The following is a 57,671-nucleotide window of genomic DNA, read 5'->3' on the forward strand; positions in this document are numbered from 1 at the left end:
TTCAGGCCGGGCCCCTCGTAACGTTTGCGCGGCTTTCCGCGCCGCCCCGCCTCCTGCGGCATCCCGCGCCGCTCCGCACCGCCGCGCACGCCCCCGTCCCCCACGGCCGGGATTCCGGTTGTCGGTCCCCGGCGTTACGGTCTGTGACATGTCGTTCCAACCCGCCGTCCTCGAGGCCGTCCTCGAGCGCATCACGTACGCCAACGAGGAAAACGGCTACACGGTCGCCCGCGTCGACACCGGGCGCGGCGGCGAGCTGCTCACGGTCGTCGGCTCGCTGCTCGGCGCGCAGGTGGGGGAGTCGCTGCGGATGGAGGGCCGCTGGGGCTCGCACCCGCAGTACGGCCGCCAGTTCACCGTGGAGAACTACACGACGGTCCTGCCGGCCACCGTCCAGGGCATCCGGCGCTATCTGGGCTCCGGACTGATCAAGGGCATCGGCCCGAGGATCGCCGAGCGGATCGTGGACCACTTCGGGCTGGAGACCCTGGAGGTCATCGAGAACGAGCCGGAGCGCTTGATCGAGGTGCCCGGCCTCGGCCCGAAGCGGACGAAGCTGATCGGCGCGGCGTGGGAGGAGCAGAAGGCGATCAAGGAGGTGATGGTCTTCCTCCAGGGGGTGGGGGTGTCCACCTCGATCGCGGTGCGCATCTACAAGAAGTACGGCGACGCCTCGATCTCGGTGGTGCGCAACCAGCCCTACCGGCTGGCCGCCGACGTGTGGGGCATCGGCTTCCTGACCGCCGACCGCATCGCGCAGGCCGTCGGCATCCCGCACGACAGCCCCGACCGGGTGAAGGCCGGGCTGCAGTACGCGCTGTCGCAGTCGGCCGACCAGGGGCACTGCTACCTGCCGGAGGAGCGGCTGATCGCCGACACCGTCAAGCTCCTCCAGGTGGACACCGGCCTGGTCATCGACTGCCTGGGCGAGCTGGCGGGCGAGGAGGAGGGGGTGGTGCGCGAGCAGGTCCCCGACCCGGAGCACCCCGAGCAGCGGGTCTCGGCGGTCTACCTGGTGCCCTTCCACCGCGCCGAGCTGTCCCTGTCGGCCCAGCTGCTGCGCCTGCTGCGCACCGGGGAGGACCGCATCCCGGCCTTCCGGGACGTCGACTGGGAGGCGGCCCTGTCCTGGCTGGCGGAGCGCACCGGGGCCGAGCTCGCCCCCGAGCAGCGGGACGCGGTGAAGCTGGCGCTGACCGAGAAGGTGGCGGTGCTCACCGGCGGGCCCGGCTGCGGCAAGTCCTTCACCGTGCGGTCGGTGGTGGAGCTGGCGCGGGCCAAACGGGCGAAGGTGGTGCTGGCCGCGCCCACCGGCCGGGCGGCCAAGCGGCTGTCGGAGCTGACGGGGGCGGAGGCGTCCACCGTCCACCGGCTGCTGGAGCTCAAGCCCGGCGGGGACGCCGCCTACGACCGGGAGCGGCCGCTGGACGCCGATCTGGTGGTCGTGGACGAGGCGTCCATGCTGGATCTGCTGCTGGCCAACAAGCTGATCAAGGCGGTGGCGCCGGGAGCCCACCTGCTGCTGGTGGGGGACGTGGATCAGCTGCCGTCGGTGGGGGCGGGCGAGGTGCTGCGCGACCTGCTCGCCGAGGGCAGCCCGATCCCGGCGGTGCGGCTGACGCGGATCTTCCGGCAGGCCCAGCAGTCCGGCGTGGTCACCAACGCCCACCGCATCAACTCCGGGGTCCCGCCCATCACCCAGGGCCTGCCGGACTTCTTCCTCTTCGTCGAGGACGACACCGAGGAGGCGGGCCGGCTCACCGTCGACGTGGCGGCCCGGCGGATCCCGGCGAAGTTCGGCCTCGACCCGCGCCGCGACGTGCAGGTGCTGGCGCCGATGCACCGGGGTCCGGCCGGAGCGGGCACGCTCAACGGACTGCTCCAGCAGGCCGTCACCCCCGGCCGTCCCGATCTGCCCGAAAAGCGATTCGGCGGACGGGTTTTCAGGGTGGGGGACAAGGTCACTCAGATTCGCAACAACTACGACAAGGGGGCGAACGGGATCTTCAACGGTACGGTGGGCGTGGTCACCGCCCTGAGCACGGAGGAGCAGCGTCTGACGGTGCGCACCGACGAGGACGAGGAGGTGGGCTACGACTTCGACGAGCTGGACGAACTCGCGCACGCCTACGCGGTGACCATCCACCGCTCCCAGGGCAGCGAGTACCCGGCGGTGGTCGTACCGGTCACCACCGGAGCCTGGATGATGCTCCAGCGCAACCTGCTCTACACGGCCGTGACGAGGGCCAAGCGCCTGGTGGTGCTGGTGGGGTCGCGCAGGGCCCTGGGCCAGGCGGTGCGGACGGTATCCGCGGGACGGCGCTGCACCGCACTGGACCACCGATTGCGCGGCACGCCACACCCCGCGTAACTTTCCGGAGGCACTCCGTGCCACCCGCGGGCCTGCTGGCCGACCCCGAGTGCACCGCACAGCACCGAATGGGAGACAGTGGGACGAGGACAGGGCACTCGAAGATGAGGCACTACGTCGGTGAGGGATGACGTGAGCGAACACCGTGAAAGCGATGGCGCAGTGGTACTGCGGTACGGGGACGGCGAGTACAGCTTCCCGCTGGTCGGCAGCACTGTCGGTGACAGTGGTTTCGACATCTCCAAGCTGCGCGCCCAGACCGGTCTGGTGACCCTGGACTCCGGTTACGGCAACACCGCCGCGTACAAGTCGGCGGTCACCTTTCTCGACGGCGAGAAGGGCATCCTCCGATACCGCGGGTATCCGATCGAGCAGCTCGCCGAGCACGGCACGTTCCTCGAGACGGCGTACCTGCTGATCAACGGAGAGCTGCCCACGGTCGACCAGCTGGCCGGCTTCCGCAACGAGATCACCCAGCACACCCTGCTCCACGAGGACGTCAAACGGTTCTACGACGGCTTCCCGCGGGACGCCCACCCGATGGCGATGCTCTCCTCGGTGGTGAGCGCGCTGTCCACCTTCTACCAGGACAGCCACAACCCCTTCGACGAGCAGCAGCGGCACCTGTCCACCATCCGGCTGCTCGCCAAGCTGCCCACCATCGCGGCGTACGCGTACAAGAAGTCGGTGGGCCACCCGGTGGTCTACCCGCGCAACGACCTGGGCTACGTCGAGAACTTCCTGCGCATGACCTTCTCGGTCCCGGCCGAGGAGTACGAGCTCGACCCGGTCGTCAGCAGCGCCCTGGACAAGCTGCTCATCCTGCACGCGGACCACGAGCAGAACTGCTCGACCTCCACCGTGCGCCTGGTCGGCTCCTCCCAGGCGAACATGTTCGCCTCCATCTCCGCCGGGATCAGCGCCCTGTGGGGCCCCCTGCACGGCGGCGCCAACCAGTCGGTGCTGGAGATGCTGGAGCGCATCAAGGCCGAGGGCGGTGACGTCGACTCCTTCATCCGCCGGGTGAAGAACAAGGAGGAGGGCGTCCGGCTGATGGGCTTCGGCCACCGCGTCTACAAGAGCTTCGACCCCCGGGCGAAGATCATCAAGGCGGCGGCGCACGATGTCCTCTCCGCGCTCGGCAAGTCCGACGAACTGCTGGACATCGCGCTGAGGCTGGAGGAGCACGCGCTGGCCGACGACTACTTCGTCGAGCGCAACCTCTACCCGAACGTCGACTTCTACACCGGTCTGATCTACCGGGCCATGGGCTTCCCGACCACCATGTTCACCGTGCTGTTCGCGCTCGGCCGCCTTCCCGGCTGGATCGCCCAGTGGCACGAGATGATCAAGGAGCCGGGCTCCCGCATCGGCCGCCCGCGCCAGATCTACACCGGCGTCGTCGAGCGCGACTACGTCCCGGTGGAACAGCGCTGAACGGGCGTACGGCCGCCTAGAGCCGCCTGCTGCGGTCCCGCGGGCCCCGTTCCGCACCCCGCGAGGGTGCGGAACGGGGCTCGCGGTGTGTTCCCGGCGCGGCGGAGAGGTGGAGGAGCCGTGAAGAAGAGTGACGCAGGTCACACATAAAGGGGGGTAACCATTCGGCGGACTCGTGTGTCTTATGGGGTGGCGTCGGCACTCCGGCGGAGCCGCCGCCGCCCGCCGTGTTCGTCTGTGGGGGACGAGGACGGTGGTCCGCGCAGGCGGTGTGCCTCGGGGGAGCTTGAGCGGCCCTCTCGCCCGTGCACCGCCCGGCAGACACCCGGCCAGGATCCCGTGGGGGGAGTCCATGACCGGGAAAAGGAGGCGCCCCGTCGACGGGCCCGTGGGGGGACTCGTCGCTCGGGGCGCTTCTGTGTGCGGAAAGGCCCTCGCCGTGTGTGCCGCGCGTGCCCTGGGAGCCCCCGCCGCGCGGTGCCGAGGCGTCTACGGGTGGCCGGAGGGCTCCTCAAGGGCCTGGGCGAGGGAGCGGTCCGCCACGAGCTGTGTGGCGGCGAGCCCGGCGTACAGCGGGTCCGAGCGCAGCAGATCGGCGTGGCTGCCCACCGCGCGCACCCGGCCCTCCTCCATGACCACGATGCGGTCGGACCGCACCACCGTGGAGAGCCGGTGCGCGATGGCCAGGACGGTGGTCTCGGCGGCGAGCTCCATGACGACCTCGCGCAGCGCCTCCTCGTTGACCGCGTCGAGCTGCGAGGTCACCTCGTCGAGCAGCAGCAGCCGGGGTCTGCGCAGCAGTGCCCGGGCGATGGCGATCCGCTGGCGCTCGCCGCCCGACAGCGTCACCCCCCGGTGGCCGACCTGTGCGTCCAGGCCGCCGGGCAGCCGCTGGAGGAGGCCGTCGAGCCGGGTGCGCGACACCGCGCGCCGCACCTCCTCCTCGGCGGCGTCCGGAGCGGCCAGCAGCAGGTTCTCCCGCAGGGTCCCGGCCAGTACGGGCGCGTCCTGCTCGACGTAGGCGATCGCCGACCGCAGTTCGGCCAGCGGCCAGCGGCGGACGTCGCGCCCGCCGACGGACACGGTGCCCGCGTCGTGCTCGTAGAAGCGCTCCAGCAGCGCGAACACCGTCGACTTCCCGGCGCCGGAGGGGCCCACGAGCGCCGTCAGGCCGCCGGCGGGCACCTCGAAGGTCACCCCCCGGTGGGCCGGGGGGTGACCTTCGCCGTAGCCGAAGACCACGTCCTCGAACGCCACGCCGAGCGGCGTCCTCTTCGAAGGCGCCCCCTTCACGGGCGTCTCCTTCCCGGGCGCCCCGTCGCCCGGGGGCTCACTGCCCGGGGGCTCACCCGGCAGTTCCTCGATCTCCCGGATGCGCCGCACCGCGGCCAGCCCGCTGTTCAGGCCGCTCCAGCCGTCGGTGAGCCGGCCCAGGGGGCCCATCAGGGTGAAGAGGTAGAGCAGGAAGGCGATCAGCGAGGAGATCTCCATCGCTCCGGAGACGGCCCTGGCACCGCCGACCCCCAGCACGGCCAGGAAGGCGAACTGCATCGCCACGGAGGTCGTGACGTCGGACACCGAGTTCCACCAGGCCACCGCCACACCGCGGTCGTGGGCCCGCCGCGCCGCCTCGGCGACGGCCGCGGTCTCGCGGTCCTCGGCCCCGCCGGCCTTGACGGTGCGGAACGCCTGCAGCGCGCGGTCCAGTGCCGAGCCCATCGCGCCGACGGCCTCCTGCGCCTGGTGCTGTGCCCGCTGGATCCTCGGCATGAGCAGGGCGAGCAGGCCCAGGGAGGTGAGCACGGCGAGGAGGGTGACCCCGAGGAGGACGAGGTCCACGACCGCCATCAGGACGACGGTGCCCAGCAGTACCAGCGCCCCGGTGACCGCGTCGGCGACGTTGCGGGAGAGCACGGTGCGCAGCAGCGAGGTGTCGCCGGTGGCGCGGGAGAGCAGGTCGCCGGGGGTGAGCCGGTCGACGGCCGCGACCCGCAGCCGCAGCATCCGGCCGACGAGTCGCCGCCGGGCCCGCAGGACGGCGCCCTCGCCGGCGCGTGCCATCAGATACCCGCCGGCCGCCGCGAGGAGCGCCCCGAGGAGCACGACGAGGGTGAGGAGAAGCAGTGGCCGGACGGGTGAGCGCCCCTCCGCGAAGGCGTCCACGGCGTGCTTGGCCATCAGCGGCATGGCCAGGTCCGCGCCGGAGCCGAGCAGGGACAGCAGCCCTCCGCCGGCCAGTGCCCGCCGGTGCGGCCGGACCTGCTCCAGGAGCAGCCGCAGCGGGGAGGGGCCGCCGGCCGGCCCCCGGTCCTCAGTCTCCTTCGGAGTCTCTTCCGGCTCCGCCGGGTCCGCCGCCGGATCCACCGGGGCCTTCGCCTGAGTCAACGCCGTCCTCCCCGCCCGCCGTCACCGTCATCAGGGGCCGCAGGCCGTCCGGATCCTGTTCCCCGACCGCCCTGCCCCCGGCCCGCACCCAGGCGTGCGCGGAGAAGGGCGGCGCACTGCGCACCCCCGCGCACCAGTCGGGCCACATCCCCGACATCCGGCAGACCAGGGCGATGGCGACGGAGCGCGGCAGACAGCCGTACCAGCCGGCGCATCTGCGGCTGGAGGCGACCACCGCCTCGTACACGCGCAGGGTCTCCTCGTACCCGGCGGGGCGGGCGCCGCGGCTGACCCGGGCCAGCACCCGGCGCAGCCGCCCCGGACGCAGCCGGCTCAGCACCAGGGCCGCGGCGACGGCCGTGCGCACCCGGACGCCGCCGGAGCCGGAGCCGCGGCGGGGCATGGTCATCTCGGTGGTCACGGCGCGAGGAGCTCCGCCTCGACCAGTCGGCCGGTGAGCTCCGCGACGTCGGCCTCGGCCTCGGCACGGCCGACGTCGTACTCCTCCAGCAGCCGCTCGACGGCGGCCTCCCGGCCCCGCCCCTGGGCGAGCGCGTCCACCACGATGGCGCCGCACTCGTTCAACTGCCAGTAGGAGCCGCTGCGTTCGTCGAGCAGTACGGCGCCGTACTCGGTGGTGGTCATGGCCACACCCTGTCTGAGCTTCACGAGATCGCCTCGCTCCTGTCGGGATCGCGGTGTTCCTCCCCGGCCGGCCAGGCGTCCTCGGCCGTACGCAGCCAGGTCTCGCAGGAGACCGTGGCGTCGACCGGGTACCGCTGGAGGACGGGGGAGTACGGGTCGTCGGCCAGCCGCTCCAGCCGGGCGGCCTCCACGAGCCCGCGCCGGGCCAGCAGGGAGCCGTCCCACAGCGCGCGGAACCCGGCGGAGTGCTCGCGCAGCCCGCGCACATGGTCGGCCGACATGTGGTCCTTGGTGGTCCGGGCCAGCAGGCGGGCGGGCACCACCTCGCGCACCGCCTCCACCAGCAGCGGCTTGTACCGCCAGGGGACGACCCGGTCCTCGACGCGGACGGCGAGGACGGCCTCGATCACCCGGTCGTCGTAGAACGGCGCGGCCACCGGCAGGCCGGCGGTGACCCCCACGTCCTCCAGCGCCTGGAAGCCGCGGGCGCCGACCCGGAGGGTGTCGAGGTCCGCGTGCAGTCCGGGGCGGGGGCTCAGCGGCTCGGCGTGCCCGGCCGCCGAGCGGAACTCGTCGAGGATCAGCGTCCCGGCCTCACCGGTGAGCCAGGGCGGCAGCGACTGCCGGGGCCCCCAGCCCAGCAGCGGGCCGCGGTCGTCGGGCGGCTCGCGGGTGACGGCGCCGGCCAGCCAGGAGGCGTACGAGGGGCGTGACAGCAGGCCGCGCAGAGTGGGCCACAGGGGCCGGCCGTACTGGTGCCGCAGCGCGCCGATCCGGTTCCAGGCCTTCAGCGGGCTGCCCGGAAGCAGGTCCAGGCAGGCCGAGGGCAGGCCGTTGAAGAGTTCGTCGCCGCCGTAGCCGGTGAGGTGGTAGCGGGAGCCGGTGGCGGCGGCGCGGCTGAGCAGCAGGTAGGCCCTCGCCCGGGCGGAGGCGACGGGGAGGGGCTCGTCCAGCAGTTCCCCGGCGTTGCCCCGCAGGTCCGCGTAGAACAGCGGGGCTTCGTCGGCCGGGACGATGTGGTGCTCGACCGTCCGGCCGGCGCCGCGGCGGGCGTCCTCGGCTCCACGGCGGGCCCACATCTCGTCCTCCGAGTGGCCGTCCCGCGCGGCGACGGTCAGCAGCGCCGTCTCCCGCTCGCCCGGCGCCCGCCGGGCGAGGAAGACGACGGAGGTGGAGTCCAGCCCGCCGGAGAGTTCGCAGCTGATACGGGTGTGCCCGGCCAGATGGGCGCGGACGGAGTCCGCCAGCGCGGCGGCCAGGAGGGGGGCGCCCCGTTCCGCGCGGAGCTCCGGCTCGGGGGGATGCCACCAGCGCCACACGGTGTGGCGGGGGCCGCCGGGGCCGTCGCGCAGGCTGAGCGCGTACGCCGGATCGACCTCCTCCAGACCGTGCCACAGGGGGCGGTTCCGCAGCGGGTGCGGTACGAAGTCCAGCAGGCGCAGGGCGAGCGCGCCGTCGTCGATCCCCGCCCCGGTGAGGTGGGCCAGGAGGGCGGGCCGGTCGGAGGCGACGCGTGCGCCGGCACACCGGGCGTGGTGGACGCGCCGGTGCCCGGACGCCGTGCCCCGCACGCAGACCTCGTCCCCCATCCGGGAGACGACGTGGTGGATGCCGGGCAGCCGGGTCAGCCGGCGGTGGAGGTCGGCGGTGTCGCGGGCCGGGCCGAGGACGCCGTGCAGGTCGGCCTCGGGGACGCGGTTCGGGCCGATCAGCACCAGGGAGTCGTCGCCGCGCGTGGCCTGGCTGACCTGCCGGAAGGGGAGGCGGAAGACGATCCAGGGACGCCCCGAGGGGTGGCGGACGACCCCCGTGCCCGCCGCCTTCGCCGGGAGGGCCGGGCGAAGACGCCCGGCCACGGCCTGTCCTTCGGCCGTGTCCGGGAGGACCGCGAAGAAGTCACGCAGGTGACCGGGCATCTTCTTCACCACGGGACGGTCAGACGAACCGGCGGGAGAAGTACTCCCAGTACTTCCCGACGAAGTAGCCGGCGGTCCTCTCGCGGAAGCCCCCCTGCTCGAAGAGGGCGGGCTTCACATAGGTCTTCTTCTGCTTCATGTCGTGCGCACTCTCCTCTGTCGACAGAACAGCCGTGTACTGGTGCGAACACTCACACGCAGTGTGCGGTCTGTTGCTGGAGTGACGGACGGGATCACAGTCACAGTGAGTCCAGCGGGTCCGCAACACACTTTTGCGCCATCCTCGGCGGTTGGCGGAGTCCTGGATTTGCCAAAGAAACCACTTGGCGCTCAAGTGATCGACTGCCTGCCCATGCTGTCGGCCGGGCTCGGAACCGAGCCCGGCCGACAGCGTGAAGGGGTGAGGAGGAGTGACCGGAACCGGTCAGCGGAAGGCGCGCAGCCGGAGGCTGTTGGTGACGACGAAGACCGAGGAGAAGGCCATGGCGGCTCCCGCGATCATCGGGTTGAGCAGTCCGGCCGCGGCCAGCGGCAGGGCGGCGACGTTGTAGCCGAAGGCCCAGAAGAGGTTGCCCTTGATGGTGGCCAGGGTCTTGCGGGACAGCCGGATGGCGTCGGCGGCGGCGCGCAGGTCGCCGCGGACGAGGGTGAGGTCGCCGGCCTCGATGGCGGCGTCGGTGCCGGTGCCCATGGCCAGGCCGAGGTCGGCCTGGGCGAGGGCGGCCGCGTCGTTGACGCCGTCACCGACCATGGCCACGGAGCGCCCCTCGTCCTGGAGGCGCTTGACGACGTCGACCTTGTCCTGGGGCATGACCTCGGCGATCACCCGGCCCCCGGAGGCGTCGATCCCGACCTCGCGGGCGACGGATTCGGCCACCGCCCGGTTGTCGCCGGTGAGCAGGACGGGGGTGAGTCCGAGGGCGCGCAGCCGGGTGATGGCCTCGGCGCTGGTGGGCTTGACGGCGTCGGCCACGGCCAGCAGCCCCCGCACCCTTCCGTCCCAGGCGACGGCGACCGCGGTGCGGCCCTCCGCCTCCGCGGCGTCCCGTGCCCCGGCCAGTTCCGCGGGAAGCTCCAGGGCGCTCTCCGCCAGCAGCCGCTCCCGGCCCACGGCCACCTCGCGGCCTTCGACGGTGCCCCGGACACCGAGCCCGGCGGCGTTCTCGAAGCGCTCCACCGGAGGCAGGGCGCCGACGCGCTCGGCGGCCCCGGCCGCGATCGCCCGGGCGATGGGGTGCTCGGAGGCGTGCTCCAGGGCGCCGGCCAGGCGCAGCACCTCGTCCTCGTCCTCGCCCCCGGCGGCGACGACGTCCCGCAGCTCCATCCGGCCGGTGGTGACGGTGCCGGTCTTGTCCAGGACGACGGTGTCCACGCGCCGGGTGTTCTCCAGGACCTCGGGGCCCTTGATGAGGATGCCGAGCTGGGCACCGCGTCCGGTGCCGACCATCAGGGCGGTGGGGGTGGCCAGGCCCAGGGCGCAGGGGCAGGCGATGATCAGGACGGCGACGGCCGCGGTGAAGGCCGCGGCCGGCCCTCCGCCGGTGCCGAGCCAGAAGCCCAGGGTGCCCAGCGAGATCAGCAGCACCACCGGCACGAAGACGGCCGAGACCCGGTCGGCCAGCCGCTGCACCTCGGCCTTGCCGCTCTGCGCGTCCTCGACCAGCCTGGCCATCCGGGCGAGCTGGGTGTCGGAGCCGACGCGGGTGGCCTCGACGACCAGCCGGCCGGAGGTGTTGACGGTGGCGCCGGTGACGGTGTCACCGGCCGAGACGTCCACCGGCACCGACTCGCCGGTCAGCATCGAGGCGTCCACGGCCGAGGAGCCCTCGACCACGGTGCCGTCGGTGGCGATCTTCTCGCCGGGGCGGACCAGGAAGCGGTCCCCGACGGCCAGTTCGGCGACGGGGACGAGCGTCTCGCGGCCGCCGCGCAGGACGGTGACCTCCTTGGCGCCCAGCTCCAGCAGGGCTCGTAGCGCCGCGCCCGCGCTCCGCTTGGAGCGCGCCTCCAGATAGCGGCCGAGCAGGATGAACGTCGTCACCCCGGCCGCGACCTCCAGGTACAGGGCGGAGGAGGCGTCGGAGCGGGAGACGGTCAGCTCGAAGCCGTGCCGCATCCCCGGCATGCCGGCGTCGCCGAGGAACAGCGCCCACAGCGACCAGCCCAGGGCCGCGGTCGTGCCCAGTGAGACCAGGGTGTCCATGGTGGCCGCGCCGTGCCGGGCGTTCGTCCACGCCGCGCGGTGGAAGGGCAGCGCGCCCCACACCACGACCGGTGCCGCCAGGGTCAGGGACAGCCACTGCCAGTTGTCGAACTGGAGGGCCGGAACCATCGACAGCAGTACGACCGGCACCGACAGGGCCAGTGAGACCAGGAAGCGCTGCCGCAGTGAGGCCAGTTCGCGCCCGTCCTCGCCCTCCCTCCCGTCGGCCCCCGCCCGTGTCCCGTCCTCCGGCCGCGCGGGGGCGGGAGGAGGGGGCGGCTGGGCGGTGTAGCCGGTCTTCTCGACGGTGGCGACCAGATCGTCGACGCTCACACCGGGGGCGTAGCTGACGCGTGCCTTCTCGGTGGCGAAGTTGACCGTGGCGCTCACGCCGTCCATCCGGTTGAGCTTCTTCTCGACACGGGCGGCACAGGAGGCGCAGGTCATCCCGCCGATGGCGAGTTCGACCTCGTCGGCGGGTGCCTGCGTACCGGATGTCGTGGTGGTGGTCACGCTGTCTCCCGGGCGTGGGCCGGACCGTGCGGGCGGCGCGGGCGCGCGGCCCGCACGGTCCGGAGGGGTGGGATGGCTGCGGGCGGTCAGGCCCGGCCGGAGAGCTCGTAGCCCGCCTCGTCGACGGCGGCGCGTACGGCCTCGTCGTCCAGTTCGCGGGTGGAGGTGACGGTCACCAGGCCGGTCGAGGCCACGGCCTTGACCTCGGTGACGCCGTCGATCCCGGAGACCTCGCTGTTGACGGCGCCCTCGCAGTGGCCGCAGGTCATGCCGGTGACCTTGTAGGTGGTGGTGACGGTGCTCATGGATTCTGCTCCCTCGGATCGGTGCGCGCAGGTGCCCGGACGGCCGGGCGGGTGTTCCGTCACCCTCGACTTTATACCCCTAGGGGGTATTAGCCAAATGGATCCGGCGCTGCTCCTCCGGGTTCCCCCGGGAAAACCGCGCGGCGGCCGTCCCCACAGGGCCGGTAGGGTGCGGCGGACGATCACCGAGGGGCAGGGGGAGAAGGCATGGCGTGCGCGGAGTGCGAGGGCGGACGGGACGAGGCGGCCGGAAACCGGTGCCCGGCGTGCGGTGACACCGCGCCGCACCCCGCCGCGCCCGCCGCATCCGCCGCACCGGCCGGGAAGGCCGCACCCGCCGGGAGGAGCGCCCCCGCGGGGCAGCCCTGGTGGGTGCTGTCCGACGAGGAACTGCGGACGGTGGAGCGCGTCCGCCGGGAGCAGGGGGAGTCGCCGTATCTGCGCTGGCAGTCCACCCGGACCCTGGCGACCGTCACGGTCGCGCTGCTGGGGGTGGTCGTGGCCTCGGACCTGTTCGCGATCCTGGCCGGGTCCCGGTTCGCCGGACTCCTGGAACAGGAGGCGCGGTCGTCGTGGTACGGCTCCGGTGGCGCCCTGGAGAGCGCGGAGTCGCTGTACTCGGCCGCCGGTGTGGTCCAGCTCGCCGCGCTGGTGGCGGCGGGGATCCCGTTCCTGATGTGGTTCCACCGCTCCCGGCTCAACGCCCAGACGTTCGACGCCGCGAGCCAGCGGATGGGGGCGGGCTGGGCGGTCGGCGGATGGTTCGTGCCCGTCGTCAACCTCTGGTTCCCCAAGAAGATCGCCAACGACATCTGGGACGCCAGCACCCCGCCGGGGCCGGACGGCACGGTCCGCGAGCGCCTTCCCGGCGGACTGCTCAACTGCTGGTGGCTGCTGTGGCTGCTCACCTGCGTGATCGGCGGGATCGCCGCCGAGGGGTACGAGGACGCCTGGAGCCTCGGGGAGATAGAGGGCGCCGTCTCCTTCTACCTCTTCGCCGACGGGGTCGACATCCTCGCCGCCGTGCTGGCGATCCTCGTCGTCCACAGGGTCACCGCCATGCAGCACGCCCTCCAGGAGCACCGCGCGGCCCTCGCCGCGGCTCCGGTCTGACCGCCCGCCCGGCACCCCTGTCCAGGGCCGCTCCGGGGCAGCGGTAGGGTGCCCGCCTGTCCGGGCACGCGCACGGCAGGTCCGGCGGCCGGAGTCAGCGTCCTGGGGAGAGTGTTCTCGTGGTCCTCGTCATGGTGTTCGGAGTCGCGCTGCTCATAGCGGTGCTGCTGTCCGGGCTGGCCGCCCGGTCGGTGCTCTCCACCTCGCTGCTGTTCCTGGTGGGCGGCGCGCTGGTCAGCGACGGCTTCCTGGGGCTGATCCACATCACCCCGGACAGCGGCATCGTGGCGGCCACCGCCGACCTGGCCCTGTTCGCGGTGCTGTTCACCGACGGCATGCACGTCTCCTTCCCCGCGCTGCGCCGGGCCTGGCGCAATCCGGTCCGCGCGCTCGGCCTGGGCATGCCGCTGGCCTTCCTCGGCGTCGCGCTGCTGGCCCACTTCCTGGTCGGCCTGGACTGGACGACGTCCTTCCTGGTCGGCGCGGTACTGGCGCCCACCGACCCGGTGTTCGCCTCGGCGATCGTGGGCCGCGAGGAGGTGCCCGCGAAGCTGCGGCAGCTCCTCAACATCGAAAGCGGCGTCAACGACGGCCTCGCACTGCCCTTCGTCCTGATCCTCATCGCCGCCGCCGCGCCGGCCGGGCACGCCGAGGACGCCGACTTCGCCGCGATCGCCACCGAGCTGGTCCTCGGCCTGCTCTTCGGCGTCCTGCTGCCGCTGCTGGCGAACTGGCTGGTCCGCTTCCGTCTGCTGGGCGCCGAGCCCAGGCTCCAGCCGCTGCTGCCGCTGGCCGTCGGTGTGACCCTGTACGCCGCCTGCCACCTCACCCACGCCAACCCCTACCTCGCCGCTTTCTCGGCGGGCGCGGTGATCGCCGCGGTTTCCCCGGAGGCCAAGGAGGCGTTCGAGTCGCTGGGGGAGTCCCTGGCGGAGCTGGCGAAGTTCGCGGCGCTGCTGGTCTTCGGCGCGCTGCTGACCCCGCAGCTCTTCGGGGACCTGTCCTTGGGGGGCTACGTGGTCGCGGTCCTGGCCATCGTGCTGATCCGCCCGGCCTCGATGCTGCTTTCCCTGGTGGGCACCGGTTTCGACCGCAAGGAGAGGCTCACGGCGGCCTGGTTCGGGCCCAAGGGCTTCGCCTCGGTGGTCTACGGACTGCTGGTGCTCCAGTCGGGCGTCCCGCGAGCCGAGGACGCCTTCACCCTGATCGCCGTCACCATCGCCTTCTCGATCGTCGCCCACAGCAGCACGGACGTGCCGATCGCGCGGGTCTTCGACGTCGAGGAGCTGGCGGGCATCCCGGGCGACGGGAAGGGGCCGCGCCTGCCGGGGGGCGGGCGCGGCCGGAACGGCGCGGGCGGCGATGACGGCGCCGGAAGCGGAACCCCGGAGTCCGGAGAGGCCGGAGAGAGCGCCGTCAGCCCTCGCGGTTGACCTCCCGGTCGGCCCGGCGGGCGGCTCCCTCGGTGACCGTGCCCCGCGGCCGCTCGTAGATGTCCGGGATGCCGTCGTGGTCGTCGTCCCGGTTCTCCTCCTCCCACAGCCGCTTGTAGCGGGCGTCGCGGAACTTGAGGAAGACGGCGGCGGCCACCGCGGAGAGCAGCGAGCCGATCAGGACGGCCGCCTTGACGTACTCGCCGGTCTCCGCGTTGTCCGCGAAGGCCAGGTCGCCCACCAGCAGTGAGACGGTGAAGCCGATGCCGGCCAGCAGCGCGACGCCCGCCACGTCCGCCCACTCCAGGTCCTCGCTGAGCCGGGCGCGGGTGAAGCGGGCGGCCAGATAGGTGCCGCCGAAGACGCCGAGGAGCTTGCCCGCGAACAGGCCGAGGATCACGCCCAGTGACTCGGGCCGGCGGAACGTCTCGCCCAGCGCGTCGCCGGAGACGCTGACGCCGGCGGCGAAGAGGGCGAACACCGGCACCGCGAAGCCCGCCGACAGCGGCCGCACCAGGTGCTCGATCCGCTCGGCCGGGGACTCCTTCTCGGTGGGCCAGCCCCCGCTGCCCTTGGTCGGGACCACCCGCAGCAGCATGCCCATCGCCACGCCGGCGATGGTGGCGTGCACCCCGCTGGCGTGCATCAGCGCCCAGATGACCAGGCCCAGCGGCACGTACACGTACCAGCCGCGCACCCGCAGCTTCTGGTGGAGGAACCAGAACGCCGCCAGCCCGGCCAGCGCCCCGCCCAGGGCGGGCAGGTTCAGCGCGGAGGTGTAGAAGACGGCGATGACGAGGATCGCACCGAGGTCGTCGACGATGGCGAGGGTGAGGAGGAAGGCCCGGATGCCAGAGGGCAGGTTGGTGCCGATCACGGCGAGCACGCCGAGGGCGAAGGCGATGTCGGTGGCCATGGGGATGGCCCAGCCGTCCATCTGGCCGCCGCCCGCCGCGTTGACCGCGACGTAGAAGAGGGCGGGCACCACCATGCCGCACACGGCGGCGACCACCGGGAGGGCCGCGGCGGCCGGGCGCCGCAGCTCACCGAGGAGCAGTTCGCGCTTCAGCTCGATGCCGGCGACGAAGAAGAAGATCGTCAGCAGACCGTCCGACGCCCAGTGCCCCACCGACAGGTCGAGGTGGAGGGAGGAGATGCCGAAATGGAAGTCGCGGACCGACTCGTACAGGCTCCCCCAGGGAGAGTTCGCCCACACCAGCGCCACCACCGCGGCCGCCAGCAGCAGCATCCCGCCGACGGTCTCGGTGCGCAGCGCCTCCAGCAGGAACCGGCGCTCCTGGAACGACGGCAGCCCGAAGAGGGAGGTGCGCTCTTTGGGGGCGTTGGACATGGAGTGACCTCCCGGGGCCGGTTTCGGGGTACGTGAACAACGTCGCCGACCAGACTTCCCGGCACACCATTTGTGATCTTGATTGTCATACCACCGTACCCACAACCTGCTGTTTCCGCGCAAGAGCGGATCCGTGCACGACTGCGCGGGTACCGTCGGGTAATGCCCGGCAACTCCCGGTCCATGTCGGCGAATGCCCCCGGCCGCCCCGGTTTCGCCGGTGACGGTGATCACACCGCCCTCCGCCGCGGCGATCGGAGCTGATCCTTCCCCGCCGCGCACGCCGTCACCCCTGCCGCAGCGGCCCCGTCCCTCCCTTAGTCTGTGCCGGTGGCCCGGCCGGCCGTACGGCCGGGGGAGAGCGGAAGCGCGGAACGGCGAAGGGGGCGGGGCAGCGGTGAGACGCAGCAGGCTCCCCGACTCCTTCCTCGGCGGCTACGCGGAACTGCTCGCCGAGATATCCCGGACCGGGCGGCTGCCGCGCCGCGCCGAACTGGACGCCTTCCGCGAGACGGGCGAGCGGGTCGCCGAGCGGGGCTACGGCCTGCGCGACCTGGTCGGCCTCTATCTCGCGGAGACCCGCCGGCTGTGGGGCACGCTGCCGGGCATCGCCCGGTCGGCCACGGCCGCGGAGCGGGCCCGCACCGGCGACGCACTGCTGGCCGCGGTGGAGGCCGCGGTGGCCGCACTGGGCGAGGGGCACGAGCGGGCCCAGCGGCTGGCGGTGCGGCAGGAGGAGGCCGAGCGCCGCGAGTTCGTGGACGACCTGCTCTACGGCCGCAGCGACCTGGGCCGGCTGGCCGAGCGCGCCGAGCGCTTCGGTCTGCGGCTGGCCCGCGCGCACGCGGTCGCGGTGGCCCTGGGCACCGAGAAGTACGACGACGTGCACCCCACCGTGCGCCGCATCGAGCGCGAGCTGGTGGGCCGCTTCGGCGAGCGCGACGTGCTGCTCGCCACCAAGGACGGGCGGCTGGTGTGCATCGCCGCCAGCGCCGACAAGTCCGTGCTGCGGGCCTTCGCCCGGCTCGCCGAGGACCCCGGCCCGGGGTACCCCGCCGCCGAGCGGGTGGCGCTTGGCCGCTCCCACAGCGGCCCCAGCGGAGTGGTGCGCTCCTACGAGGAGGCGCTCGGGGCCCTGGACCTCGCCGACCGGCTCGGCCTGGAGGGGATCCGGTTCAACGCGGCGGAGATGCTGGTCTTCCCCGTGCTGCTGCGCGACCGCGCGGCGATGGCCGATCTGGTGCGCACCGTGCTGGGGCCGCTCACCCAGGCCCGCGGCGGGGCCGCGCCGCTGCTGGAGACCCTGTCGGTGTGCTCGGCGGCGGGTTATGTGAACGCGGAGGCCGCCCGCCGGCTGGGCGTGAGCGTGCGGACCCTGTCGTACCGGCTGGCGCGCATCCGGGAGCTGACCGGCTATGACCCCGGCGACGGCCTCCAGCGCTACACCCTGGAGACCGCCGCGATGGGCGCCCGGCTGCTGGGCTGGCCGGAGAAGCCGCTCTAGCCGCCCGCCGCCCCTGTGAGCCGCGCGGTCCGTTCCGGCCGCGAGGCTCGTCCCGCCCCACCCCGGCACGGAAGCGCGGACGACGGCCGCAGAGCCGATGGTTCCCTCCGGTTGCCGGACGTAAGTGCGGCGTAAAGATTGCCGGATCCTGGCAATGTGCGCCCCGGTTCCGGAGTGTCAGCATGAGGTCACGCCGCGACCGGTACGGGGGTGGAACGATGAGCGAGTTCATGCATACGGCCATGAGCTTCCCCGCCAATCTGTTCGGGTTCGGACTTGTGGTGGTGCTCTTCTACTGGCTGACGGTGCTGGTCGGAGCGGTCGGCGTCGATGCCCTCGACGGGGGTGAGAGCATCGACGCCGGCCACTGCGACCAGTCCGGGGCCGGCCCCGCGGCGGTTCTCGCGGCGGCCGGACTCGGCGGGGCACCGGTTTCCGTCTCCCTGTCGCTCCTCATCTCGATTGCCTGGTTCGCATCACTGAGCGGTGCGGTGCTGGTCGACCGGGCCGGCGGGGGCACCCCGGCGCGCCTGCTGGTCCTGCCGGCCGCGCTGCTCGCCGCCTGGGGGCTGACACGACTGCTGGTCCGCCCGCTGGCCCGGCTGGCGCCGCGCGAGACGGGCACCGGCCACCGCGACCTCGTCGGCCGGGTGTGCACCATCCGCACCGGGCACGTCAGCCACCGCTTCGGGCAGGCGGAGATCACCGCCGAGGACGGTTCGGCCCATCTGGTCCAGGTGCGCGCCCGGGGCGAGGGCGCCGCGGGCCTGGCCGCCGGAAGCACCGCGCTGGTCTTCGACTACGACCCCGAGGGCGGCTTCTTCCACGTCATGCCCTGCGACCCCGTACTGGACCCCGGTCCGGACGCCGGCCGGCTGCCGCGCTGAACCCCCGCGCCGAACGACCACGGGCCCGCCGCGGGCCCGTCCACCAGACCTCAAGTACACGACCTCACAAGGAACCCACCGCCATGGACGTCATCTCCACGGGCCTCGGCGTGCTCATCGCCGTGCTCCTGCTCATGGGCATCGCCCTGCTGATCGTGGTCAGCCGCCTGTTCCGCAAGGTCGAACAGGGCAAGGCGCTGATCGTCTCCAAGATGCGCAAGGTCGACGTGACCTTCACCGGCACCGTGGTGCTGCCCGTGCTGCACCGGGCCGAGGTGATGGACATCTCGGTGAAGACCATCGAGATCGCCCGCACCGGCGGCGAGGGACTGATCTGCCGGGACAACATCCGCGCCGACATCCGCATCTCGTTCTTCGTCCGCGTCAACAAGACCGTCGAGGACGTCATCAAGGTCGCCCAGGCCATCGGCACCGAGCGGGCCAGCGACCGGGCCACCCTCCAGGAGCTGTTCAACGCGAAGTTCTCCGAGGCGCTCAAGACCGTCGGAAAGCAGCTCGACTTCGCCGACCTCTACACCAAGCGCGACGAGTTCCGCGACCGGATCATCGCCGTCATCGGCACCGACCTCAACGGCTACAGCCTGGAGGACGCGGCGATCGACTACCTGGAGCAGACCCCGCTCAGGCAGCTCGACGGGAACAACATCCTCGACGCCCAGGGCATCCGCAAGATCACCGAGCTGACCGCCGTCGAGCATGTGCGCACCAACGAGTTCCAGCGCAGCGAGGAGAAGGAGATCACCCGGCAGAACGTCGAGGCCCGCGAGGCCGTCCTCGAACTCGAGCGCCGCCAGGCCGACGCCGAGATCCGCCAGCAGCGCGAGATAGAGACCGTGCGCGCCCGCGAGGAGGCCGAGACCGCCCGCGTCCAGGCCGAGGAGAGGCTGCGCTCCCACGCCGCGCACATCAAGACCGAGGAGGCCCTCGGCATCCAGAACGAGAACCGCGAGCGCGAGATCTCCGTCGCCAAGCTCAACCGCGACCGGGTCGTGGCCATCGAGAACGAGCGCATCGAGAAGGACCGCCTGCTGGAGGTCATCGCCCGCGAACGCGAGACCCAGCTGCGCCGGATCGCCGCCGACAAGGAGGTCGAGGCCGAGAAGCGGGACATCGCCGACGTGGTCCGCGAGCGGATCGCGGTGGAGAAGACCGTCGCGCAGCAGGAGGAGGAGATCAAGAAGCTGCGCACGGTGGAGGAGGCCGAGCGCGAGCGCCAGGCGCTGATCATCGCCGCCGAGGCCCAGGCCCAGGAGCGGCTGGTCAAGGACATCAAGGCGGCCGAGGCCGCCGAGCAGGCGGCCGGGCACCGGGCCGCCGAGGAGCTGACGATGGCCGAGGCGCGCCGCAAGGCCGCCGAGATGGACGCGGCCGCCGCCGTGCGCCTGGCCGAGGGCCGCAAGGCCGAGGCCGCCGCGGCCGGGCTCGCCGAGGCCGATGTCCAGGAGCGGATGGCCGACGCCATCGCCAAGACCCGCCGTGCCGAGGCCGAGGCCGAGCGCGAGCTCGCCCTGGCCCAGGCCGACGGGCTGCGCGAGAAGCTCAAGGCCGAGGCCGAGGGGCTGACCGAGAAGGCCGGCGCCATGGCCCGGCTGGACGAGGCGGGCCGGGATCACGAGGAGTACCGCCTGCGGCTGGAGGCGGAGAAGGAGATCCGCATCGCGGGCATCGACGTCCAGCGGCAGATCGCCGAGTCCCAGGCCACCCTGATCGCCACCGGTCTGGAGAACGCCAACATCGACATCGTCGGCGGGGACTCGGTCTTCTTCGACAAGCTGGTGGGCTCCATCGCCGCCGGCCGCAGCGTCGACGGCTTCGTCAACCGCAGCGAGACCGTCCAGGCCATGGCGGGCCCCTGGCTGGACAAGGAGAACTCGACGTTCACGCGAGACCTGACCGCCGCGACCGCCGGGCTCGGCGCCGCGGGGCTGCGTGATGTGACCCTGGCCGGCCTGCTGACGAGGCTGGCCGCGGGCGGCGGCCCCGACGCACCGAAGCTGGCCTCCCTGCTGGAGGCGGTGCGCGGCTCGGGCGTCGCCGACCTGCCGCTGTCGGCCCTGGCGGGCGGAGTGGCCGGTACGGCGGACGCGGCGGCCCGCACCCACGCCGCCGCGAACGGCGCACCCGCGGGCCGCTGACCCGCACACCCCACGAAGGACGCCGAACGAGCGAGGAGTTGAGGGCACGTGGCAACCGAGGCACGCCGGACACCGGGCATGGGGCCGGAGGCGCGGCCGGACGCGGGGCCGGACGCGGGCGCCCACGAGGTGCTGCGGGACCGGATGGCGGCCGCGGCGGCGGATCTCGCGGCCCGGGCACGGGCCCTCGACGACCGCCGCACCGAGGCCTTCGGCGGCGCCGGACTGGAGCTGGCGGGCGCCGCCCGGCTGGACACCGGGCGGCCCCGGGTGCCGTGCGACGCGGTAGCCGTCGGCGGGGCGCTGCTGCTGGGCGCCAACCCGCCCGCCGGGCACGGGCGGCCGGAGTCGGTCGCCGACGTGCTCACCCTCCACCGCCTGTGCGCGGAGGGCGGCGGACCGCCCGCCTTCGAGCCCACCGGACCGGAAGCCGTGCCCGGCCTGCTGGACGACCCGCGCCTCCACCGCGACGTCGAGGAGCTGTTCCGCTACTACCGGCACGCCCGGCTGCTGCGACTGCGCCGCACCGGACCGCTGCTGCTGGCCGTCTTCTCCATCGGCGAGCGGGCCACCGACATCCGCGTCCTGCGCTGGCGCGCCGAGGAGGGCGGTACGGTCGCCTACCTCGACGACAAGGGCGAGCGCGACCACCTCGACCGCGCACCCCGCTCAGCACAGGACGTCGTCTGGACGCCGGCCGCCCGCGAGGACCACGTCACCGGACGCCACCCGCATGTGGCGGTCGACGGCGGGACGCTGTACGTCTCGACCGTCGGCGGCTTCCTCACCGTCAAGACCGGCAACGACACCGAGACCGCCGAGGGCGTCCACAGCGAGCCCGTCGAGGACCCCCTGCAGGCCCTGGCCGACGCCGAGATCGCCCACGCCCGCGTCGGCCCGCTCGTCCTGCTGCGCGTGCTGCCGTACAACGAGGCCGCCCACCGCCATCTGGTCTTCAACACCCGCACCGGCGAGGTGCTGCGGCTGGACGGCATCGGGCAGGCGTGCCGCCGCCTCCCCGACGACCAGGGCGTCGTCTTCCCCGGCGGCTGCTACCTCGCCGACGCCCCCGCCGGCTCGGCCGCCCGCACCTTCGAGGCGGACACCGAGGGGATGGAGTTCGAGGCGGAGGTGCGCTCGCCGGGCGGCGAGGACGTGCTGTACGTCTTCCACGCACCCGCCCGGGGCCGCTCCCTGCTGCTGTCCTACAACCTCATCGGCAAGGAGGCCGCCGCCCCGATCCCCGCCCTGGGCCACGCCCTCTTCGACGACGGCACCCTGGCCGTGCTCGGCCGGGCGCCGGGCGGGGAGGAGACGGCGGCGCACCCGGTACGGCTGTGGAACACCCCGTACACCCTTCACCCCCGCGCCGCCGGCCCGGCCGGGGACGGGCCGCTGGCCCGCGTCGGCAACGCCGAGCTGGTACGCGGCATCTCCGACTGCCTGTCCGTCGTACGGCTGGCCGAGGGGGTGACCGGCTGGACGGCGCGGGGCACGGGCGGCGGCCTGCCCACGGCGGCCGCCCTGGAGGCGGTCACCGCCGCATGCGCCCGCGCCGCCGACCGACACCACTGGCTGGACGCGCCCGGCCTGGCCGGGGAGCTGGAAGGGCTCGGCGAGCCCCTGCGGACGCTGCGCGAGGCCGCCGGGCAGGCCGTCGCCGAGTACGCGCGGGTGGCCGAGCTGCGCGAGAGGGCGGCCGCGGCCGTGGAGGAGACGGCCGCGCGCACCACCGCGCTGGTGCGCCGCGCCCGGGGCGAGGTGCCCGGGGAGGCGGCCGGCTGGGTGGACCTTCTGGCCGGGCTGCGCCGCGCCCGGGGCGCGGTGGAGACCCTGCGCGAACTGCGCCACGCCGACACCGGCCGGATCGACGCCCTCGGAGCGGAGCTGGACGAGGCGCTGGCCGCCACCGGCCGCCGGGCGGCGGCCGACCTCTCCCGCGCGGATGCCTTCGAGGGTGTGGGCGCGGCCGTGGCCGAACTGGCCGGCCGCGCCGCCTTTGCCGCCACGGCCGCCGAGGCGGAGGAGCTGGGCGAGCGGATCGCCGGGCACGCCGACGGACTCGGCGCCGTCACCGAGGTGATCGGCTCCCTGGAGGTCGGCGACGCCACCGTGCGCACGGCCGTACTGGAGCGGATCGGCGAGGCCACGGCGGCCGTCAACCGCGCCCGCGCCGTGCTGGAGGGCCGGCGCCGGAAGCTGCTGGAGGCCGAGGGGCGGGCGGAGTTCGCCGCCGAGACGGCCCTGCTGGGCCAGGCGGTCACCGGCGCGCTGGCCGCCGCCGGCACGCCGGACGAGTGCGACGAGCAGCTCGGGCGGCTGCTGGTGCGCCTGGAGGACCTTGAGTCCCGCTTCGGCGCCCATGAGGACTTCCTCGCCCGTCTGGCCGAGCGGCGCGAGGAGATCCGCGAGACCTTCGCCGCCCGCCGCCAGGCCCAGGCCGACGAGCGCGCGCGGCGCGCCGAGCGCCTGGCGGTGTCCGCCGCGCGCGTGCTGGAGACCGTCGCGCGCCGCTGCGCCTTTCTGGCCTCCGCCGAGGAGGTGGCCGCCCACTTCGCCGCCGATCCGCTGGTCGCCCGGATCCGCGCCGCCGTCGAGGAGCTGCGCTCACTGGGCGACACCGCGCGCGCCGAGGAGCTGACCGCATCCCTGGCGGCGGCCCGGCAGGAGGCGGACCGCGCCCTGCGCGACCGCGTCGAGCTGGGCGCCGACGCCGGCGGGGGAGCCGGCACCGTGCGGCTGGGCCGCCACCGCTTCGCGGTGAGCACCAGGCCGCTGGAGGTGACGCTGGTCCCGCACGGGGACGGGCTGGCCTTCGCTGTCTCCGGCACCGGCTACCGGGCCGCCGTCCGCGACCCGGACTTCGCCGCCACCCGCGAGTTCTGGGACCAGCCGCTGGTCTCGGAGTCGCCGCACGTCTACCGCGCCGAGCACCTGGCGGCCGGCGTGCTGGCGGACCTGCCTCCCGACGAGGCCGCCTCGGGCGCGGACGCGGGGGAAGCGGACGCCGGGAGCCTGCTGCCGCTGGTGCGCCGGGCGGCCGAGACCGCTTACGAGGAGGGGTACGACCGGGGCGTCCACGACCACGACGCCGCCGCGATCCTCGCCGCGGCGCTGCGGCTGCGGGCCGGGGCCGGGCTGCTGCGCTTCACCCCTGAAGTGCGGGCCGCGGCGCAGCTGTTCTGGGCGTACGGCGCGGACGGCGCGGCACGCGCCGCCTGGACGGTGCGCGCCCAGTCGCTGGCCCGGGCCCGCGCCGCCTTCGGCGCGCACGGCGCGCCGGCGCCGCTCGCCGCCGAACTGAGCGGCGCGGTGAAGGAGTTCCTGGAGCGATCCGGGCTGCCGGTACCACCGCGCCCGGCCGCGGTGGGGGCGTATCTGGCCGAGGAGCTGGCCTTCAGCGGCGGCCGGTTCGCCGTCGGCCCCGCCGCCCGCGCCCTGCTGGACGGCTTCCACGCCTCGCTGGGCGGCGCCCAGTCGGCCCCGGCCAAGGAGTTCGCCGAGGACCTGCGGGCGCTCGGCGGATCGTCGCCGGACGATCCGGGGTCACCGGCGGCCCGCCACCAGCTCGCGGCCGCCTGGCTGGGCGCGTACGCCGAGTCCGCCGCCCGGGAGGGAGGCGAGGACGGGCCGGGCGCCGGGCCGTCCCCCGACCTGCCCGAGGCCGTCGCCGTCGCCCTGTGCGGCGAGGAGCTGGAGCACCGGGACGTGGACGCGCCGCTGACCACCGTCGTCACCGGGCTGCTGGGCACCCACCCGCGGATCGCCGGCGGCGCCCTGCCGCTGCGGCTGGACGAGTTCCTCGACCGCACCGGGGGGTTCCGCGCCGTCCGCGTCCCGGCCCACCGCGCCTACACCCGCCGCCGCGCCGGACTGCTGGACGCCGAACGCGAGCGGCTGCGGCTGGAGGCGTACGTGCCGCGCGTACTGCCCGCGTTCGTCCGCAACCGCCTCATCGACGAGGTCTACCTGCCGCTGATCGGCGACAACCTCGCCAAGCAGCTGGGCACGGCGGGGGAGGACCGCCGCACCGACAGCCAGGGCCTGCTCCTGCTGCTCTCCCCGCCCGGCTACGGCAAGACGACGCTGATGGAGTACGTCGCCGCCCGTCTGGGCCTGGCCTTCGTCCGCGTCGACGGCCCGGCGCTGGGACACCGCACCACCTCCCTGGACCCGGCCGCCGCGCCGGACGCCACCGCGCGGCGCGAGGTCGAGAAGATCAACTTCGCCCTGGAGGCGGGCAGCGACGTCCTGCTCCACCTCGACGATGTCCAGCACACCTCGCCGGAGCTGCTCCAGCGATTCATCCCGCTGTGCGACGCCCAGCGCCGCCTGGACGGTGTGCGGTTCTCCGACGGCCGGCCGGCCACGTACGACCTGCGCGGCAAGCGGTTCGCGGTGTGCATGACGGGCAACCCCTTCACCGAGTCCGGCGCCCGCTTCCGCGTCCCGGACATGCTCGCCAACCGCGCGGACGTGTGGAACCTGGGCGACGTCCTGTCCGGCAGGGAGGAGCTGTTCGCGTTCAGCCACATCGAGAACTCCCTCACCGCCAATCCGGTGCTGGCGCCCCTGGCCTCGCGCGAGCGCGCCGACACCGAGCTGCTGGTGCGGCTGGCCGACGGCGACCCCTCGGCGCGGCCCGACCGCCTGTCCCACCCGTACGCGCCCGCCGAGCTGGAGCAGGTGCTGGGCGCGCTGCGCGGTCTGCTGCGGGTGCGGGCCGCGGTGCTGGCGGTCAACGCCGCCTACATCGCCTCCGCCTCCGGCGACGAGACGGCCCGCACCGAGCCGCCGTTCCGTCTCCAGGGCTCCTACCGCGACACGGGGAAGCTGGCCGGCCGCCTGGCGCCGGTGATGACGGAGGAGGAGGTCGAGGCGCTGATCGACGACCACTACACGGCCGAGGCCCGCACGCTGTCGGCGGACGCCGAGGCGAACCTGCTCAAACTCGCCGAGCTGCGCGGCCGTATGACGGGGGAGCAGGAGCGGCGGTGGCGCGAGGTCAAGGAGGCCTTCCGGGCCCGCAACGCACCTGGTGCCTCCGGTGCCTCCGGTGCCTCCGGTGCGGAGGCCGCCCCGGAGACGGCGGGAGGTGCGGCGCTGTGAGGGGCGGCGCGGCCGGGGGCCGGCTCCGGCGCGGGGCCGCCCGCGCCCGGTGGGCCGGCGCGGAGTACGTCCACGACGAGGCGGACCGGGCCAGGGAGAAGGCGAGGGTCTCCGAAGGACTGGGCCGTGCCGTGTACGGGCGCCGCAGGGCGCTGGGCATCTCCCAGTCGGAACTGGCCTGCCGGGCGGGCATGAGCCAGCCGCAGGTCTCCAGGCTGGAGCTGGGCGGGGGCACGCCGACCCTGGCGGTGCTCGCCCGGCTGGCCAGGGCCCTGGACGCCTCCTTCGCGCTCACCTTCGACGGCGGCGAGCCGCGCCCGGTGTTCGAGCCGCTCGCCGAACCCGTTCTCGCCGAACCCGCCCCGCCCGCCGCCGGGTTCGGCACGCAGCGGCATATGACGATCGCGGAGGGTGGCGCGAAGGCCGGGACAAGCGCGGGCAGGCGCTTCTAGAGTGCCGGTATGACCCACAGCCGGGGGACTTTGGAGACCGCGCGCCGAAGGGAGCCGCGGCAGCGGACCCCGCACACCGGGCACGCTCCGCACGACCAGTACGGCTCGCTTCCCGCGGGGGTTCCGGCCCTACGCGCAGGAGGCCCGCGCGGCGCCCCCGGCCGCTTCGGCCGCCTTCGCCGTCTCCAGCGCCGCGTGCAGCGCGCGGATGCTGGTCAGCCGGCGATCGGCGGCCGGCGGCACGATCCAGTGCGGACCCGGCGGGCGGACGCTGGCGGCATCGGGCACGACGACGTAGGAGCCGCGGCCCAGCACACGGGTGCCGGGCAGCTCCCAGCGGTCGGCGGCCCTGGGCGGGATGAGGAAGTACGCCCGCGACCGCTCCCAGCCCCCCTCCGGTGCTCCGCCCGGCCCGCCGGTCTCCCCGGGCAGGTCGGCGATGACCGGGCCGGGCGGCCGGTCGCCGTAGCGCAGCAGCGCGTCGAGCACCAGCAGCCCCGTCCGCCCCGGCACCCGTACCGCGTCCCACCAGGTGCCCGCGGGTACGGCGCGGTGCGTCCCGCCGTACGGCAGCCAGCTCGGCCGGGCGGCGGGCGGTATCGCCCGGAAGGGGCCGGGCCGGAGGGGCGCCGGACGCGGGTCGGGCGTGCCGGGGGCGCCGGCCAGCCGGATGCGGCCGCCTCCCGCGCGCTTGACCTCCCGCAGCGCCACGTCGGAGTCCAGCAGCAGGTCCGACAGCCCGCCCGGGGCGGGGTCGGCCGGATCCCAGACGGCGACACCGAGCGAGACGGTCTGCCCGGTGATGGTCACGGTGGTGCCGCGGCTGACCGGGGCCGGCACGGACATCTCCCGCACGCCCTGCTGGACGAGCCGGGCCGCGGCCATCGCCTCCTCGGCGCCGGCGCCGGGCAGCAGGGCCAGGAACTCGTCGCCCGCGTGGCCCCCGTAACGCCCGCAGACCGCTTCTCCGGCGCAGCTCGGGGCAGCGCTCCCGACGCGGCGCAGCACGTCCGCGGCGGCGCGCAGCACGGCGTCCCCGGCGAGGTGGCCGTAGGTGTCGTTGACGGCCTTGAAGCGGTCGAGGTCGCCCAGCAGCAGCGCCAGCGGCCTGTGCTGCCGGCGGGCGGAGGCGAGGGCCTGGGAGGCCCTGATCTCCCAGGCCCTCCTCACCAGCAACCCGGTGAGGTCATCGGTCAGGGGGCGATGACCGCCTCCCGGACAGCACGAGGGGGACGGCGCGTACTCCTCGGTCGTCCTCGGCGCAGTACTCATCGATCCCCTTCTCCCCCGGTCGTGCGGTCCGGCGCATGGGCGGTGGTGAACCTGCGGTTGAACTGTTCACTCTTCAACTCAACTGGTAGTTGAGTGAACGCGATGAGTGAGTTTAGGCTTCCGAATCACTGACCTGTCAACTCCCCTCCGGTCGACAGGAGTTATGATGCGGTGACGACTCCTGGTCTGTTCCGGTGCGGTGGAGGTGGATGCGGTGTCCGACACCCGCGGGGATCGGACGCTGGCGGAGAGACTCGACCGGCTCTTCGACACCGTCCGTCCGGAGGGCTCCAAGGGCCGCCGGTACACCAACGAGGAGGTCGCCACCGCCGTCAAACGCGCGGACCCCGGCGTCCGGGTGGGCGGCGCCTATCTGTCGGCGCTGCGCAAGGGCACCAAGAAGAACCCCTCCACCGAGCTCCTGGGGGCCCTGGCCCGCTTCTTCGGCGTCCCCGCCTCCTACTTCCTGGACGAGCGCGCCGCGGCCCGCACCGACGCGGAGATAGAACTCGCCAAGGTGGCGCACAACATGGGCGTCAGAAAGCTCGCCCTGCGCGCTCTGGAACTCTCCCCCGAGGGGCTCGCCGCCGTGACGAGGATCGTCGAGCACGTCCTGGAGAGCGAGCCCAGCGCCCGCACCCGGCAGGAGGAGCGCCCGTCCGCCGGCGCGCCCGACCCGGAGGACCGCACCGCGCGACCCTGACCGCGCCCCGTTCCGCCGTGTCCGCACGCCGCGTCCGCGTGGCGACGGCGTCCGACGGCTCCTCACGCGTACGCGCCCGGGGCGTGGTTGTCCGGATCGTCCCGTACTCCTAGGATTCGCGGAGATCGCCGCCATGTGAGGAGAGCGACCCTTGACACTGCTGATGGGCGCCGTGGCCTACGACCCGAAGACCGTCACCATCTGGACCGGCTTCCGCGCGTGGCTGCGCGCCCGGGGCCTGCCCTTCGACTTCCTCCTCTACTCGCACTACGAGCGCCAGGTCGAGGACCTGCTCGGCGGGAGGCTGCACGCCGCCTGGAACTCGCCGCTGGCCTGGGTGCGCGCCGACCGCATGGCGCGGGCGGCCGGCCGGGAGGTGCGTGCGCTGGTGATGCGCGACACCGACCAGGACCTCACCTCCGTCGTCGTCACCCGCCACGACTCGCCCGTCGCCACCCTCGCCGACCTCAAGGGGCGCACGGTGGCCGTCGGGGCGGTCGACTCGCCCCAGGCGGCCCTGCTGCCGCTGGAGACGCTGCGCCGGACGGGGCTGCGCCCGGGCGGCGACTTCCGCGTCCGCCGCTTCGACGACGGCGTCGGCCTCCACGGCGACCACGTCGGCGGCGAGCGGGAGGCGGCACGCGCCCTGTTGGCGGGCGAGGCGGACGCCGCCTGCCTCCTGGACGCCAACCACCTGCTGTTCGGGCGGGAGGGGACGCTGCCGCCCGGGAGCACACGGGTGCTGGCCCAGACGGAGCCGTACGACCACTGCAACATGACGGTCGCGGACGACGCCCCCGCCGAACTGACCGGGCGGTTCGGCGAGTTGTTGCTGTCCATGTCGTTCGCCGACCCCGAGGCACGCCCCCTGCTGGAACTGGAAGGGCTCACCGCCTGGCGCCCCGGCCGCACCACCGGCTACGCGCTGCTGGAGGCCGCGGTGGACGAGGCGGGCTTCTACGACCCGTCCGGACGGGTCACCGCGGCGGAGTACGCGCCGTGACAACGGCCGGACACGGCCCCGGCTTTGATCCCGGGCCCGGTCCGCGGACACTCCGCCTCGGGGCGCTGGGCTTCGAGCGGGGCGCGCATCTGCTGGTGCGGCGCGCGCTGCGGGACCTGCGTCCGGGCCAGGAACTGGCGGTGACCGGGGACGATCCCGCGCTCCTGGTCCACCTGCGCGCCTGGTGCCGCGCACACGGCCACGAACTGCGCGCACCGGATCCGGGCGGTGCCCCGGGCGGGCAGGGGGCCCGCGGCGTCCGCGCCCGGATCGTCCGCGGCCGGGCGGACCTCGACCGCTGGTCGGGTGCCGAGCGGGCCGGCGGCCCCGGCTTTGACGGCCTCGCCGCCCGCCCCTCGCCCGCCTGGGGCCTGGCGGCGCGCGGCGCGCTGGTCGAGCGCGGCGGCCCGGCCGGTCCCTTCGACCTGGCGGACCGCGACCACGTCTGGGCCGATGTCGCCCCCCACCTCTACGCCCGCGCGGCGGCCGAGCAGTGGGACCCGGGCCGGGCCGTCGACTGGGAGGCGCCCTTCGCGCTCCCCGACGAGATCGAGCGCGCCGTCGTCCAGGTGATGACCTATCTGGTGGAGAACGAGCAGGCCGCCCTCGTCGTCCCGGCCCGGCTGCTGGCGCGCATCCACCCGCACTTCCGCGAGGTCGTCCAGCTGCTGGCCGTGCAGGCGGCCGACGAGGCCCGCCACGTGGAGGTCTTCACCCGCCGCGCCCTGCTGCGGGGCGGGGAGATGGGCACGTCCTCGGCCGGCGGGCGGGAGTCGCTCGACACCCTGCTGACCGAACCGGACTTCTCCCTGGCCTCCTTCCTGCTCTCCGTGCTGGGCGAGGGCAGCTTCCTGAGCCTGCTGGCCTTCCTGGAGCGCCATGCCCCCGACCCGGTCACCCGCCGCGTCACGGCCCTGGCCCGCCGCGACGAGGCCCGGCACGTCGCCTTCGGCGTCGCCCACCTCCACCACCGCGGCACCGTCGATCCCGCCCTGCGCGGCAGGCTCCGCGCGGCCGTGGAGCGCCGCCACGACGCCCTCACCGACACCGCGGGCCTCAACGCGGACGTCTTCGACTCCCTGGTGGTCCTCGCCGCGGGCGAGTGGACCCCCGAGGCGATCGGCCGGGGCCACGACGCGGTCCTGGCCCTCCAGGCCGAGATGGACGAGGGCAGGCAGCGCCGCCTGGTCCACCTCGGCTTCCCCGCCGACGAGGCGGCCGAACTCTCCGCGCTCCACACCCGCAACTTCATGTGATCAGAAAAGTCGGCGCAACAAAGTAAGATTGAATCTAACTAAGAATCGATCTTAGTTTCCTGGGAGGCGTCGTGGAGTTCCGGGGAAGAAACGCGGATCTGAGGCTGCTGGGCCGCCTGCTGGGCGATGTCGAGGAGGGACGCGGGGCCACCCGAGGCCGCGCCCTGATCATGATGGGGCGACGACGGGTGGGGAAGTCGCGTCTGGTGCAGGAGTTCTGCGACCGGTCGGGGGCACCGTATGTGGTGTTCCAGGCGACGAGGGGCCGCAACCCCGACTCCGAACGCGCGGACTTCACCGCGGCTCTGGCCCAGTCCCCTCTGCCCGGAGCGGAACTGGTCGCGGGGCTGCGCGCGGACGACTGGAACCAGGCGCTCCGCTCGCTCGCCCTCGCGGTTCCGGACAACAGACCGAGCATCGCCGTGATCGACGAGGTCCCCTGGCTGGTCGAGCGGGACGGAGAGTTCGAAGGGGCCCTGCAGACCGTCTGGGACCGGTATCTGTCGGCCAAGCCGGTGCTGCTGGTGCTGGTCGGCAGCGACATGTCCGTGATGGACGCGCTGCAGTCGTACGAGCGCCCGTTCTTCGGGCGGGCGACGAAGACGGTCGTCCAGCCGCTGAACCTGGCCGACGTAGGGGAGATGACCGGTCTGGACGCGGCGGACGCCGTGGACGCCATGCTCATCACCGGCGGCTTTCCCGAGATCGTGCGGGCCTGGCTGCCGGGTACGAGCAGACTCGAATTCCTGCGGGAGTCCGTGACGAACCCGCTCTCCCCCCTGCTGGTGGCCGGGGAGCTGTCACTGCTGGGCGAGTTCCCCGAGACCTCGCACTCGCGCGCGGTCCTGGAGTCGGTGGGCAGCGGCGAGCGCACGTTCAGCGCCATCGCGGCCCAGGCCGGCGGCTCCGGCGCGCTGCCCGCCGGCACGCTCTCACCGCTGCTGAAGAGGCTCCTGGACAAACGCGTCCTGGCCGTCGACCTGCCGCTGTCGGACAAGCCCGACACCAAGAACAAGCGCTACCGCGTCGCCGACCACTACCTGCGCTTCTGGCTGGCGTTCCTGCACCGGGCCATCCCCCTGGCCGAGCGCGGGCGGGGCGACGTGGCGCTGGCGCGCATCGAACGCTCCTGGCCCACCTGGCGCGGCCGGGCGGTCGAGCCGCTAGTCCGCGAATCGCTGGCGCGGCTGCTGCCCGACGCCCACTGGCCGGAGACGGAGGCCGTGGGCGGTTGGTGGAACCGCCGGAACAACCCCGAGATCGACCTGATCGGCGCCGACCGCGAGCCGGTGGCCGGGAAGGTGCACTTCGCCGGTTCGGTGAAGTGGCTGGACAATCAGCCCTTCGGGCGCCGCGAGTACGACGCCCTGGCGCGCGACGTGCTCTCCGTGCCCGGTACCGGCCCGGACACCCCGCTGGTCGCGGTCTCCCGCCGCGGAGTCGCCGACGGACTGCCCCTGGCAGCGCACTGGGGCCCGGAGGACCTGGTGCGGGCCTGGGAGGCGGGGTAGCGGCTCAGGCCCTCGGCGCCCGGGAGGACCCCGAGGGCCTGAGCCCTGGGCGTGCCCGTCCCCGTCCGCCCGGCTCCAGCCGGGCGGACGGGGACGGGGCGGACGGGGGCGGGGCTCAGCCCTCGTCGTCCGCCGCGCCGCCGGACCGCGGCGCCGGCTGCGCGGACGGCAGGGCCGCCAGCCGCGGCAGCAGCTGGGCCGTCAGCAGCGTGGACAGCGCCGAGGTGTCGCCGCCGCCCGCGCCGTCGGTGCGCACCACGACCGGCCGCGGCGCGCTGCCGGCCAGGGCCGCGCCGACCTCCAGCCGGCGGCGGGCCAGCTCGTACTGGAGCACCGCCCGGTTGTCGCGGTACGCCTGGGCCAGCCGGCGCTGGGCGCGGGCCTCGTTCTCGGCGGCGATCAGACCGCTGCGCCCGCGGGTCTCGATCTCGAACCGCACCCGCTGCGCGTTGGTCTCCTGCTCCTCCAGGAGCTGGGCCACCTCCTCGCGCGCCCGGTTCAGGGCGGCCTTCACCTCGACGATGCGCGCGTCGCGCACCTTCTTCGCCCGCTCGATGTCCATCTGGAGGCTGTCGATGCGGCGCTTGCGGGTCAGGCCCCACTCCTGGTCGTACGCGGCGCGCTCCTTGGCGACCCGCTCACGGGTGGCCAGGTGCTGCTGGTACTGGGCCGGGAGCTGCACGTCGGGGATGTTGCAGCCGGTGATGCGCACCCCGTAGCGGGAGAGCTGACGGTTGAGCAGCTCCTGCATGTCGGCCACGTCCGATCCCCGCAGGTCGTAGGCCCGCTCGGTGCGCATCCGGCGCGCCCGCTGCCGGATGGCGTCCTGCACCGCGCTGGAGAGCACCAGGTCGAAGTTGCCCGCGCCGATGGTCCGCACGAACAGCACCGCGTCGGTGATGCGGAACTTCAGGAAGAACTCGATCGACCGCAGCGGCACGTTCTCCTGGGTCGGGCAGGCCATCACCGGGGCCGAGTAGGGGATCTCGGTGGCGGTGTCCACCACGAACTCCACCCGCGACCACGGGTGCCACAGGTAGTGGCGGCCGGGGTCCAGGGTGCGGGTGACCGCGCCGTAGCGGGTCAGGACCCCGTTGGTGCCCTGCTCGATCTCCACGATCGAGGAGCGCCACCACCACAGCCCCCCGACCAGCAGGGCGAGGACGCCCACGACGTAGGAGAGTGCGGCCAGCCAGTCACGGGCGGCGCCGGTCAGCCCGCCGGAGTCGCCCGCGCTCAGCAGTACGCCGCTCAGCAGCGCGAACACCCCCAGCCACAGCGGCAGCAGCCACCACAGCCGACGGCGGTGGCGGGGGATGATGACCGGGACCAGGGTGCCCGCCTCGCCGCCGCGCAGCAGCTGGGCGATCTCGCTCCAGGGGGCGACGGCCTCGGAGATGACCGACCTGCGGGCGGTGGACACGGCGCTCACCGCGCGGCCTCCTCGGTGTCGTCGTCGGACGCCGCGGGGGCCGCGGACGCCCCGGGCGCTTCAGGTGATCCGGGCGCCCCGGGCACCCCGCCGGGCGCCTCCGGGACCGCGGCCTGTGCGCCGGCGGAGACCGCCGCGCTCCCGGCCGGTACGGTCGGCCGCTCCTCCGCCAGCAGGGCGCGGATCTCCTCCTGGCGCCGTTCGATGCGCTCGGAGACCTCCCGCAGCCGGGTGCGGACGGCGGCCATGTCGGCGTCCGTGAACAACTCCGTGCCGTGCTCGCCGATCATCTCCCGGGCCAGCCGCAGGAAGTCGACCCCGGCCGTGCCGTCGGACTCCTCCGCGCCGCCGACCCGCACCAGCTGCGGCAGGTGGTCGGCCACCTGCTCCAGGGTGTCGAGCATCTGCTGCCGGTAGCGGTACTCCAGGATCTCCGGGGCCTCGGCGGCGGTCACCGCGCGGATGTCCAGGGCCTGCGCCTCCAGCAGCGCGGCGTTGGCCTTCGCCTCCGACTCGGCCTGCACATAGCGCTGCCGGGCCAGTGCCTGGGCCCGGTTGGTCTCCCGCTCCACGGCGGTGTCCATCTGGGCCTGGTACTGGGCGATCTCCGCCTGGATCGCGGAGAACGTCTCCTGCAGGCCGGCCAGCTCCTTGGTGAGGTCGCCCTCGTCCTGCTCCTTGCGGAGCTGGAGCGCGTACTCGTGGGTGTAGGCCTCCTTGGCGACCCGCACCATCTCCGGGGCCGCCAGGTCCATGCGGTAGTTGCGGTCGGAGGGCTCGGCGTGCGTGATGTTGGCGTTGGTCAGCTCCACCGCCGGCTGGAACTGCTGGTTGAGCTGCTCCAGGAGCCGGCCGGTGTCCTCGCCGACCATGTCGTAGATACCGGCGGCCTCCTGCTCGTAGATCAGGCTGCGGATGGTCTCGCTGACCGCGTTGCTCAGCTTCTCCTCGAAGCCGCGGACCGCGCCGAGGGTGTAGACGAACTCCACCGGGTCGTTGATCCGGAACTGGATGAACAGGTCGATCGAGGCCTTCACCCCGCTGCGGGTCGGGGCCTCGCGCACCGGCGCGTTGAACGGGTACTCGCGGGTGGTGTTGAGGATGTACGACACCCGCTTCCACGGGTTCAGCAGGATCACCCGGCCGGGACCGACCACCTGCTCCAGCTTCCCGAAGCGGGTGATCAGCGCCTGGCAGCCGTCCGGCACCATCACCATGCCCTGCCGCCACCACACGAAGGCCACGGCCAGCACCGCCAGCACCCAGTAGTGCAGGCCGAACAGGGGGTTGGTCAGCGCGCTGCCACCGGCGGCGGACACCACCGAGGAGCCCACCGCGCCCACCACCAGCAGCATGAGCATCGGGAGCATGCTCAGCAGGGAGCGTCCGCGCGGCAGCACCATCGGGCAGATGGCGTGCACCGGCCCGCCGCCCTCGCGCCGCTGCTCGCTGCGGTTGAGCGCCTCCCCGGCCTCCGCCAGCGGAACGGTCCGCTGCGTCATGACGGTGGCGATGGAACCGCCGCCCTGATCGCGCGCGGCGGGGAAGTCGGCCGGGTCGATGCCGTCCTGCTGGGAGGGTTCCTGACGGGAGGCGCCGCCCTCGGCGTTCCCGCCGCCCTCACCGTCTCCACCGCTTCCGGCCCCGCCGCGCCGTCGCCGGCGCAGCTCCTCCTCGGCCACGGCCCGCGGATCGGCTCCCTGGGCCACCGACTGTGCGATTCCGCGCATGTCCTGGGTTCGTGCCACGTCTGCCCTTCGCCGTCTCCGGTCTCGTTCGTCCCGTACGGGTGTTCCACCCCCATCTCACATCACACGGCCCGCCGCAGACGGGTGCGGGCGCGGATCGTGACCCGGACGGAACCTTCGACGCAGCCCGGCCCGACCCGGACGGTGTGTCCGCCGGGAGCCTCGCCCTTGCGCCCTCGCCGGTCGGCAGGCCGTTGCCCGGCTCCGCGTTGCACCGGGTGAGGAAGGACCCCTCCTCGCGGGAGTCGGAGATCGTCACCGTCCAGGGGGCCTCCACGTCCGCGTAGGCGATCGTGCACTCGGTGGAGGCCTTCGCCCTCGAGTGATCTCGCCGCCCCCGCCGGAGCCGTTGGTGCTCCTCATCACGCCGGCCATCCGCTGCGACGGCGAGACCGGTCTGCCTGGACGGCGGCTTCCCGTCCTCGTCGGTCTCTGCGCGACGCAGCGGGCCGGCGGGGTGCGCGGCGGCGTGATCGCGGTGCGGGGTGGCCAGGACGAGGGGACGTGATGGGAAATGCCGAGTGGTACACGACCCGGGGATGCGACGATGCGGGTGGACGCACGACACGCAAATCCGTTCGAGAGGTCCCTGGATGTCTGGTGAGGTGCGAGGGCGCCGCGAAGCAGGCGCTCTGAACAGTGCGGTCGGGCACGGGAAGGCGGGTTCGGCCGAAGTGAACCGGCAACCGTGGAATGTCTGGTTTCGGCGCTTCCCGGCGGTGGGGAAAGCGGTTACAGGCGCCGGCGACGCGGAGTGCGAGCTGGTCTGTTTCCCGCACGCGGGCGGTTCCGCCGCCTACTGGCAGCCCCTGGCCGTCGCGCTCGCTCCGGCCGTGGACGTGGTGGCCGTGCAGTACCCGGGGCGGCTCGACCGGTTGCGTGAGGCGCCCGTCGAGGATCTGCATCTGCTGGCAGACCTGATCACCGAGGCACTGGGCCCGCCGGAACGCGTGCCCCGGGTGTTGCTCGGGCACAGCATGGGGGCCTCACTCGCGTACGAGGTGGCCGTACGGCTCGCCCGGCAGCCCGGCGGCGAGCCCCATCTGCTCGTCGTGTCGGGCCGTCGCGGACCGGCCGCCGCCCGGGGCAGGAGCCGGGACCAGCCTGTCGGCGACGCCGAACTGGTCGAAAGGATAAGGAGGCTGGGAGGCACAGACGCACCGGTCTTCGACGACCCGGACCTGCTGGAAATGGTTCTGCCCGCGCTGCGCGGCGACTACCGGGCCCTCGCCTCCTATGAAGCCACTCCCGGCCGACCGCTGTCCTGCCCCGTGGTCGCCCTGGCCGGCGACCGCGACCCGGAGGCGCCGGTCGAGGAGGCCCGGACCTGGGGGGAGCAGACCTCGGGCGACTTCCGCACCCAGGTGTTCGAGGGTGGTCACTTCTTCCTCAACGACCATGCCGGAGACGTCGTCGACCTGATCCGCGGCCTGCTTCCGACCCGCTCCGGCCGACCGGAGCGGACCACCGGCCTCTGGCACCGGCCTCCCTCCGCGCGGAACCTGTGAGCCGCCTGGATCCGGCCATAAAAAGGTCCGCCCCCAGAGGAAATCTTGACCGGAAGGCGCTGATCGTGTGTCACTTGTGGACGGGTGTTCGTGATCGACTCGGCGGGTCGAATCGCGGAGAGGGGGACACGGATGCGAACACCCGGCGTTCGGGCGTGCCCGTCCAGGGGCTGCCCGTGACTCGACGAGGGGGTCGGCGGGCCTCACTGACGGATCGAGTTCTCCCATACCGGGGCGATCCGGGGCAGCAGCGGCAAGTCGTCGAACCGTCTCGAACCGGTCACTGCTCGGTTCGCTCCAGAGCTTACGGAACGGCCTTGAGGGGGCTTCAGGGCGATTAATTGCAAGAGCTTGAGCGATCTTGTAATGGGGGAAGCAATGCGGTTTCGTATGCTGGGACCACTGGAGGTAGCCTGTGGCGACCAGTTGGTCGGGCTGGGTGGAACGAGGCAGCGCGCGACACTCGGTTTTCTGTTGCTCAACGCCAATCGGGTGGTCGCGAACAGTCACCTGATAGAGGCGTTGTGGCCGACCGGAAAGGCACCCCAGTCGGCCCGGAAAATACTTCAGAACTCGGTGTGGAGACTGCGCAGGGCGCTCTTCCCGGACGAGCGTGACGCCGGCCGTGTGGAGTTGTTGAGCCAGGCCCCGGGTTACATGCTGCGGGTCGCACCCGACCGGACGGACCTCCACAATTTCCGGGGACTGGTCGAGAAGGGCCGTGCGGAAATGGCGGCGGGGTCACCGAAGAACGCGTCCCTGCTACTGCGCGACGCACTGGCCCTGTGGCGGGGTCCGGTGTTGGCCGATCTGGTGGAAACCGGAATCGACTGGCCCGAGCTGACTTCCGTCAGGAACGCCCGGCTGGATGCTCTGGAGGATTACTTCGAGGCAGAGCTGGCGTGTGGTCACCATCACCGCATCATAGCCGAACTCGAGAAAACGGTTGCCGTCGATCCGTTGCGGGAGCGGCTGCTCGGACAACTCATGCTGGCGCTCTACCGGTCGGGACGGCAGACGGACGCGCTGGACGTTTATCACGGCGCCCGGACCGAAATGGTGGAAAAACTCGGGCTTGAACCGGGCCACGCCCTCAAGGTATTGCAGCAGGCCATTCTCGCCCATGACCCGGCACTGGTCCCGGCCGGGAGCCGGCAGCAGATTGAGCTGCTCATGACGGGCGTCTCTCCGGACCGCGCGGAGTCGGTTCCCCAGGGTTTACTCGGAGGCCCGGACACCTTACCGGCGCAGCCGGAGTCCCCCGCGGCACCGGCCGTACCCCGCGACCGCCGGGGCGACGAGGGCACGCCCCCCGAGGAGCCGGCCACGGCGGCGCCTGTGCCGCCGGTGCTGCGCACGATGGTGGCCGAGCGCATGGACGTCAGCGTCCTCATCGTGCGCGCCCAGTTCAGCCCGGAGGACGGCGTCAGCGACCCCGAGCGGGTAGACGAGGCGGCGGAGAACGCGGCCTCGGTCATCCGCGAGGAGGTCGAGTGCCTCGGGGGCGCCGTCACCGCCTCGATCGGCTCGATCTGGCTCGCCCTGTTCGGGGTGCCCCGCACCGGTGAGGACGACCCCGAACGGGCGGTGCACGCGGCGATGACGATCCGCGACCGCCTCGGTGTCGCGGCGGCCCCCGCCGGACCGGCCGCGGCCGCCGCGTGCGGGGTTTCCGTTCTGGCGGCGGTCGCCACCGGCGAGGCGCTCGTCCGCTACCAGCCCGGCCGCGGGGAGATCCCGCCGTCGGTCAGCGGTGCTCTCCTGGAGGAGTGCCACACCCTGCTGTCCCTCACCCCCGCCGGGGAGATCCGGGTCTGCGACGTCACCCGCCGCGCCACCGAGTTCGCGGTCACCTACCACCGCGGCGACTCCTCGCCCGGCTGGCAGGTCGGGGGGTTCCGCCAGGAGTACGCCGCCCTGCACGCCGTGCCCGTGATCGATCGCGAGTACGACCTGGACGTGCTGCGCGGCCTGCTCCAGCGCACCCGGCACCAGGCGACGCCCCATCTGGTGACGGTGCTGGGGGAGCCCGGCATCGGCAAGACCCGCTTCGTCATGGAGTTCGAACGGCGGGTCGCGGCCAACCCGGAGGCCGTACGGCTGCTGATGGTGCGCAGCCGGCCCGTCACCGACGAGGAGCCGCTGGAAATCCTGTACGACCTGGTGGCGTCCTGCTGCGGGACCCTGCCGGGCGACTCGGCCGAGATGGCGCGGGCCAAGCTCACCGCCACCGTCGAGCGGCTGCTCGAGGGCGAGGAGGAGCGGCAGTGGATGCTGACGCGTCTGCGCCCGCTCCTCGACGCCGAGATCTGTGCGAGCGTCCGGGGCGCGGCCGGCGACGTCCTGGTCGCGTCGCGCCAACTGCTCGCGGAGATCGCGGGACGAGGCCCGCTCGTGGTGGTCTTCGAGGACCTGCACTGGGCCGACGACGTTCTGCTGGACTTCGTCGAGGACCTCGCGCCGTCGGTGGGCTCACTGCCGCTGCTGGTGATCGCCACCGCCCGGCCGGATCTGCTCAAACGACGCCCGGAGTGGGGCGCCGGTATCCGGCACGGACTCACGCTCACCCTGGAGCCGATCTCCGACGCGGCCATCGACCGGCTGCTGGAGTTCCTGGTGTCCACCACGGCCGGTGGTCCGAACACCTCCTCCGGCGGACTGCTCAAGGCGCTGCTGGAGGGGGCGGATGACGATCCTGTCGCCCGTCGCGCCCAGTTGCGCCACATCCTGGCTTCCGGCTCGGCCTCCCTCAGGGACGAACGGTGCGGCGCGGGCAGCCCGCAGACCGCCGCGCCGGACCCGTGTCTGCCGAGGTCAGCCGGACACCCGTACCGGTAGCCGGGTGGGCGAGATCAGCTGCCTGGGGTTCTCGAACTCAAGGCGCCCGGCCTCGTCCACAGCGATGTCCCGGTAACGGTCCATCAGGAGGTTCAGGGCGACCTTTGCCTCGAGGCGGGCCAGCGGCGCGCCGAGGCAGAAGTGGATCCCCTGCCCGAACACCAGGTGGCTGGTGGTGCGGTGGATGTCGAACCGGTCGGGGTCGGGGAACCGGGAGCCGTCCCGGTTCGCGGCCCCGATCCACGGCGTCACCAGCGACCCGGCGGGGATCGTGTGGCCACCCAGCTCGGTGTCGGCGGTGGTGATCCGGGCCAGCCTCGGGAACGGCGGCCGCAGCCGCAGCACTTCCTCCAGCGCGCCCGGCAGCAGTGAGCGGTCCGCGCGCACCGCGGCCCCGACTTCCGGGTGCCGGTCGAAGAGGAGAACGGCGTTGCCGATCAGGGCCATCGTGGTGGCGTGCCCGGCGAACATGGTCAGACCGGTCACCCCGACGATCTCACCGTCCTCCAGGTACTTGCCGTCGACCTTGGCGCACGCGAGCCTGCTGAGCACATCGTCGGTGGGGTTCTCGCGCAGCCGCCGGACATGCTCCAGCAGATACGCGTTCATCTCCCGCACCGCCGGGACGACCTCCTTCTCCAGCTGCTCCGGGGGGACGGTCGCGGCGTCTATGGTGCCGAGGGCCTCGCCCCACACCCGGAACAGCGGCTCGTCCTCGACCGGCAGGCCCAGCAGCTCCAGGATCACGTTGATGGGCAGGCTGTAGGCCAGTGAGTCGATCAGGTCGAAGCGGTCCGCGCCGCCGACCCCGTCGAGCAGGGCGCCGGTGATCTTCTCGATCCGGGGCGTCAGCCCCGTCACGGCCCGGGCTGTGAACACGGAGCTGATCACCGAGCGCAGCTGGCGGTGCCGGGGCGGGTCCGTCGTCACCAGATTGCCCATGTCGAAGAAGTCGAGATCGGGCTGCGGCGGATTGAACGCGTGGGCGGTGTCCGAGGAGTAGGTGGTCGTGTCGGAGAGGATGCGGGAGACGTCGGCGTAACCGAACACCTGCCAGCCCTTCTCGGGGTCCCGGTACACCGGCTGGGTGTCGAGCATCGAACGGAACCAGGCGAACAGCGACTCGGCCGGATCCTTTGCGAGAGTATCCGAGGCTATGCTCATGATTTTGACCCTATCCTCGTGCTTCTCGGCCCACGGTGATTTCTGCGGGCGCAAAAGGAATGCGTGAGAGATCTGAAACCGGCAGCGGACCGAAGCCCGCTGCCGGTGATGCGGCGCCGCCTCTCGAAGACCGTCCGTAGACCGTCGTCAGATCAGGTGGAGACCGGGCCGGGAGCGCGGATCAGAAAGCCGACATCGAGCGGTACAGCCGGCGGTCGACCCGCGGGGCGTGCAGGGCCGCCGAGCTCGTCAGACGCTCGATCTCGGCGGCGGTCAGGAGCTTGCCGCCGGCCACGCGGATGCCCGACTCGACGGCACCGTCCATGTAGCCGCTCCAGCCGTCGGCGATGTCGCCGCCGGCGAACTTGACGCGGCCGTGCGGCTTCTGGATGTCGCGGTGCAACCGGGTCAGCTGGAACGGCTGCCGGAAGGCGCCGACACCCAGCGCGAACTCGTCCGCGTGCCAGTCGTTGGCCGTGTAGTCGAGCAGCTCGGCCTCCGGGAGGATGTCCTTCACCGCCGCCTCGACCTGTCCGCGGTCCCGTACGTCGAAGGTGTCCTTCACACTGAACGCCACCACAGGCTGGCCCTCGTCGAAGCGGCCCATGATGCAGATCGGGTGCCCCTCCGGGGCCTCCGCGACGAAGCGGTCGGCGGGCCGCCGCAGGTCCAGCCACAGCTTCTTCTCGTGCGGCACGCCGATGCCCGCGGCCGAGGCCGTGCGATGCGCCTCCGGCAGCCCCGGGGTGAACTCGATCGTCTTCCACACGTTGACCGGTACGGCCATGATGACCTCGGGGGCGACGAACCGCCTCCCGTCACGGGTGATGACGCAGACCCGGTTGCCGTCCTGCTTGACCGCGGCCACCGGCGAGTTCAGGCACAGCGTGGGCGCCGCCTCCGCTAGGATGGCCCTGAGCAGGGAGATCGTGCCGTTCTTCGGGCGGTAGGTGTTGACGCCGTGGAAGCCGTCGAAGTTCCAGCCGGACAGCGCCCACCACTGGGTGAGGTGGGTCAGTGCGCCACGCTCGCTGGAGCCCCCGTACAGCGAGGTCGTGCTGGTGAGCCGGATCTCCTCCTCAGGGGCGTACCTCATCTGGTCGAGCCGGTCGCGCAGCGAGAACCCGTCGTGCCTGCGCACCAGGTCCTCCCGGTGGAGCGGCTCGTAGGGGCGCTCGAAGTACTCCCTGTTGCCGTCCTCGAAGAACGGGGTGAACAGCTCCTTCTGGCGGGCGTACGCCTCGGCCGGGTCGTACTCCTGGAACCCGTCGAGGGTGGGCATGATGCTTCGCTCGACCCCCGCGTCGGCGACGACCGGAATACTGTAGCGGTTCAGCTCCCGCCACACGTAGGGCTGGAGCGGGTCGACCCAGGCGCCGCCGCGCTCGATCTGCTGCCCCTGGTAGGTGTCGGTCCAGGTCCGTCCCCCGATGCGGTCGCGCGCCTCCAGCAGGAGGACCCTCTTGCCCTGGGCCCTCAGCTCACGCGCGGCGGTGACCCCGGCGAGGCCGGCGCCGACGACGATGACATCGAAGTTCTTCCTGAGCTCCTCGGCCCCGGCCGGCTGCGCGACGGCCGCACCCGCCGCGGTGACGAGCGTGGCGGCTCCGGCCGCCTTCAGCAGGGTCCGCCGCGGCAGCCGCGACGCGGTCAGGCCGGAACCGGACGTCGTGTTCTCGTTGGCCGATATCGCACTGTACTCGTTGGGTGTACTCACATTGCTCCTCGATGTGTCGCCGGTGCGAACGCAAGGCGCCCCCCGGACCCTCGGACCGTGTCCGGAAAGCGACGCCAAACGTAGCCGAGCAGCGGCGATTTTCGGTCTTCCGTGGGTAATTCCGTTTAGCGGGCGGCAGGGAGGGTGCCAGGGATCGAAATGTGAGAGTCGCGTGTAGGCGGAATGCAAAAAGCCTCCGGGAGACGGCTGGTGAGCCGTCTCCCGGAGGCGGGGTGGAGCCTGTCCGTCAGGCGGAGGGCTTGCGGAACTGCTCGATCAGCGCCGCGTAGCTGCTGTCGGAGTGGCCGGCGGCCGCCGCGCGGTCGGCGAGTGCCTTGAAGAAGCGGGGCAGTTCGGAGTTGATGCCGAGGGTCTCGCTCTCCTCGGCGAGGTGCTCCATCGCGTCCTGGTGGACCGTCATGGTGGCGTCACTGGCCGGGTACTTGCCCTCGTCGATCTGCGGGGCGTACGCGGTCACGTACTCGGTGACCACGTTGATCATCGTGTTGGCCAGCGGAGCGAAGGTGGTCGCCTTCACGTTGGCCGTGCCCAGCAGGGCGGCGCCGTGGAGGAAACTGTTGAGGATGCCCCACATGATGCCGAGCAGCGACATGTCGTAGAGAGCGGACAGCCCGTGGTCGGTGTCCAGGTACGTGGTGCCCGCGGCGCCCAGTGCGCGCAGCGTCGCCTCGTGCTCCTCGAAGGCCTCCTTCGGGCCGCTGTACAGCAGGACGGCGGCGTCGGTGGCGATGTCCGGCGGGATCGCCATGATGGCGCCGTCGAGGTAGGTGGTCCCCGCTCCCGCCGCCCACCGGGCGGTCTCGCGGGCCTGCGTCGAGGTGCCCGTCGTCAGGCTCACGACGACCTTGTCCTTGAGCGAGCCGGCCAGCGGGTCGAGCAGCTCGTGCAGGGCGGTGTAGTCCGTGACGCAGACGATGACCAACGGGCTCGCCGCGACCGCGTCCGAGACCGAATCGGCGCGGACGGCACCCTCGGTGACGAGCTGGTCGGCCTTGGAGGCCGTCCGGTTCCACACGGTGGTGGGGTGTCCCGCCTTGAGGAAGGCGGCGGCCAGCGCCTGGCCCATCAGACCGAGGCCGATGACCGACACCGGGGCTTGAGCTGCGTTGGTGTTCGACATTGTCTACTCCCGTTCCAGTTCACACTATGACTTGCGTGGTTTGCATCTCGGCGACGGCCAACCCGCTGTCCGCAACCCTCGCACCGCGGTGCGGGCGACGGACAGTGGCAGAAGTGCCGACATTCGCAAAATTCCTGCCGTAGCCTTGGCGGTATGAATCCTGGGTCTGTCGCCATCGCTCTGGTCAACGACACGGACATGCGGGTGTGCGAGGTCTACGAGACGGCCATCGCCTACGCGGTTTTCGGTGATCCACAGCCGGATCTCGCCGACCCCTGGTACGACCTGCGGGTGTGCTCGGTGACTCCGCTCTCCGGCGCCGGCCCGGCACGGGGGGTCTCCATCCGAACCACCCACGGCGTCGAAGACCTCGTCACAGCCGACACCGTGATCGTGCCCTCGGTGCCGGACGCCGTCGTCAGCCGGGGGGAGCCCCTCCCGGCCGAGTTCGTCGAGGCGCTGCGCCGCGCCTACGACGCCGGCGCACGGATGGTGTCCCTGTGCACAGGGGCGTTCGCGCTCGCGGAGACCGGTCTCCTGAACGGCCGCCGGGCCGCCGCGCACTGGCTGAACACGGCCGACCTGGCCAAGCGCTACCCCGAGGTGGAGGTCGACGACTCGGTCCTCTACGTGGACGAGGGCCGGGTCCTGACCAGTGCCGGTATGACGGCCGGACTCGACCTGTGCCTGCACATCGTGCGCCATGACCTCGGCGCCCATGTCGCCAACCAGCTCGCCCGCCGGCTGGTGGTGTCCGGCCACCGGCCCGGCGGCCAGAGCCAGTTCGTGGACCTCTCCGTCCCGGTCACCGACGACGACAGCCTCGCCCCCGTCATGGACTGGGCCGCTCGCCACCTCGATCAGCCCCTCACCGTCGACGGCATGGCCAAGCGTGCCGGGATGAGCACCCGGACCTTCTTCCGGCGCCTCCAGGCCGCCACCGGGATGACCCCGCTCAAGTGGCTGCTCAACCAGCGCCTCGCGTACGCGCAGACCCTGCTGGAGACCACCGGCCTGCCGATCGAGCGGGTCAGCGAGTTCAGCGGTCTGGGTACGGCGGCCAATCTGCGCCGTCACTTCACCCTGCACGTCGGGGTGACGCCCACGGACTACCGCCAGTCGTTCGGGGTGGCCCCGGCCCGCCGCAACACCCTCGTCGGCGGGCGCCGCTGAAACCACGGGGCCCGAGCGCCCATCGCGCCCGGGCCCCGCGGTGGTCAGGCCCCGGCGGCCTCCTCCGCGGTGCGGGGACCGCTGACGCCGTAGGGGTGGTCGATGACGTAACGCCAGTGGCCGTCCTCACCGCGCTGGAGGACGTCCATCGCGACACCCTCCAGGTGCTCCGGCTTGCCGTCGGCGTTCTTGGTCTCCATCGACCACTCGACGATCAGCAGCGCCGTGTCACCGGTCACGAGGGTCTGGAGCACCTTCGCGTCCACGGTCGGGCCGTAGGACATGAACTCCTTGACCCGGTCCCGGCGAGCCTGGCCCGTCAGCGGCACCCCCGGGTCCCAGACGCCGACGGCGTCCTCGGTGTACATCGAGTTGACGGCGTCCGCGTCACCGGAGTTGAACGCCTCGCCGAACATCTCCTGATGCTTCTCGATGTCGCTCGACAAATACTTGTCATACTTTCCGCTGGCCATGGAAGAGCCGCTCCATTCATCCCCCCGCGAGGGAGGTGGACGAGAGTTGACAGACGGGCATCGGGCGGATTGGGCATCGCGCCGCGCATTTCGACCCGTTGAACGCTACTGGCCGCCCGGAACGATCGGGCAACACCCCGGTAACCACCTCTGACCAGTGACGGAGATTCGCCGGTTATCGCGCCGAGACCGCGTCCCAGTCCGTCTCGGCCGCGTACACGTGGAAGTCACGGGGCTCCCGCCCGAGAGCCCTTCGCACACCATCGGAGAGATAAGCGGTCCGGCCGTCACGGATGGTGTCGAAGATCTCGTTGACGAAATCCGCGAAGTCCCTCGCATAGCCCCGGCCGACGAGATGCCGGGCGTATTCTTCGCGGTCCACCACGACCGGACGGATCTTCCGGCCCGCCGCCTCGGCGATCAGGTCGACGCACTCGACGAACGTCATCAGCCGCGGCCCCGACAGGACGTACAGCTCGCCCGAGTGCCCCTCCTCGGTGAGCGCGGCCACGGCGACGGCCGCGATGTCCTCGGCGTCGATGAACGGCTCCATGCCCTGGCCGTCCGGCAGGATCACCTCGCCGGCGGCGACGTCCGGCGCCAGCAGCTGGTCCTCGCTGAAGTTCTGCGAGAACCACGTGGGCCGCAGGATCGTCCACTGAGCCCCCGACTCCCGCACCGCCCGCTCGGCGGCGAACCGGCTCTCGTCGTGCGCCCACTGCTCCAGCGTCCGCGCGGACAGGAAGACCAGCCGCCCGACACCCCGCCGGGTGGCGAACGAGGCGAAGTCGGCGAGGAGTTCCGCGGCGTGGGGTCCCTGCTCGTCCACCACGTAGACCGCCTCGACGCCCTCGACGGCCGTCGCCCACGTCTCCTTGTCCCACCAGTCGAACCGCTGGGCGCCCGAGCGGGACGCCACCCTGGCCGTACGTCCGCGTTCGGCGAGCTGCCGCGCCACACGGCGGCCCGTCTTGCCCGTACCGCCGAGTACCAGAACGGGAGTGTTGTTCATGTCACCTGCCATTTGATGGATACCGTCACGGAAAACCCGTCACGGAGAAACTGTCACGGAAAAGCTGTCCTGGAGGGGCGATCGGGGAATTTCCGGGACGAAGGGTCAGCGGAGCCCGGTCACCGGTGGGGCGTCCGGGGAGGCCGCGCGCACGGCCGACCGGATCTCCGGGGCAAGGAGCGCCTCCGGCGGGTCGACCAGGAACAGCACGCGGGCGTACGCGGTCAGCAGCGAGTGGTCGCGGGTGGCCGCCTCCAGGAGCTGCCCCACGTACGTCTGCTCCTCCCGCCACTCCTCGGTGCGTTCGCCCTCGACGCCCGGGAAGGCGAGGTCGGCGCCGGTCGTCATCGCCCACACCGCGTCCACCGCCCCCTTCGCGAGGTCGGCGAAGTACTCCTCGGCACGCGGCGCGCCGGGCCGGGACACATGCTCGCCGAGCACCATGGCACCGAGGGCGGCGACCGTCATGCCCTGCCCGTACACCGGGTTGAAGCTGCACACCGCGTCGCCGAGGACGAGCAGCCCAGCGGGGAACGAGGACATCAGCTCGTAGCGGCGGCGCAGGTTCGCCGGGAAGCGGTACGCCACCGGATCGCCCAGCGGCTGGTGGTCCCTCACCGTGTCGTAGATGTCCGTCCCCGACAGGGACTTCAGGAACGTGAGGAACCCTTCCGAGTCGTGGGGCGGGTAGTCGCCGAGGAAACCGTACGCCGTCACCACCGTACGGCCGCCCTCGACGGTGGCGCAGATCGCGCCGCGCCCGGTCTCCGGCGAGGCCACCACGTCGATGGAGATGTCGTCGCCCATCAGCTCGGGCGGCAGCCGGAAGTACTGCGTGGTGTAGCCGACCCCGATCCGCTGCTGCTCCTCCCGCACCTGGGGGAAGCCCAGTTCCGCCAGCCACGCCGGGGTGCGGGAGCGCCGCCCGGTGGCGTCCACCACCAGATCCGCGGCCAGTTCGCGCGACCGGCCGTCCCCCACCACCGACACTCCGACGACCGTCCGCCGGTCGTCCGAGGTCAGCAGCCCGGTGGTGTCGTGCCGGTGGAGGAACGACACGTTCGGCAGCGCACGCACCCTGGTCCGCACCCGCTGCTCCAGGTGCGGCCGGCTCATCGACAGCAGCAGCATGTCCGAATGGGGCTGCGGCATCCGCCGCCCCTCCATGACCCAGCGCACGTTCCCGGTGACGTCACCGGTCACCGCGCCGGTGGACACCAGCTCGTCGGTGATGCCGGGCAGCAGTTCCTCGATGATGTGCCGGCCACGTGCCAGCAGGGCGTGGACGTGGTTGCCCTGCGGCACGCCCTTGCGCGGCAGGGCGTCGTCCCTCAGCTCGTCCCGGTCCACCACGACGACCTCGTCGTACGCGTCCGCCAGCACACGGGCCGCCAGCAGTCCGGCCATGCTCGCACCCAGCACGATCGCGCGGTTGCGCTCAGCTGTCCCCACGGTTGTCGCTCCCTTTTACTGAGTAGAAATCCGAAGTCGCGCGAAGAGGGCGCGGCTCACGAGCCGGCCGTCGGCACCAGGCGGGTGCCGGCCTTCGGGAAGTAGCCGGCGCGTTCGAAGAACCCCACGTACTTCCCGAACAGTTCGCGCCCGATCTCCGGGCACTCGATGCCGGTGCCGGCCAGTGCCCGCTCCGTCTCCGAAACGTCCAGCGGCGGGTAGGTCGCGCGGCCGTCGCCGGCCATGAGGGCCTCGAAGGCGTCGAGCAGCGGCACCAGGGCGTTGTCGCGGTCGCTCCGCACCCGCTCCCGCCAGCTGTCCCAGTCCAGCACCGGCAGCTCGTAGCCGTGGGCCCGCAGATGGCCGACGAAGTCGGCGAAGGCCTGGCTCTGCTCGTTGAACAGGTGGAACGTGCCGCCCGCGGCCTCCTCCCGCGTCGCGAGGGTGGTGATCGTCCCGCTGACGTAGTCCACCGGCACCATGTGGAAGGAACCGGCGAGCCGGTCCGGCACCGCGCCCGCCTGGAGCAGTCCCTTCAGGCTCAGCCAGACGAAGTCCTTCGTCTGGCAGGCGCCGGCCCGCTGATCGCCGCAGACCACGTCCACCCGGTACATCGAGACCGGCAGCCCGCGCTCCCGCGCGATCCCGATGACCTGCTCGGCCACCCACTTGCTCTGCAGGTACCCGTTCCACAGCGCCTCGGCGGGGCCGGTCGGGTCGGTCGTCTTCGCCGGGACGACCTCGGCACCGGGCGCCGGCGCCGGGAAGACACCACTGGTCGAGACGTGGTGCACGGGCACGGTGCGGTGCCGGGCGGCCAGCCGCAGCACCTCCCGCGTCCCGTCCACGTTGGACCGCCGCAGCTCGGTGTACGGTCGCAGCCAGCTCACCGTGGCGCCGGCGTGGTAGACGACATCGACGAGGCGTGCCAGACCGTCGAATCCGTCCTCCGTCAGCCCCAGCCTGGGCGCGGAGAGATCGCCGACGACCACACGGATCCGGTCCGGGTCCACCTCGTCGAGGACCTCGTACCACTCCAGGTTCGCTCGCAGCCGCCGTTCGGCGTCGGCCCGGTCGGCGCCGCGCACCAGGCAGTGCACACGGGCCCGTGTCGAGCGCAGCAGGTCGCGCAGGAGGAACGCCCCGAGGAACCCGGTGGCGCCGGTCAGCAGAATCTCGCGGGGGTCGGCGGAGACCCGGACGATCTCGCCGGCCGGCTGTACGTCGGCGTCGAGCCGCACCTCCGCGGCGAAGTCCACGGCGGCGGTGGCGGGTGCCGCTTCGGTGGCGGTCGTGAGCAGTTCGGCGCACAGGTGTTCCGTCAGCGCGGCCGGGGTGGGGTGCTCGAAGACCACGGAGGCGGAGAGCCGGAGTCCCGTCGCGGCGCCGAGCCGGTTGCGCAGTTCCACCGAGATCAGCGAGTCGAAGCCGAGTTCGGTGAAGAGCCGTCCGGAACCGATCGTGGACGCGTCGCGGTGACCGAGCACCAGGGCGACCTCGTCGCGCACGAACTCCGCCACGACCTCCCGCTGCCGCTCCTGCGGCAACCCGTCGAGGCGCTCGGCCAGCGACTGTGTTCCGGCGTCGTCGTCCCGGGCGGACGGGCGGGCCGGTGTCCGCGCCAGGCCGGTGAGGACGATCGGGACCTGGGCGGGGCGGGCGCGCAGGGCGGCCACGTCGAGGGGGGTGGCCACGAGCGTCGGCCGGCCCAGCCGCAGCGCGGTGTCGAGCAGGCCCGGGCCGTGCTCCTCGGTCACCGGCAGCAGCCCGGTGCGGGCTATCCGCTTCAGGTCGGCCTCGCCGAGGGCGCCGCCCATGCCGCCCGCCGCGTCCCACAGGCCCCATGCCAGCGAGGTCGCGGGCAGACCGCTTGCGGCACGGTGCTCGGCGAGCGCGTCGAGGAAGGTGTTCGCGGCGGCGTAGTTGGCCTGGCCGGGGCCGCCCACGAGGCCCGCCACCGACGAGAACAGCACGAACCGCGAGAGGCCGTGGCCGAGTGTCAGCTCGTGCAGGTTCCACGCCGCGTCCACCTTGGGGCGCAGCACGGCCGCCAGCCGTTCGGGGGTCAAGGTCGTGATCATCCCGTCGTCGTTCACCCCGGCCGTGTGCACGACCCCGGTGAGCGGATGCTCCGCCGGGACGGCCGCGAGGAGAGCGCCGAGGGCCTCCCGGTCCGCCAGGTCGCACGCCGTGATCGTCACCTTGGCGCCCAGCCCGGCCAGTTCGTCGGCGAGTTCGTCCGCGCCGGGGGCCGCCGGGCCGCTGCGGCTGACCAGCAGCAGTCGGGACACCCCGTGTTCCCGGACGAGGTGCCGTGCGAAGAGGGCCCCCAGCGCGCCCGTACCACCGGTGATCATGACCGTGCCGTCGCACCGCCAGGGCGTGGATGCCGGCACATCGCCGGTCGGCGCGAGGCGGGCCGCACGCGGGACCAGCATCGTGCCGCCGCGCACCGCGACCTGGGGTTCGCCGGAGGCGACGATCGAGGGCAGGGCCTCCGCCGACGCCGGGTCGTCGTCCAGGTCGACCAGCACGATCCGGCCGGGCATCTCCGACTGGGCCGAGCGCAGCAAGCCCCACACCGGGGCGGCGACCAGGTCGGACACCCCGGCGCCCCGGTCGGCGCCCCGGCCGGTGGCGACCGCGCCCCGGGTCACCACGACCAGCGGGATGTCGGCGGACCGCTTGTCCGACGGCCACGACTGGACGAGGGCCAGCGCCCGGCGTGTCGCCTCCTGCGCCCGCGCCGCCACATCACCGCCCGGCGCGAACACGAACGGGGCGAGCAGCGCTTCGAAAGGGGCCGGCGAGTCCAGCGCCGTCTCCACATCGGCGAACCTGTGGACGTCCTCGACCCCGAGGTCCCCGCTGCCCGTCTCCAGCACGGCCAGCGCGGCACAGCACCGGTCCCCCGGAACGACCGGGGTCCAGGCGACCTGGAACAGCGAGTCCAGCGGACGCGACCGGGCCACGGCGACCTCGGCCGCGTCGGCCGGGCCGTCCGGGCGGACGGCGGCCGAGGCGATCGACGCGACCGGCCGCCCGGACGGGTCGGCGAGCCGTACCGCCCAGCCGCCCCCGGCACCGGGGGTCAGCCGAACCCGCAGCGCGGAGGCGCCGACCGCATGCAGACGGGCCCCGCGCATCCCTGTGACGACCCCGCCCCGTCCGGCCGCGAGCAGCGTGCCGTGCAGGGCCGCCTCCAGCAGAGCCGGGTGCAGCCCGTACCCGGCGCTGTCCGCGTCCTCGTCCAGCACGACCTCGGCGAACAGCTCCCCGTCGCGGTGCCACACCACCGGGACGCGCGCCTCCGCCGCGCGCTCCCCGTCGGCCGCGTCCAGGACCTCCGCACCCGCCGGCGGCCACGCCCCCAGTTCGAACGGAGTCTCCGGACCGGCGGAACCCAAGGTCCCCGAGGCGGCGACGGTCCACGCCGGGTGGTCCTCGTCGGCGCCCGTGTGGACGGTGAAGGCGCGGGCGCCCGTGGCGTCCGGCGCGCCGACGGTCAGCTGGACGCGGACACGGGAGCGCTCGGGCAGAACGATCGGGCGGTGTACGGTCAGCTCGTCCACGACCGTGCAGCCGACCTCGTCGGCCGCGCGGACCACCACGTCCAGCAGCGCGGAGACGGGGAGCACGATCTCGCCGTGCCGGGTGTGCCCGGCGAGCCACGGGGCCGAGCGGGCCGCGAGCCGGGCGGTGAGGACCAGCTCGTCACGGCCGGCGATCTCGACCGCCGTGTCCACCAGCGGATGGCCTGCCGCGCCGTCGGAACGTCCGGGTGCCTGGGCCGGGCCGGACTCCAGCCAGTACCGCTTGCGCTGGAACGCGTAGCCGGGCAGGTCCACCCGCCGCCGGGGCCCGGCCGGGGCGAAGAAGGCCGGCCAGTCCACGGGCACGCCCGCACCCCACAGCCGTCCCAGCGCCGCCACCGCGGCCACGGGTTCGGACCGGCCGGACCGTACCGCGGCCACGGCTGTCACGGCACCGACGCCGGACACACAGTCGCCGACCATCGCCGTGAGCACCCCGGCCGGGCCCAGCTCCAAAGTGGTGGTCACCTGCCGCTCGGCGAGGGTGCGGACCGCGTCCACGAAGCGGACCGGCTGCCGAACCTGCTGGATCCAGTAGTCGTGTGAACGCAGTTCCGCCTCGGTGGCGATGCGGCCGGTGACCGTGGACACCAGAGGGATCTCCGGTGCGCTCAGGGACACGCCCCGCACGATCCGGCCGAACTCCTCCAGCATCGGCTCCATCAAGGGGGAGTGGAAGGCGTGGCTGACCACCAGCCGCTTGGCCGCGCGGCCCCAGGAGCGAACCGTGGACATGATCGAGACGACCGCGTCCTCGTCCCCCGACACCACCGTGGACGACGGGCTGTTGAGCGCCGCGACGCCCACGCACCCGCCGGCTTCGGCGAGGAGCGGCTCGACCTCGTCGGCCGTGGCCTGAAGCGCCACCATCGCACCGCCCCTCGGCAGGGCCTGCATCAGCCGGCCCCGGGTGGCGACCAGCGTGCAGGCGTCGGCGAGCGAGAGGACCCCGGCGACATGGGCGGCGGCGATCTCGCCGATCGAGTGCCCGGCGAGGAGGTCGGGCCGTATCCCCCACGACTCGAACAGCCGGAACAGCGCGACCTCGACGGCGAACAGCGCGGGCTGGGTGTACCGGGTCTCGTCGAGCCCCTCGCCCGTTGTGATCACCTCGCGCAGCGGCCGCTCCAGCAGCGGGTCGAGGTGGGCGCACACCTCGTCGAAGGCCGCCGCGAACGCCGGGAACGCGGCGTGCAGCTCCAGGCCCATCCCGGTCCGCTGGGCACCCTGCCCGGTGAACAGGAAACCCAGCTTGCCCGTGTCGGTCGCACCGCGCGGCAGGGCCGGGGCCGCCGCGTCCGGCGCGAACGCGTTCAGCGCGGCGAGGAGTCCGGCGCGATCGGTGCCCACCACCACGGCCCGGTGCTCCAGCCCGGCCCGGGTGGTGGCCAGCGCGTGCGCCACGTCCTCGGCCGGCACCTCGGGATGCCGTTCGACGAACTCGGCCAGCCGCTCCACCTGCGCCCGTACGGCACCGGCCGTCCGCGCGGACAGTATCCAGGGGACCGCGGGGAGGGGGACGGGGGTGTCGGCGTCCGGCGCCGCGTTTGCCGGTGTCTCCGCCGGTTCGGGGGCCTGCTCGATGATCACGTGGGCGTTGGTGCCGCTGACTCCGAACGCGGAGACGGCGGCGCGGCGCGGGCGGCCCGTGTGCGGCCAGGGGCGCTCCTCGGTCAGCAGTTCCACCGCGCCGTCGGACCAGTCGACCAGTGGTGTCGGCTGGTCGGCGTGGAGAGTCCTGGGCAGCACCCCGTGCCGTATCGCCTGGATCATCTTGATGACGCCGCCCACCCCGGCCGCGGCGACCGCGTGCCCGATGTTGGACTTCAGCGACCCCAGGTACAGCGGGCGCTCCGCCGGGTGGGCCGCGCCGTACGTCCCCAGCAGTGCCTGCGCCTCGATCGGGTCGCCCAGCCGGGTGCCGGTGCCGTGCGCCTCGACCGCGTCCACGTCGGCCGCGTCCAGCCGCGCCTCGGCGAGCGCGGCGCGGATGACCCGCTCCTGGGAGGGACCGCTGGGCGCGGTGAGCCCGTTGGAGGCGCCGTCCTGGTTGACGGCGGTGGCCCGCAGCACGGCCAGGACGTGATGTCCGTTGCGCACGGCGTCGGAGAGCCGTTCCACCAGGAGCAGCCCCACGCCCTCCGACCAGCTGGTCCCGTCGGCGGCGGCCGCGAACGACTTGCACCGGCCGTCGGCGGCGAGGCCCCGCTGCCGGGAGAAGTCGACGAATCCGCCCGGAGTACCACTGATCGTCACCCCGCCCGCCAGGGCGAGCGCGGACTCCCCGCTGCGTACGGACTGCGCCGCCAGATGCAGCGCTACCAGTGACGACGAGCACGCCGTGTCCACCGTGACGGCGGGGCCCTCGAACCCGAACGAGTACGAGACCCGGCCGGAGACCACACTGCTGAGCTTGCCGGTCATCAGATAGCCCTCGAGTTCCTCGGGCCCTTCCAGACCGAGGTACGTCTGGTCCACCGCGCCGACGAAGACGCCCACGTTGGAGGTCTTCAGCCTGGCCGGGTCGATGCCCGCCTGTTCGAAGGTCTCCCAGGCGGTCTCCAGCAGCACCCGCTGCTGCGGGTCCATCGACAGCGCCTCACGCGGGGAGATCCCGAAGAACTCGGCGTCGAAGTCGGCCGCGCCGTCGAGGAACCCGCCCTCGCGGGTGTACGACGTACCGGGCGTGTCCGGGTCGGCGTCGTACAGCCCCTCCAGGTCCCAGCCCCGGTCGGAGGGGAACGGCGAGATGGCGTCCCGGCCCTCGGCCACCAGGCGCCACAGATCGTCGGCCGAGGCCACCCCGCCGGGGTAGCGGCAGGCCATGCCGACGATCGCGACCGGCTCCAGCCGTCCGGACTCCAACTCGGCGATGCGACTGCGTGCCTTCCGCAGGTCGGCCGTGACCCATTTCAGGTAGTCGGCCAGCTTCTTCTCATCCGCCATGGGACAACTCACATCTTCTCTGGGACGGCAGCGAGGACAGTGATGGCAGTGCCATCGGCGCCATCAGTGCCGTCAGTGACGTTGGTGCGGGACACCGAAGGCGTGCGGGACGACGGTCCGGCGCGGGGCGTCAGCCGCCCGAGCGGCCGAGTTCGTTGTCGATGAAGTCGAGGAGCTCGTCGGTCGAGGCCGACTCCAGCGGTTCCGCCGCATCGGCGTCACCGGGCGTACCACCCCAGGCCTCCATCCAGCGCGACAGGATCGTCTGCAACCGGACGGTGACGGCGGCACGTTCGTCCGCGTCGGCGGCACCGGCGGCACCGGCGGCACCGGCGGCACCGGCTTCGCCGGCCGCCGAGATGATCTCCTCCAGCTTGTCGAGTTCGGCGAGGATCGGGGAGCGCTCGCCGGTCTCCTCCCCGGAGCCGAGCCCGGTGAGCAGGAACGCGGTGAGGGCCGCCGGGGTCGGATGGTCGAACACCACGGTCGCCGGCAGCCGGACACCGCTGGCCGCGCCCAGCCGGTTGCGCAGCTGCACGGCGGTAAGTGAGTCGAAACCCAGCTCCTGGAAGGGCCGTTGGGCCTCGACGGCGGACGGGTCGCGGAAGCCCAGCACGACGGCCACTTCGCCGCGCACCAGGTCCAGCACGAACTCCCGCCGCTCGTCCGCGTTCATCCCGGCGAGCCGCTCCGCGAGGGGCAGGCCACCCTCGGAGCCGGTCCGCTCCGGCCGGTGGTCGGCCACCGGCACCAGGGCCCGCAGCAGCGGCGGGACCGGACCTCCGGACGCCCGTACGGCCGCGAGATCGAACGGCGCCGCCGTGAGCGCCGGGTGGCGTACCGCCAGCGCCGCGTCGAACAGGGCCAGCCCCTCCTGCGAACTCGTCGGCACGAAGCCGTCGCGGGCGAAACGGGACCGGTCGGCCTGGGTCAGCCCCGCGTTGATCCCGCCCTCGACCTCCCACAGCCCCCAGGCCGGAGAGCTCGCGGGCAGCCCCTCGGCGCGGCGCCGCTCGGCCAGCGCGTCCAGGAAGGCCCCGGCCGCCGCGTAGTTGGCCTGCCCGGGGCCGCCGAACACGCTTACCACCGAGGAGAACAGCACGAACGCCGCCGGCTCGTCCTCACGGGTCAGCTCGTGCAGATGCCACGCGGCGTCCGCCTTCGGACCCAGCACCGCGTCCATCCGGTCGGACGTCAGTGCCGGAAGCAGCCCGTTGTCCAGGACCCCGGCCATGTGCACGACCCCGGTCAGCGCGTGCTCGGCCGGTATCCCGGAGAGCAGCGCCTTGAGCGCGTCACGGTCGGCGACATCGCACGCGGCGATCCGCACCTCCGCTCCGAGTCCGGTGAGTTCGGAAAGCAGCTCCTTTGCTCCGGGAGCCTGTTCACCCCGGCGGGAGACCAGCAGCAGCCGCCGGACGCCGTGCTCGACCACGAGGTGCCGGGCCACCGCGGCGCCGAGCGCCCCCGTGCCACCGGTGATGAGGACCGTGCCCTCCGGGCGCCAGCGGGGGGCCATGCCGTCGTCCGTGTCGGCCCGGACGACCCGGTGCAGCCGGGGCACCAGGAGCCGGCCGTCGCGTACGGCGGCCTGTGGTTCGTCCGCGGCGAGCAGGGCGGACAGGAGGGCCGGGGGGACAAGCGCGGAGCCGGAGTCCGGGCCGGGGGCGTCCACGAGGAGGATCCGGCCGGGGTTCTCCGACTGGGCCGAACGCACCAGACCCTGGACCGCCGCCGCGTCCAGGTGCGGCATCTCGCCGGCCGTGGCGGCCACGGCGCCCCTGGTGACCAGCATGAGCCGGGTCGCGGCCAGCCGCTCGTCGGCCAGCCAGGCCTGGAGCAGGGCCAGCGCCCTCCCGGTCGCCGAACGCACACCGTCCACGACCTCGGTGTCGTTGCCGGCTGCCGGGAGGTGGACGAGGAGGGCGTCGACCGCCGTACCGGACTCGACCGCACGGCCGAGGGCGGCGAGGTCCTCGTAGTGGAGGACTCCGGACTCGCCCTCGTACGCCCGGTGTGCCGCATACGACACTCCGGGTTCCTCGTCCGGCAGATGACCGAGGGTCGCCCAGGCGACCGGCCGGTCCGGCTTGCGTGGGGACAGCGGCGTCCAGGCGATGTGGTGCAGGGCCCGCAGCGGGCCGGGGCCGCCGATGAGTTCCGACAGCGCGGGGGAGCGCCGGACGACGGAGTCGACGGTGGCGACGGGCGCCCCGTCCGGACCGGTCAGCACGACGGACACGGCCCCCTCCTCCGTCTCCTCCGCGGCGGATCCCCCGGTGGTCGTCCCGGCCGGGGCGAGCCGGGCCCGTACGGCCGTCGCGCCGGGAGAGTGCAGCCGCACTCCGCGCCAGCGGACCGCGAACGGCTCGCCTCCGTCCACCGCGAGCGCGGCCTCCAGCAGCGCCGGGTGCAGGACGTGGCGGCCGGCACCGGCGGCGTGCTCCTTCGGGAGCCGCACCTCGACGCCGTCTGTTCCCCCGGCGAGGCCGGCGGCCGTGCCGTCCTCGGCCCGCAGGGTCCCGAAGGCCAGCTCGGCCCACTGCCCGGTGCCGGGATCCGGCAGGGCGTGCACGGTGACGGGGCGCCGCCCCGAGTCGTCCGGGGAGCCGACCCGCACCTGGAACGGGACCTCACCGGTGTCGGGGACGGCGAGCGGGGCCCGCACGGTCAGTTCGTCCACCACCGGGCAGGTCACCTCGGCACCCGCCCGGACGACCGCGTCGACCAGGGCCGCCGACGGCAGCACGGCGGTGCCGGACACGGTGTGCTCGGACAGCCACGGCTGTGCGGCCGCCGCGACCCGGCCGGTGAACAGCACCTCGTCGGTGCCGGCCACCGTGACAGCCGTACCCAGCAGGGGGTGGTCCGAGTGGCCGGGGCCCGCCGCGTACGCGGGCGCCGACTGCTCCAGCCAGTACCGCTCGCGCTGGAACGGGTACGTCGGCAGCTCGACGGCGCGTACCGGCAGGCCCTCGAACACCACCGGCCAGTCCACCGGGACCCCGGCCACGAACGCCTCGCCCAGCGCGGCCAGCACCTGGTCGGGCCCGCCCCGGTCACGGCGGAGCGAGCCGACGCCGGTGACGGCCGTGCCCACCGCGTCGGCGGTCTCCTCGACGCTGTGCAGCAGCACCGGGTGCGGGCTGCACTCGACGAAGACACCGTGGCCGCCGTCCAGCAGGGTCCGTGTGGTCGGCTCGAACAGCACGCTCTGCCGCAGGTTGGTGTACCAGTACGTGGCGTCCAGACCGGTGGTGTCGAACAGGCCGCCGGTGACGGTGGAGTAGAAGGGCACCTCGGAGGGCCGGGCCTCGATGCCCGCCAGATCGGCCAGCAGCCGCTCACGGATCGACTCGACGTGCGCGCAGTGCGAGGCGTAGTCCACCGGGAGGCGCTTGGCGCGTCCGCCGTCGGCCACGACCGTCTCGCGCAGCTCGTCGAGGGCGTCGGCGTCGCCGGAGAGCACCACGGACGCGGCGCCGTTGACGGCGGCCACCGCGACCCGGCCGCCGTAGCCGTCGATCAGTTCGCGCACGCGGGGCTCGGGCAGCGCGACCGACATCATGCCGCCCCGGCCGGAGAGGTCCTCGGCGATGGCGCGGGCGCGCAGGGCCACGACCCGGGCGCCGTCGGCCAGGGACAGCGCACCGGCCACGCACGCGGCGGCGATCTCCCCCTGGGAGTGGCCGATCACGGCGGCGGGCCGTACCCCGTGGGCACGCCACACCGCCGCGAGCGACACCATGATCGCCCACAGCACCGGCTGGATCACGTCCACCCGCTCCAGCGGCTGCCGGGCCCGCACGGTCTCGATCAGGTCCCAGTCGGTGACCGGTGCCAGCGCCGCCCCGCAGTCGGCCATGGCCGCGGCGAACACCGGCGAGGCGTCCAGCAGTTCGGCCGCCATGCCGGTCCACTGGGACCCCTGCCCGGGAAACACGAAGGC

Annotated in this window: 36 protein-coding genes and 1 pseudogene (1 of these 37 running past the window's edge); 18 read left to right on the top strand and 19 right to left on the bottom strand. The window is 73.2% G+C overall.

From position 1 onward, the window contains the following. Nucleotides 1-148 precede the first annotated feature (148 nt). On the top strand, nt 149-2,371 hold the full coding sequence (recD2, locus tag IQ279_RS23670) for an SF1B family DNA helicase RecD2 (RefSeq protein WP_206351249.1): 2,223 nt from the start codon (nt 149-151) through the stop codon (nt 2,369-2,371). Nucleotides 2,372-2,503: 132 nt separating this feature from the next. Next, on the top strand, nt 2,504-3,808 hold the full coding sequence (locus IQ279_RS23675; RefSeq protein WP_206351250.1) for a citrate synthase: 1,305 nt from the start codon (nt 2,504-2,506) through the stop codon (nt 3,806-3,808). 489 nt (nt 3,809-4,297) lie between these two features. Here IQ279_RS23675 and IQ279_RS23680 read toward each other — a convergent pair whose 3' ends face one another. The 7 genes from IQ279_RS23680 to IQ279_RS23710 all read right to left on the bottom strand — a co-directional run bounded on the left by IQ279_RS23680 (nt 4,298) and on the right by IQ279_RS23710 (nt 11,838). Further along, entirely contained in the window at nt 4,298-6,193 is a 1,896-nt protein-coding gene (locus IQ279_RS23680; protein ID WP_206351252.1) for an ABC transporter ATP-binding protein, read from the bottom strand. Next, nucleotides 6,120-6,614: a lasso peptide biosynthesis B2 protein gene (locus IQ279_RS23685; protein WP_206351254.1), complete on the bottom strand. Its 495-nt coding sequence runs from the start codon at nt 6,612-6,614 to the stop codon at nt 6,120-6,122. The genes IQ279_RS23680 and IQ279_RS23685 overlap by 74 nt, the downstream gene beginning before the upstream one ends. After that, nucleotides 6,611-6,862 carry a lasso peptide biosynthesis PqqD family chaperone gene (locus IQ279_RS23690; protein WP_206351256.1) on the bottom strand — a complete coding sequence of 84 codons (252 nt, stop codon included), beginning with the start codon at nt 6,860-6,862 and terminating at the stop codon, nt 6,611-6,613. The genes IQ279_RS23685 and IQ279_RS23690 overlap by 4 nt, the downstream gene beginning before the upstream one ends. Further along, nucleotides 6,859-8,754, bottom strand: coding sequence for an asparagine synthase-related protein (locus IQ279_RS23695; RefSeq protein ID WP_206351297.1), 1,896 nt, complete (start codon nt 8,752-8,754; stop codon nt 6,859-6,861). The genes IQ279_RS23690 and IQ279_RS23695 overlap by 4 nt, the downstream gene beginning before the upstream one ends. A gap of 19 nt (nt 8,755-8,773) precedes the next feature. Then, the gene (locus tag IQ279_RS23700) at nt 8,774-8,893 is read right to left on the bottom strand and encodes a keywimysin-related RiPP (protein ID WP_206351258.1); all 120 of its coding nucleotides are present in this window, start codon (nt 8,891-8,893) and stop codon (nt 8,774-8,776) included. Nucleotides 8,894-9,178: 285 nt separating this feature from the next. Beyond that, the gene (locus IQ279_RS23705; RefSeq protein ID WP_206351299.1) at nt 9,179-11,404 is read right to left on the bottom strand and encodes a heavy metal translocating P-type ATPase; all 2,226 of its coding nucleotides are present in this window, start codon (nt 11,402-11,404) and stop codon (nt 9,179-9,181) included. Between the two features lie 152 nt (nt 11,405-11,556). After that, nucleotides 11,557-11,838: a heavy-metal-associated domain-containing protein gene (locus IQ279_RS23710; RefSeq protein ID WP_307792504.1), complete on the bottom strand. Its 282-nt coding sequence runs from the start codon at nt 11,836-11,838 to the stop codon at nt 11,557-11,559. A gap of 144 nt (nt 11,839-11,982) precedes the next feature. Between IQ279_RS23710 and IQ279_RS23715 the strand changes: the two genes are divergently transcribed. Together IQ279_RS23715 and IQ279_RS23720 are read left to right on the top strand one after the other, a co-directional pair. After that, nucleotides 11,983-12,888 carry a DUF4328 domain-containing protein gene (locus IQ279_RS23715; RefSeq protein ID WP_206351260.1) on the top strand — a complete coding sequence of 302 codons (906 nt, stop codon included), beginning with the start codon at nt 11,983-11,985 and terminating at the stop codon, nt 12,886-12,888. A 119-nt stretch (nt 12,889-13,007) separates the two neighbouring features. Then, nucleotides 13,008-14,321 (top strand): cation:proton antiporter, encoded by a 1,314-nt coding sequence (locus IQ279_RS23720; protein WP_206351261.1) that lies wholly within the window; start codon nt 13,008-13,010, stop codon nt 14,319-14,321. Here the strand turns inward: IQ279_RS23720 and nhaA are convergent. Continuing rightward, nucleotides 14,305-15,672, bottom strand: a complete 1,368-nt coding sequence (gene nhaA / locus IQ279_RS23725; RefSeq protein WP_206351262.1) for a Na+/H+ antiporter NhaA — start codon at nt 15,670-15,672, stop codon at nt 14,305-14,307. The genes IQ279_RS23720 and nhaA overlap by 17 nt on opposite strands. Nucleotides 15,673-16,069: 397 nt before the next feature. On the opposite strand from nhaA, the gene IQ279_RS23730 reads away from it, so the two are divergent. The 5 genes from IQ279_RS23730 to IQ279_RS23750 all read left to right on the top strand — a co-directional run bounded on the left by IQ279_RS23730 (nt 16,070) and on the right by IQ279_RS23750 (nt 25,780). Beyond that, nucleotides 16,070-17,176: a PucR family transcriptional regulator gene (locus tag IQ279_RS23730; protein ID WP_307792505.1), complete on the top strand. Its 1,107-nt coding sequence runs from the start codon at nt 16,070-16,072 to the stop codon at nt 17,174-17,176. 218 nt (nt 17,177-17,394) lie between these two features. Further along, on the top strand, nt 17,395-18,063 hold the full coding sequence (locus tag IQ279_RS23735; RefSeq protein ID WP_206351265.1) for an OB-fold-containig protein: 669 nt from the start codon (nt 17,395-17,397) through the stop codon (nt 18,061-18,063). A gap of 83 nt (nt 18,064-18,146) precedes the next feature. Beyond that, nucleotides 18,147-20,219 carry a flotillin family protein gene (locus IQ279_RS23740; RefSeq protein WP_206351267.1) on the top strand — a complete coding sequence of 691 codons (2,073 nt, stop codon included), beginning with the start codon at nt 18,147-18,149 and terminating at the stop codon, nt 20,217-20,219. Nucleotides 20,220-20,297: 78 nt separating this feature from the next. Then, nucleotides 20,298-25,328: a DNA repair ATPase gene (locus tag IQ279_RS23745; RefSeq protein ID WP_206351301.1), complete on the top strand. Its 5,031-nt coding sequence runs from the start codon at nt 20,298-20,300 to the stop codon at nt 25,326-25,328. Next, a complete protein-coding gene (locus tag IQ279_RS23750; protein WP_206351268.1) occupies nt 25,325-25,780 on the top strand; it encodes a helix-turn-helix domain-containing protein in 456 nt (151 codons plus the stop codon). Before IQ279_RS23745 ends, IQ279_RS23750 begins: the two co-directional genes overlap by 4 nt. 129 nt (nt 25,781-25,909) lie before the next feature. Here the strand turns inward: IQ279_RS23750 and IQ279_RS23755 are convergent, their stop codons facing one another. After that, nucleotides 25,910-27,052 (bottom strand): GGDEF domain-containing protein, encoded by a 1,143-nt coding sequence (locus IQ279_RS23755; RefSeq protein ID WP_206351270.1) that lies wholly within the window; start codon nt 27,050-27,052, stop codon nt 25,910-25,912. 214 nt (nt 27,053-27,266) lie between these two features. Between IQ279_RS23755 and IQ279_RS23760 the strand changes: the two genes are divergently transcribed. The 4 genes from IQ279_RS23760 to IQ279_RS23775 all read left to right on the top strand — a co-directional run bounded on the left by IQ279_RS23760 (nt 27,267) and on the right by IQ279_RS23775 (nt 31,525). Further along, the gene (locus IQ279_RS23760) at nt 27,267-27,755 is read left to right on the top strand and encodes an XRE family transcriptional regulator (protein ID WP_206351272.1); all 489 of its coding nucleotides are present in this window, start codon (nt 27,267-27,269) and stop codon (nt 27,753-27,755) included. A gap of 151 nt (nt 27,756-27,906) precedes the next feature. After that, nucleotides 27,907-28,758: a phosphate/phosphite/phosphonate ABC transporter substrate-binding protein gene (locus IQ279_RS23765; protein ID WP_241028626.1), complete on the top strand. Its 852-nt coding sequence runs from the start codon at nt 27,907-27,909 to the stop codon at nt 28,756-28,758. Further along, nucleotides 28,755-30,014: a sulfurtransferase TusA family protein gene (locus tag IQ279_RS23770; RefSeq protein WP_206351273.1), complete on the top strand. Its 1,260-nt coding sequence runs from the start codon at nt 28,755-28,757 to the stop codon at nt 30,012-30,014. Before IQ279_RS23765 ends, IQ279_RS23770 begins: the two co-directional genes overlap by 4 nt. A 71-nt stretch (nt 30,015-30,085) precedes the next feature. Beyond that, nucleotides 30,086-31,525, top strand: a complete 1,440-nt coding sequence (locus IQ279_RS23775; RefSeq protein ID WP_206351274.1) for an ATP-binding protein — start codon at nt 30,086-30,088, stop codon at nt 31,523-31,525. Nucleotides 31,526-31,640: 115 nt separating this feature from the next. Here the strand turns inward: IQ279_RS23775 and IQ279_RS23780 are convergent, their stop codons facing one another. Further along, a complete protein-coding gene (locus tag IQ279_RS23780; protein ID WP_206351275.1) occupies nt 31,641-32,957 on the bottom strand; it encodes an SPFH domain-containing protein in 1,317 nt (438 codons plus the stop codon). Then, entirely contained in the window at nt 32,954-34,687 is a 1,734-nt protein-coding gene (locus tag IQ279_RS23785; RefSeq protein WP_206351276.1) for an SPFH domain-containing protein, read from the bottom strand. Before IQ279_RS23785 ends, IQ279_RS23780 begins: the two co-directional genes overlap by 4 nt. A gap of 370 nt (nt 34,688-35,057) precedes the next feature. On the opposite strand from IQ279_RS23785, the gene IQ279_RS23790 reads away from it, so the two are divergent. The 4 genes and pseudogenes from IQ279_RS23790 to IQ279_RS28255 all read left to right on the top strand — a co-directional run bounded on the left by IQ279_RS23790 (nt 35,058) and on the right by IQ279_RS28255 (nt 39,051). Further along, a complete protein-coding gene (locus IQ279_RS23790; RefSeq protein WP_206351277.1) occupies nt 35,058-35,213 on the top strand; it encodes a hypothetical protein in 156 nt (51 codons plus the stop codon). Nucleotides 35,214-35,424: 211 nt separating this feature from the next. Next, nucleotides 35,425-36,213 (top strand): thioesterase II family protein, encoded by a 789-nt coding sequence (locus tag IQ279_RS23795; protein ID WP_307792506.1) that lies wholly within the window; start codon nt 35,425-35,427, stop codon nt 36,211-36,213. 729 nt (nt 36,214-36,942) lie between these two features. Next, nucleotides 36,943-37,272, top strand: a pseudogene (locus IQ279_RS28865) (AfsR/SARP family transcriptional regulator); the annotation flags it as partial. A gap of 288 nt (nt 37,273-37,560) precedes the next feature. Beyond that, nucleotides 37,561-39,051 (top strand): AAA family ATPase, encoded by a 1,491-nt coding sequence (locus IQ279_RS28255; protein ID WP_307792508.1) that lies wholly within the window; start codon nt 37,561-37,563, stop codon nt 39,049-39,051. Here IQ279_RS28255 and IQ279_RS23805 read toward each other — a convergent pair. The 3 genes from IQ279_RS23805 to IQ279_RS23815 form a co-directional block, all read right to left on the bottom strand. Next, a complete protein-coding gene (locus IQ279_RS23805) occupies nt 39,028-40,215 on the bottom strand; it encodes a cytochrome P450 (protein ID WP_206351281.1) in 1,188 nt (395 codons plus the stop codon). The genes IQ279_RS28255 and IQ279_RS23805 overlap by 24 nt on opposite strands. A gap of 181 nt (nt 40,216-40,396) precedes the next feature. Continuing rightward, nucleotides 40,397-41,932, bottom strand: a complete 1,536-nt coding sequence (locus IQ279_RS23810) for a flavin monoamine oxidase family protein (protein WP_206351282.1) — start codon at nt 41,930-41,932, stop codon at nt 40,397-40,399. A 247-nt stretch (nt 41,933-42,179) separates the two neighbouring features. Beyond that, nucleotides 42,180-43,073, bottom strand: a complete 894-nt coding sequence (locus IQ279_RS23815) for an NAD(P)-dependent oxidoreductase (protein WP_206351284.1) — start codon at nt 43,071-43,073, stop codon at nt 42,180-42,182. Nucleotides 43,074-43,226: 153 nt separating this feature from the next. Here IQ279_RS23815 and IQ279_RS23820 point away from each other — a divergent pair, with 153 nt between their 5' ends. After that, nucleotides 43,227-44,246, top strand: coding sequence for a helix-turn-helix domain-containing protein (locus IQ279_RS23820; protein WP_241028627.1), 1,020 nt, complete (start codon nt 43,227-43,229; stop codon nt 44,244-44,246). A 44-nt stretch (nt 44,247-44,290) separates the two neighbouring features. Here IQ279_RS23820 and IQ279_RS23825 read toward each other — a convergent pair whose 3' ends face one another. The 5 genes from IQ279_RS23825 to IQ279_RS23845 form a co-directional block, all read right to left on the bottom strand. Next, a complete protein-coding gene (locus IQ279_RS23825) occupies nt 44,291-44,719 on the bottom strand; it encodes a YybH family protein (RefSeq protein WP_206351286.1) in 429 nt (142 codons plus the stop codon). Between the two features lie 175 nt (nt 44,720-44,894). After that, a complete protein-coding gene (locus IQ279_RS23830) occupies nt 44,895-45,731 on the bottom strand; it encodes an NAD(P)H-binding protein (RefSeq protein ID WP_206351288.1) in 837 nt (278 codons plus the stop codon). Nucleotides 45,732-45,836: 105 nt separating this feature from the next. Further along, nucleotides 45,837-47,183 (bottom strand): NAD(P)/FAD-dependent oxidoreductase, encoded by a 1,347-nt coding sequence (locus IQ279_RS23835; protein ID WP_206351290.1) that lies wholly within the window; start codon nt 47,181-47,183, stop codon nt 45,837-45,839. Nucleotides 47,184-47,239: 56 nt separating this feature from the next. Further along, the gene (locus IQ279_RS23840; RefSeq protein WP_206351292.1) at nt 47,240-53,722 is read right to left on the bottom strand and encodes a type I polyketide synthase; all 6,483 of its coding nucleotides are present in this window, start codon (nt 53,720-53,722) and stop codon (nt 47,240-47,242) included. Nucleotides 53,723-53,852: 130 nt separating this feature from the next. Continuing rightward, nucleotides 53,853-57,671 carry the 3' portion of an SDR family NAD(P)-dependent oxidoreductase gene (locus tag IQ279_RS23845; protein WP_307792507.1) on the bottom strand. 453 nt of this gene lie beyond the right edge of the window, so only the last 3,819 of its 4,272 coding nucleotides appear in the window; its start codon lies beyond the right edge, outside the window; its stop codon occupies nt 53,853-53,855.

Source organism: Streptomyces verrucosisporus (assembly GCF_017114865.1).
Lineage (GTDB): Bacteria > Actinomycetota > Actinomycetes > Streptomycetales > Streptomycetaceae > Streptomyces > Streptomyces fenghuangensis.

Excerpts from the sequence above, each read along its gene's own strand:
- IQ279_RS23735 (WP_206351265.1), top strand. The coding sequence starts at position 17,395 with ATGAGCGAGTTCATGCATACGGCCATGAGCTTCCCCGCCAATCTGTTC.
- IQ279_RS23820 (WP_241028627.1), top strand. The coding sequence starts at position 43,227 with ATGAATCCTGGGTCTGTCGCCATCGCTCTGGTCAACGACACGGACATG.
- recD2 (WP_206351249.1), top strand. The coding sequence starts at position 149 with ATGTCGTTCCAACCCGCCGTCCTCGAGGCCGTCCTCGAGCGCATCACG.
- IQ279_RS23705 (WP_206351299.1), bottom strand. The coding sequence starts at position 11,404 with ATGACCTGCGCCTCCTGTGCCGCCCGTGTCGAGAAGAAGCTCAACCGG.
- IQ279_RS23700 (WP_206351258.1), bottom strand. The coding sequence starts at position 8,893 with ATGAAGCAGAAGAAGACCTATGTGAAGCCCGCCCTCTTCGAGCAGGGG.
- IQ279_RS23825 (WP_206351286.1), bottom strand. The coding sequence starts at position 44,719 with ATGGCCAGCGGAAAGTATGACAAGTATTTGTCGAGCGACATCGAGAAG.
- IQ279_RS23715 (WP_206351260.1), top strand. The coding sequence starts at position 11,983 with ATGGCGTGCGCGGAGTGCGAGGGCGGACGGGACGAGGCGGCCGGAAAC.
- IQ279_RS23805 (WP_206351281.1), bottom strand. The coding sequence starts at position 40,215 with ATGAGCATAGCCTCGGATACTCTCGCAAAGGATCCGGCCGAGTCGCTG.
- nhaA (WP_206351262.1), bottom strand. The coding sequence starts at position 15,672 with ATGTCCAACGCCCCCAAAGAGCGCACCTCCCTCTTCGGGCTGCCGTCG.
- IQ279_RS23745 (WP_206351301.1), top strand. The coding sequence starts at position 20,298 with ATGGGGCCGGAGGCGCGGCCGGACGCGGGGCCGGACGCGGGCGCCCAC.
- IQ279_RS23815 (WP_206351284.1), bottom strand. The coding sequence starts at position 43,073 with ATGTCGAACACCAACGCAGCTCAAGCCCCGGTGTCGGTCATCGGCCTC.
- IQ279_RS23830 (WP_206351288.1), bottom strand. The coding sequence starts at position 45,731 with ATGAACAACACTCCCGTTCTGGTACTCGGCGGTACGGGCAAGACGGGC.
- IQ279_RS23740 (WP_206351267.1), top strand. The coding sequence starts at position 18,147 with ATGGACGTCATCTCCACGGGCCTCGGCGTGCTCATCGCCGTGCTCCTG.
- IQ279_RS23695 (WP_206351297.1), bottom strand. The coding sequence starts at position 8,754 with ATGCCCGGTCACCTGCGTGACTTCTTCGCGGTCCTCCCGGACACGGCC.
- IQ279_RS23840 (WP_206351292.1), bottom strand. The coding sequence starts at position 53,722 with ATGGCGGATGAGAAGAAGCTGGCCGACTACCTGAAATGGGTCACGGCC.
- IQ279_RS23755 (WP_206351270.1), bottom strand. The coding sequence starts at position 27,052 with ATGAGTACTGCGCCGAGGACGACCGAGGAGTACGCGCCGTCCCCCTCG.
- IQ279_RS23785 (WP_206351276.1), bottom strand. The coding sequence starts at position 34,687 with ATGCGCGGAATCGCACAGTCGGTGGCCCAGGGAGCCGATCCGCGGGCC.